Raw genomic sequence first — 57671 nt, forward strand, 5'->3', positions numbered from 1 at the left:
TCTCTTTACCGCACTGATTGACATCGAATTGCCAGGTGAGCAGCCGTGTGTCCTGGTCGTATTTGGAATAGGTTTTTTCGCCCAGATTGTAGTGGGCAGTAGTCTCTTTTTGCAGGGAGAACGAGAAGGCCGGCAGCTCTCCGGGCCCCGGGCCATAGCCGACGGCGCTCCACAGCATGGTGGCGTCGTTTTTTAGCACCTTGTTCTGGTAGTCCTGCTCGCTCTGTTCCACCACCTGCGTACAGTATTTTAAGATGAGCGGATCGCTGAGCTGAGCCCCCGTCAGGGGGATGATGAGCACGGCTTCGTCGTCGATACCGTTGTGATCGGTGTCGCAGGTGTAGTAAAAAGGGGCGTTTTGGCCGCTGTTTTGCAGAATATCGGCAGTGAGCGCGCTATAAGACGCAGAAAAACTACTGTCGCGGGCTGCCGTATAGCTGCTGCCGTTGAGCTGGTAGGAGAGGCTGCCGCCGCTCAGCTCGTACATGTGGGCGGTATCGATGTGCTGGATGCGGTCGACCAGCCACACCTGCCCGCCGGTAAAATAGGTCTGTGCGGTCACTGTCCACTGGTAGCGCCTGCCATTAGAGCGGACCTGTTGGCCCTCTGATTTGGAGAAAAAGGCGCCTTTCAGGTCAGATGTGACCGGGTCGGAGATGGCCAGTGACTTGGGCGAGTCGGCTCGGTGCAACACGGCCGTATTTTGAAATGCGCGCTCCTGGCCTTCGAGAAAAGCCTGGTAGGTAGCCAGGTCGGCCTGGGTATTTACGGTGACGACAGCACTGGTCACCGGGGCGCTGCCCACAGCGGGGATGATGATGGATAAGGTGCCGTCGGTAATGGTATAGCCGCTTACATCCTCTAGCGCGGTACCGTCGAGCTCGACACCGGTGACGGTGAGACCCTGGGGGATCGGATCGGAAAATACCAGCCCGGCCAGTGTGGCGTCGGCCGGGGCATCGGGCTTGAGCCCGGCGGTGAGCGTATAGGTGATGTGCGGGTCGGTGTCGCTGCGGGGCAAAGCGGATTTTTGCAGGGTGTAGTTGCTGTTGGGTTGGCCGCTGCCGCCGCCACTGGTCTTAAATTCTACCGCCACCTGCAGTTGGCCGTTTTTGGGCTCCACTGAAAATTCGGGGTCGCTGTCGCCCTGCGGGTCGACGTTTAGTTCCATGCTGTGGCGGCCGGCGACAGAGGTGCGGGCGTAGACAGATTTGTCAAAGCTGCCGGTGACAAGGAGCGAGCCGCCGGACAGAGAGATGGCGTAGTTGCCGATGTTTTCGCCCTCGACCTGAATGGGGAAGACGCCCAACTGTGCGCTCTCTACGGAAATGTTATCAGATAGGATACAGGAAAACTGAAACCCGATCGGCGGCAGGTCGTCATCGCTGGCGGCCAGGTAGTCGTCGGCGGTGGGCACGCGTGTTTGCTGCTCGAAAAATTTGGTGGCGAAGGCGCTGCCGGTCTGCTGGATATAGCTGGTGTCGCCGACCGAGTCGAGCGACCAGTCGAACCACAGGTTGGCTTTTTCGCCCTGCTCGTCGGTGCTGCCGCCCACCGCCATGGCGGTAAAGGCAGCAGACGGCGTGAGGGCGGTGGGCAGCTGGGTGACCAGGTCTACCCGGTCGGCGGCCCGCACCGGCAGCACAGTGGGCAGAGCAGTACAGAGCAGTGCCGCCGACAGCAGTACGGACAGCAGTTTTTTGGTGTATTTCATGGCGTTCCTCCGCAAAAATAGGGCCTAAATGGAGACAGAAATGCCCCATGGCCACTTTCCTGTATTTTTGAGAAGTATAGCATAATTTTCCATAGAACTAAAGTTTTCTTAATGAATTTTACCCTAAAATATGCAAAAAACGGAAAATATAGGTCGAAATACCGAAAAAGTATCAAATAAAACTTTAAATATTAATAAATTGTAAAAACTGTGACCGTTTGCGCAGAGTTTGGCTGAAATTATGAAAATTAAAGTGTTTTGCCTTGGGGCGGCGGGGAGATGTGGGATATGTGTGCTGGTGCTAGTGTAAGTGCTAGTGCTGGGCACAAAAAGTTTTGAGACCCTGGATAAAGGCTTTTAAATTTGTTGGCCACAAGAAAAAGCGGCAGCCGAAAGTGGTCTTATACATATTTTTTGGGACGGGAGATATGCGGGGGAGACGTAAAGTGGAGCTGACTGCTTAGACCGGATAGCACGGGCCGGAACAGACTGCAGACCGTTTTTAAGGAAAGTCGGTCCAGTTGTTTGCAGTGGATAAAAAAGAGGAGAGCTTTTGCTCTCCTCTTTTTTTAGATAAGACGGGGTACTGTAACGCCCTGACGGCCAGTACACCCCCAATAGGCTAGGCGCGTTTGCGGCAGCGGATATCGCGGCGGCACTTCCAGGCGGTGGGGCTAAACAGCAGCAACATGGGGAAGATCTCGAGGCGGCCCAGCAACATATCGGCAGTGAGCACCAGCTTGCTGAAGTTGGAAAAGTGGCCGAAGTTGCCGGTTGGCCCTACCAGTTCCAGCCCGGGGCCGATGTTATTGAGACAGCTGAGCACCGCCGTCAGGTTGGTGATCATGTCAAAATCGTCCAGCGAGACCAGCAAAAACGAGACGCCCATCACGCAGAAATACACCGCCATGAACACGTTTACACCTTTGATGATGCGGTCCTCCAGCGGTTTGCCGTTCATCTGCACCGTCTGCACTGCCCGCGGGTGCAGCATGCGCCGTATCTCTTTGCGCACCGACTTGAATAAGATCACGATACGGGCCGACTTGATGCCGCCGCCGGTAGAGCCGGCGCTGGCACCCAGGATCATCAGCAGCACCAGGATGGTCTTGGACAGCTGGGGCCAGGCATTAAAGTCGGTGGTGGCGTAGCCGGTAGTGGTCATGACCGAGGACACCTGAAAAGCGGCGTGGTGCAGGGCCTCGAACCAGGTCTTGTAATGGGGCAGCACGTTGATGGTGATCAGCGCGATGGACCCCAGCATGATACCGAGATAGCAGCGCAGCTCCTCGTCGTGCAGGGCCTGTGAGAACTCGCGGATGAGCAGCAGGTAGAAGATGGTGAAGTTGACCCCGAACAGGGCCATAAAGACGGTGACCACCCCCTGCAGGTAAAAGCTGGGGTAAGCGGCCATGCTGGCGTTTTTGATGGAGAAGCCGCCGGTGCCGGCAGTGCCGAACATGTTGCACAGACTATCGAACAGCGGCATGCCGCCGGCCAGCAGCAGTACCGTCTCGAGTACACTCATGCCAATGTAGATGGCGTACAGGATCTTGGCGCTCTGGCGGATCTTGGAGGTGAGCTTGTCCACCGCCGGGCCGGGGCTCTCGGCCCGCATCAGGTACAGGTCGTGCCCCTCGCCGCTCTTGTGGCCGGGCGCTACCGCCAGCAAAAATACCAGCACGCCCATGCCGCCCAGCCAGTGGGTGAAGCTGCGCCAGAAGAGGATGCCTTTGGGCAGCACCTCAACATCGCTTAAAATGCTGGCTCCGGTGGTGGTAAAGCCGGAGACGATCTCGAAAAAGCAGTCGAACGGATTGGTGATCGCACCGCTGAAGAAAAACGGCAGCCCCCCAAAAAAGGAGAGAAGGACCCAACCCAGGGCGGTGACCACAAACCCCTCGGCCGAGTAGATGGCCTTGTTTTGGGGTTTGAGGCGCAGCAGTGCCAGACCGCCGGCGGCCACCAGCAGGATGGTGTATAAAAAGGCCCGTACTGCGTGCCACTCCCCGCAGTACATCGAGATAAACATCGGCGGTATCAGCACCAGCAGTTCTACCAGCATCAGCTGGCCCAAAAGGTAGCCGACCATACGGCGATTCATAACAAAACTCCTCTGTATGACAGTTTTTTGGCGCGGACGGGGGACGAGCTACTGGAAGATGTCGTTGAGGTCGCTGACCTGCATCTCGGAGGTGGTGACGAGGATGACGGTGTCACTGTCCTGGATGCAGTCGTTGCCGGTGGCGATGATGACTTTTTGCCGCCGCAGGATACAGGCGATGAGCACCCCGCTGCGCACCGGCGCGTCTTTAAAGGGGACATTTAAGTATTTGGTGGCGGGGGAGGCGGTAAATTCCAGCGCCTCGACCCGGCCGCCCACCAGCTGGTACATGGTATTAAAGGAGCTGCCGCTGGAGGCGGTCATGGCCCGCACATAGCGCAGCACGTGGTTGCAGATGAGCCTTTTGGGGCTGATAAAGGTCTGCACATCCATCTTTTTAAAGATGTTCATATAGTCGATGCGGTCGATCTTGGCGATGACTTTGGGCAGCCCCTGCTGCATGGCGTACATCGAGACGATCGCGTTGGTCTCGTCGAAGTTCATCAGGCTCACCAGCGCGTCGGCGTCTCGCAGGCCCTCCTCGTCGAGCAGCACTTTTTGGGTGGCGTCGCCGTGGATGATGAGCGCCCCGGGCAGCAGCTGCGACAGGTGGCGGCAGGTCTCGTACTCTTTTTCGATGATCTTGACCCGCACACCGGTGCTCATGAGCCGGGTGGCCAGGTAGTAGGCGATGCGGCTGCCGCCCAGGATGGTGACTGCCTGGATGCGGGGCGTTTTGATGCCCAGGTAGCGCAGCAGCACAGCCATATCCTGCGGCTGGGCGGTGACGTGGATGTTGTCGCCGGCAGCCACCACAAAGTCGCCGGAGGGGATGACCACCTCGTCGCCGCGGGTGACGGCGCAGATGAGCACCTTGGCCCCCGACTTTTTATACAGCTTTGACAGCGGCTGCCCGACGATAGCGCTGTTTTGGGGGATGTGCAGCTCGACGAGCTCCACCTTGCCGCCGGCGAAAAAGTCGCGGTTGACCGACGAGGGGGCCCGCAGGATGTGGTAGATCTCCCGGGCGGCGGTGCGCTCGGGGTTGATGGTCATGCTCAGGCCCAACTCGTCTTTGAGCAGATCCAGCTGCTGGGCGTAGTCGGTGTTGCGCACCCGGGCTATAGTGCTGGCACTGCCCATTTTGCTGGCGGTGATGCAGCACAGGAGATTGATCTCGTCGGCCGAGGTGGCGGCTATGAGCAGGTCGGCTTCGCCGGCGCCGGCCTCTTCCAGGGCACCCATGGCGGCGCCGTTACCGCAGACACAGCGCACGTCGTATGTCTCTTGCAGGCTCTGCAGGGCCTGGGGCCGGCGGTCGATCACCGTCAGGTCGTGGCCCTCTTTGGACAGCTGTTCGGTCAGGGTGGCACCCACCTTGCCGTCGCCCACGATAATGATCTTCATCTGTTTCCTCCGGGCGGTCTTGCCGCATGATATTTATACCTTGTATAAAGATAACATAAAGTAAGAACATCTGTCAGTATAGCAATTTATGCTGGCAGTGACAAGACGAGTATCGCCACGTAACCGCCAGATTTCCCGGAAAATCGGCGAAAATCGAGCTAAAAGCAGGGGCTGAGAGCGGCTATAGTCCGGTATCACACGATAACTTTGATTTTGAGCGGCACGGTACAGAGCCGTATAGAAACGGAAGATTTAATGATATCTTAATATTAAATGGAAGATCTTTATGTGTTCTTGCCGGGAGAGAGACCGACCCCTGCAGATAGGCGCGCACGAAAAAAGAGCGAGGGCTGTGGCTCTCGCTCTTTTTATAAAGCTGTGTAAAAGGGATGTGCAATAGTCAGGGCTGGCGCTTGCCGCGGCAGGTATCGCGCAGGTGGCGGTGCATATTTTCGCTGAGCTGGCCAAGGAGCGCCGCCGCCTGGGCGATCTCCTGCTGGCTGAGACCCTGATATAAGATCTCGTACATCTGGCTGTAGATATCCATCACCTGCTGACGGATGGCCAGCCCCTGCTCGGTGAGGTGGATGCGGCGGACCCGCTTGTCGACCTCGTCGGGCACACGGCAGATGAGAGACAGCTCCTCCAGCCGGGCCAGCGCCCGGGCGGCGGTGCCTTTATCGATGCCCACCCCGGCGGCGATACCGTCCTGGGTGATGCCCGGGTGCCAGTAGGTGTGCAGCAGGGCCGGCAGCTGGCCGGCCTCTACCGGCAGACCCTCCTCGGCCAGTTTGCGCGATAGATAGCGCTGCATACGCCGGTACAGGGTAGAGACCGGATAGCTGATGCGGGGCATGTCGCCCAGTTCACTCATTTTGCTGTTTCCTCCGCAGGGGACATGGTCTCGGTCTCGGGGTCGTAGCCGGGCTGCAGGTACATCTGCTGCTTGAGCTCCCGCAGGACGCTCACCGTCAGCGGGACGGCCAACAGGAAGGTGCACACATCGGCGATGGGCTGGCTGATCTGCACGCCCAGCAGGCCGATGGTGTGGGGCAGCACCAGGATGAGGGGCAGGAAGAAGATGCCCTGCCGGGCCATGGCCAGGATCGAGGCCTTGGTGCCTTTGCCGATGGCCTGCAGCAGCATGTTACACATGGTGACCCAGGCCGAGAGCGGGAACACGACCGCCTGCCAGCGCATGGCCACCACCCCGATGGCCACCACTTCGGCGTCGCCTTTTCTAAAGAGCTCGACCAGCTGAGGGGCAAAGATCACCCCGCCCACCGCCAGTACGGCCAGCAGGATAACGCCTACCTTGACGCAGAACCAGAAGGCGCGCAGCACCCGGTCGTAGCGCTGGGCACCGTAGTTGAAGCCGCACACCGGCTGAAAGCCCTGCCCGAAGCCCAACAGGATGGAGAAGGCGAACATGAACACCTTGCCGACGATGCTCATAGCGGCGATGGCGGCGTCGCCGAAGGGGCCGGCGCCCAAATTGAGGCAGATGGTGGAGATGCTGGCCAGGCCCTGCCGGTAGAAGGAGGGCAGACCGCCGCGCAGGATCTCTTTATAGATAGACCAGCAGGGCTTAAAGGAAGTAAAGCGCACCTTGATGCCGCCGCCTTTGCCCTGACAATTGTAAAACAGGATGAGGAAGCTGACGAACTGGCTGATGATGGTGGCCAGCGCCGCGCCGCCGGTGCCCATACCCAGCCCGAAGATGAAGATGGGGTCGAGGATGATGTTGAGCACGCCGCCGGCGGTGAGGCCCACCATGGCGTAGATGGCGTTACCCTGAAAGCGCAGGATGTTGTTGAGTACGAAGGAGGCGGCCATGTACGGCGCGCCGATGAGGATGTACTGGGCATAGGCCCGGGCGTGGGGGAGGATCGTCTCGGTGGCGCCGAGCATGCGCACCAGCGGATCGATGAAGATAAGCCCCAGCACCGCCACCACCGCGCCCACGATAAGGGCGGTGACAAAGCCGGTGGAGGCCACCTGCTGGGCGCGCTCATGGTCGCGCTGGCCCAGCAGGCGCGAGATGTAGTTGCCCGAGCCCATGCCCAGCGTAAAGCCGATGGCCTGGATGATGGCCATCAGCGAGAATACCACGCCGACCGCGCCGGTGGCGCTGGTGCCGATCTGGCCCACGAAAAAGGTATCGGCCATGTTGTAGATAGAGGTGACCATCATGCTGATGATGGTGGGCACCGCCAGAGACACCACCAGTTTGGGGATGGGGGTCTCTACCATTTTTTTGTATTTTGCTTCCTGTGCGGCCGTATCGGACACGCTGCATCACACCTTTCATTGCTCTCTCTTTTCATATTTTAGTATACGACGGTGCAAAATAGTTGTCAACACAACTATTTTGCGGGCAGCAGCGCGGCAGGATGGAAAATGGTGGAAGGCGCGCGGCGGCTGCCCGCCGTCGCCGCCGATATCGTATACTGGGTGGGGGAAAAATAAAATTTTTTGCCGCCGCTCTTGACCTTGACACAGTGCCAAGGTCTATGCTGTGAGTGCGGACCGGAACGCATGTATGAGAGAGGAGCACTTTGTATGTTTAAGATCGGCGAATTTTCACGGCTGGCCCAGGTCTCGGCGCGGATGCTGCGCTATTACGACCAGTGCGGGCTGCTGCACCCGGACCGGGTAGACCACTTTACCGGTTACCGGCTGTACAGCGCCGCTCAGCTGACCGACCTGGCGCGCATCGTGGCGCTGCGGGACATGGGCTTTGGCGTAGAGGAGATCGCGGCGCTGCTGCCCTGTTTTGGCGACGCGGCGGCCATGGGCGCCGCACTGCGAAAAAAGGAGCGGGCGGTGCGGGCGGCGATCGCCGACGAACAGACAAAGCTGGAGCGGATCGCCGCCTTTTGCGGCGCGCTAGAAAAGGAGCGCAGAGATATGACCTATGAGGTAAAACTGACCAGCTTGCCGGCCGAGACCGTGCTGTCGCTGCGGGACACGCTGCCCGATTACCAGCGGGAGGGAGAGCTGTGGCACCGGCTGTGCCGCTACATGGCGGAGGTGGGCGTTGCCTGCGATCAGGGTGGATACTCGATTTACCACGACGAGGAATTTCGCGACCAGGATGTGGATGTGGAGGTGGCGGTGCCGCTGGCGGCGCCCGTAGAGGCGCCACCGCCCTACAGCTGCCACACGCTGCCGGCGATACCGCTGGCGGCCGCGGTGGAGTTTGCCGGACCCTACGACGGCTATGCTGCCGCCACCCAAGCGCTTGCCACTTGGGTAGAGGAAAACGGCTACCGCATGACCGGACCCATTCGGGGCAAAGCGATCGCCTCGCCGGCCGACGTACCTTCGCCGGCCGACTACCGCACCCAACTGCAGGTGCCGGTACAGAAGCTGCACGAGCACGGCGAGAAAATAGAGCGCTAGGCGCTGAGCGCCGGGGTGGGGTTGGGCGGGGCCGAGCAGGGCGATGAGCCGCTGGTCCCGCCTTTTTGGCGCCCGCGGCCGGATGTGCGCACCGGTGGCAGAACACAACGGCGAAAAAAGGAGATGGCAGCCGGTGTGGAGCGAGGAGCAGATGGAGGGCATGCCGCCTGACCAGTGGATTTTGTGGGGAAAACGCGGTAGGCCCCTTGTCACAAATGGACAAAACGGGTATAATATCAGCGAGGTCAGTGGGCGGACGCCCGCCGGACCCGTGTACGCCGTATCGGCGCCTGTACAGGCGCTACCATATATTGTGACAATAGAAAGGAAGATCTTACCATGACCATCACCAAAGACACCGTCATCGGCGATATCCTCGATTATAACGACCAGCTGGCCCCTTATTTTTTAGAGATCGGCATGCACTGCCTGGGGTGCCCCATGTCTCGCGGCGAGACCGTTGAGCAGGCCTGTGCCGTACACGGCACCGACTGCGCGGCGCTGGTGCAGAAGCTAAACGACGCCATCGCACAGGGCGAGTAGCGAACACAGCCAAGGGCGGCCACCTGGTGGCCGCTTTTGTACTTTGACAGGGGCGGGACAATTGTCCCGGCCGCCGGCGGCACGGCGGTCGGACGGCGATACCGCCCCGTTTCACCACCGTTGAGAGGGGCTTTTAGAGTTGGCAGAACAGTTCACCACATCCGACCGTATCAAGCAGTTTTTGGGTATCCAAGACGTATCGAGCAAGTTTTTACAGGTGCTGCAGGTCAACATCTGTTACCAGATCTTTATGAACCTGCACTCCATCTTCGTCAATACGCTGTTTTTAAAGCTGACCGGCGACAACACTGCCGTCATGCAGTACAACACCATCATGATGGTGCTCTCGCCGGTGATGAGCATTCTCTGCGTGCCCATGATGCGACGCTTTTCGGGCAAGACGACGTTTACCATCGCCATCGTCGACAGTTTGGCGATGTACGTCACCTTTTTTGTGGTGATGAGCCGACTGGACCAGTTCGTGGTGCTCATTGCGCTGCTGGCGGCTATTGGACAGGGCTTTTTCTCGATGACCTACCTCAACTCGGTGGCCCAGTTCTCCAGCCAGGGCAACGCCGGGCAGACGGTGGCCTTTATGGGGGTGACCAACGGCGTCATCAGTTTGGGGATGCCGTTTTTATCCGGCCTGCTCATCTCGCGCTTTGAGGGGCTGGCGGGCTACTACGTGGTGTTTGGCATCTCGACGCTGGTGGCGCTGGTGGCGCTGTACAAGGCGCTGCGGCTGCCGCAGATCACCTTCAACTCGAAAAAGGCGCAGTTTGGCAAGATGCTGTCCATCGCCTTTCACTCGGTCACCTGGCGCAGCTTTATCCTCAGCGAGACCATCAAGGGCTTTCGCTCGGGGGTGATGAAGTTCTTTCTCAACGTGCTCATCTACCAGATCGTTCAGAGCGAGGCGCTGGTGGGCACCAACAACCTGCTGGTGGGGCTGGCGGCAATTTTGGCCAACTGGGTGTGCGGCCGCGTGATGCGCGACAAAAACCGCGTAAAGCTGCTCTACAGCTCGGTCACGGCACTGGCAATGGCCACGGCGCTGCTGTACTTTGGCCTCAACGTCACCACCATTATGTTCTTTGCGGTGATCAACAGCTTTTTGGGCTGTGTGATGGATACCGGCTACACCACCATGTTCTACCTGTCGGTGGACAAGGTGCCGGGTGCCAAACCCCTGAGCGCCGAGTTCATCGTGTTCAGCCAGGTGTGTATCGGCATTGGCGGCGCCCTGGGCACGGTGATGATGGCGGTGCTGCCCAACACCACCTTCATGGTGGTGACTGGTATGCTGGTGCTGGTGCTGACCCAGTATATCTCCTCGTTTATCATGCATGTACAGGAAAAAGACTTTGCCCGGATAGACCGGGAGAAAGCGAGCGCGAAAGATGCCCAGGTCACTCGATAAACGGCTGCAGATGGTAGCGGACATGGTGCCCGCCGGCGGCAGCGCCGCCGATGTGGGCTGCGACCACGGCCTGCTGATGGCCTACTTGCTGCAGCAGAACAAGGTGGAGCGGGGCCTTTGCTGCGATGTGTCGCTGCCGTCTTTACAAAAGGCGCAGCGGCTGGCCGAGCGGGCCGACCTGCCCATCACCTGCATCCACACCGACGGGCTCGACGGGGTGCCGCCGGTGGACACCGTTATCATCGCCGGAATGGGCGGACACACCATCTGCGGCATCATCGACCGCTGCGACTGGCTGCGCCAGCCGCAGTGCACGCTGGTGCTGCAGCCCATGACCCACGCCGGGGTGCTGCGGATATTTTTGGGCAAGCAGGGCTTTGCGGTGGTCAAGGAGCGGGTGGTGTGCGAGCGGGGCAAGGTATACACGGTGATGCTGGTGTGCTATACCGGGGAAAAGGAGCGCATATCGCCGCTGCAGAGCCTGGTGGGCATGGTGCCGTTTTGTGCCGATGAGCAGAAGGCCGCCTATTACGACGGGGTGCTCAAGATGCTCTATGACCGCAAAGCCGGGCTGTTGGCCCAGCAGAAAGATACCGGCCACATCGACAGGTTGATCGTCGACGTGCAAAAGCTCTACTAGCCGGTAACCGGATACACGACCCGGTGCAGCGGCACCGAGCCCCCGGCACTGCCCGCGACCGGACCGATCGCGGGCATTTTTGCACCGCCGGCGGGGATGTAGCCGCCTGCCGATGACATTTACACAGAGAGGGACCTGCTATGCGCATTTTAGATATACTGGCACGATTAGAAGAACACTACCCCACCGCTTTGGCCTGCGAGTGGGATAACGTGGGACTGCTGGCCGGCGACGGTGAGGCAGCGTGTACCGGCATCCAGCTGGCGCTGGACGTGACCGATGCGGCTATTGACCAGGCGGTGCGAAACGGGGCCAACCTCATCGTCACCCACCACCCGGTGATCTTTCGCCCCATAAAGGCGCTGACCCCGCTGCAGCCGGTGTACCGGGCGGTACAGAGGGGGCTGGCGATCATCAGCTTTCACACCAACCTGGATATTGCCGCCGGCGGGGTGAACGACTGCCTGGCCGCGGCGGTGGGGGTGACCGGCTGCGCGCCGCTGTGCGCCGACGGGCTGGGCCGGGTGGGGACGCCCCACCGGGTGTGCGGCCCGGCCGACTATGCCCGGCATGTTCGCCAGTGCCTGGGCGCCGGCGGGGTGCGCTGCGCGCCGGGCAGCCGCACAGTACAGCGGGTGGCCATCTGCTCGGGAGCGGGGGGAGACCTGGTGGACGCCGCCGTGGCCGCCGGGGCGGACACGCTGTTGGTGGGCGAGGCCAAGTACAGCGAATTTTTGTATGCCCGGCAGCGGGACGTGACGCTGATCGCCGCCGGCCACTACGCCACCGAGGTGGTGGTGCTGCCGGCCCTGAAAGAGGTGCTGGCCGGTACGGGGCCCATTTTTTTGACCGATGAACAGGACGTGGAGGTGTTTTTGTAATGGCGTTGGATGCACTGAGCCTGTACTTTGTGTGCCGCGAGATCGAGCAGGCGGCGCTGGGCGGCCGCATCACCAAGGTACACCAGCTCTCGAAAGAGGAACTGGTGCTGACGATGAGCGGTGCGGGGGTGGGCTGCAAGCTGTTTTTGTCGGCCCGTGCCGACGCACCGCGGCTGCATGTGACCCGGCAGAGCTACCAGAACCCCCAGGTGCCGCCCATGTTTTGCATGCTGTTGCGCAAGCACCTGACCGGCGGCAAGCTGCTGGCGGTGCGCCAGCCCGACAGCGAGCGCATCGTGTTTTTGGACTTTGCCTGCACCTCGGAGATCGGCGACCCGGTGCAGCTGACGCTGGCCTGCGAGATCATGGGCCGCCACTCCAACATCATCCTCATCGGTGAAAAGGGGCGCATCATCGACTCGGTAAAGCGGGTGGATCTGTCGATGTCCTCGGTGCGGCAGGTGTTGCCGGGCATGCAGTATCAGCTGCCGCCGGCCCAGAACAAGCTGAGCCTGTTTACCGCCAGCCGCGAGGCGGCGGCGCAGGCAGTGGCCGACAAATTTGACGGCGACCTGCACCGGGCAGCTATGAAGGCGCTGGCGGGCATCTCGCCGGTGGTGGCCGGAGAGATCGAGCACTATGTGTGCCACGGCCAAAAGCTGGATGCGCTGGAAAAGGACCAGATGGACCGGCTGCGCTTTTTTATCGGCAACCTGCAGGCGGTACTGCAGCAGGGCACACCCGCCCCGACGATGGTGCTCGACGGCGAGAAAGCGCCCAAGGACCTGTCGTTTTTAGACCTGGCCCAGTTTGGCTACCCCTACGAGACCCGCCACTTTGAGACCATGGGGCAGCTGCTGGACAGCTACTACGCCGAGCGCGACACCTACCACCGTATGAAGCAGAAGAGCGGCGACCTGTTTGGCCTGATCCTGCAAAAGACCGAGCGCATCCAGCGCAAGCTGGCAGCGCAGCGGCAGGAGCTGCTGGACTGTGCCGACCGCGACCGATACCGGGTGTGGGGGGACCTGCTCTCGAGCAGCCTGTACCAGCTGCAAAAGGGGCAGAAGTCGGTGCGGCTGCAAAACTATTACAGCCCGGCGCTGGAGGAGGTGGAGATCCCGCTGGACCCCCGCCTGACCCCGGCGCAAAATGCCCAGCACTGCTACAAGAAATACAAAAAGCTGGACACGGCTGAGAAGAAGCTGCGCGGACTCATCGAGCAGGGACAGCAGGAGCTCGACTACCTGGAGAGCGTGTTTGACAGCCTGACCCGCGCCACCGGCGAGGACGACTTGGCGCAGATCCGGCAGGAGCTGGCCGGGCAGGGCTATGTGAAGCGGCTGCACGCCAAGGTAAAGACCCGCCCCCGCGACCCGCTGAAATTTGTGCTGGACGACGGCTATACCGTGCTGGTGGGCCGCAACAACCTGCAAAACGACCAGCTGACACTGCGCACCGCCGAGAGGTGGGACATCTGGTTTCACACCAAGTCGATCCCCGGCAGCCACGTGATCCTGCTGACGGGGGGAGAGGATTTTGACGCGATCCCCGAGCGGGCCTTTACCCAGGCGGCCATCATTGCCGCCACCCACTCCAAAGCCGGGCCGGCTGCGCAGGTGGCGGTGGACTACACGCTGGTAAAGAACATCAAAAAGCCGCCGGCGGCCAAGCCGGGGATGGTGATCTTTGACCAGAACTACTCGGCTTATGTAACGCCGGACCGGGCGCTGTGCGACCGGTTGGCCGCCAACACCTAAAAAGGGGGATACCGACTTGCAGTTGCCAGAGCAGCTGATGGCCGACATGGCCGCCGGCAAGACCTTTAACGACTTTGACCCCCGGCTGCAGGCCCGGCGGGGCGAGGCGGCAGCATTGGCCGAGCGATATACCGCCTGCCAAAAAAGCGGCGACAACGCCGGTATGACCGCCATCTTAAAAGAGCTGCTGGGCCACTGTGGGCCCGGCGCCTTTATCCTGCCGCCGTTTTCTGTGCAGCTGGGGTCGTTCATATCGCTGGGCAAAGACAGCTTTATCAACCAGGGCAGTATTTTTATGGACTGCGCGCCAGTGGTCATCGGCGAACGGGTGCTCATCGGGCCGCGGGTGTGCTTTTACACCACCACCCACGCGCTACTGCCGCAGGAGCGGGCCGCCGGGCTTATAACCGCCCGCCCCATCACCGTAGAGGACGACGTGTGGATCGGCGGCGGTGCCATCCTCATGGGCGGAGTGACGGTTGGGGCTGGCTCGGTAGTGGGGGCCGGCAGTGTGGTGACCCGCGATATCGAACCGGGTGTGGTGGCGGTAGGTAACCCCTGCCGGGTGTTGCGGCCCATCACCGAAAAAGACAGTTTGCAGCAGCTGCTTTAGGCAGGCCCTGTGCGGCGGTGTGATCGATCGGTACATAGATCACATCGGCCGGCGCGTTGGGCCGCGGTGCGACAGAAGGAAGGGGTGCGGGAATGGGTTTTTTATTGCTGCTCCCATTTTTTGGTGTGCGCTTTGGGCTGCTGGGTCGATACGGCCGGGAGGCGGTGCTGCGCGCGGCCCATTTTGCCCCCATGCAGGGGGGCGAGAGAGTGGCCTACTGGCTGTACCAGCTGACTAGTGTGGCGATCATCGTCTACATAGGCGTATCGCAGATACAGACCCGGCCGGCGGGGCTGTTTGCCGGTGGGCTGGCGGTGTATATTGCCGGGCTGGCGCTGCTGGCGGCAGCGGTGGTGGCTTTTGCCGCCCCGCCGCCTGGGAAAATGAGCGGGAAGGGGCTGTACCGGCTGTCGCGCAACCCCATGTATGTGGCGTATCTCGCGATCTTTGCCGGCTGTGCGCTGCTGGTGCAGTCGTGGCTTTTGGCGGCGCTGGTGGCGGTGTTTCAGGTGTCGGCGCACTGGATCACCCGCGCGGAAGAGCGCTGGTGCCAGCGGCAGTTTGGCGACGACTACCGCCGGTATATGCGGCGGGTGCGGCGGGATTTTTTTAAAGGGCGGGGGCGGGTAGCTGCCGGCTTTTTTGCTGGCGTGCGGGAGCGGGGAGACCGCGTTTTGCCGGGGCGCAGCGGCATGGGTGGCCGATGGGGAGACTATGGAGACCTGTGGGATCGGGGCACTTTAATGGTGGAAAAGCGGAAGCTACCCGATGTGTGCTTTAAGAGGCAATTGTCCTTGACGGGACCTGGGTCAGCTTATATAGTGGTGGTAGAGAGATGTTTGCCGCCGGGACCGGAGCGGACGGGGAGAGGAGAGCTTGCGATGCGCGAACACCGGCAACTTTTAGAGGATATGGCTGCGGGGCGGCCCTACGACGACTTTGACCCATGGCTGGCTGATCGCCGTAAGCAGGCGGCGGCCGCTATAGCCCGCTACACCCAGTGCTACGGGCAGCAGAATGAGACGGGTATGCAGCGCGCCCTGGATGAGCTGCTGCACGACCGGGGAGAAGGGGCGCATATCGTGCCGCCGTTTTCGATGGAGTTTGGCTTTTTCGTCACCTTGGGGGCGGGCAGCTTTGTCAATCAGGGGAGCATTTGGCTGGACTGTGCACCGGTGATCATTGGCCGGGAGGTGATGATGGGGCCGCGGGTGTGCTTTTTCACCTCGGACCACGCACTGCTGGCCGACGAGCGGCTGGCCGGCGATATCGTGGCCCGGCCCATTACGGTGGGTGATCGGGTGTGGATCGGCGGCAATACCACCATTTTGGGCGGCGTGCACATCGGCGATGAGGCGGTCATCGGTGCCGGCAGTGTGGTCACCCGCGATATTCCTCCTAAAGTGGTGGCGGTGGGCAACCCCTGCCGGGTGCTGCGGCCCATTACCGAGAAAGACCGTTTGCGCCGGTAGAGATACTGCCCCGGCGTATGCTTATAGACAGCAGAAGGAAAAGCACCCTACAGGCACACGATATCGTGTGCCTGTAGGGTGCTTTTGTGCAGGGAAGACGGGCTAGGGGAGCTCCCACTGGGGGTCCATCTCGCGGGCCAGAGATAGCAGGGCTGGCCGGTCGGCGATGCGGTAGCCGCCTTCGTCTTTGGCGATGTAGCCCAGGCGCACGAAATCGGCCAGCACATAGAGCAGATGCCGATACGATACGCCCAGATACTCGGCGGCGTGGCCGTGCTTTTCGCGGTACCAGCCCTCGGGGGCGGCGATCAATAAAAACTGCGCCAGCCGGTTTTCCAGCGGAAAACCTTTATTTTGCGATAGGGAGAGCACTGTGCGGTAGTTTTTACTGCCCAGGTAATCGCACAGGCGGCGCAGAAAGCGGGCGTCTTGCAGCAGCTGCTGGCGGCATTGGTCTACCGGCAGGGCCAGGCAGTAGCAGGGCACCAGCGCCTGTACCGCCCGCGACTGCCGCTGGATGTCAAGCAGTTCCATCTCCCCTACAAAGCAGGGGGCTTTAAAGAAGTCGATCAGTGACACCTTGCCGTTGGGCAGCGTAAGGTACAGCTTGGCCCGCCCTGCTACCAGGTAAAACAGGTGGTGCAGCTGCGCGCCTTCACTGACGATATAGTCGGTCGCTTCGGCGTGGTACAGCTGGGTATAGGGGGCAGCGTCGAAAGAGAAGCACTGTAAAAAGTTGGACCGCTGCAAAAAATGAGCGCGCAGTTTGGCATCGTTTATCTGCTGCATCGGTATCCCTCCCGAAATATGAGAAATCTCATATACAGTATAGCACGGCCACTGCTATACTACAAACAACGAAATACACCTTGTGCCCCAACACGGGGCGGCCATAGAGGGAGAGGTATATCATGGACAGACAGAAGATCATTCTCGACTGCGACCCGGGTCACGACGACGCTATCGCCATTATGCTGGCGGCCAAGCACCCGGCCATCGACCTGCTGGGCATCACGGTGGTGGCCGGCAACCAGACGCTGGACAAGACGCTGCCCAACGCGCTGCACATCTGCCAGACCCTGGAGCTGGATGTGCCGGTGTATGCCGGCATGCCGCTGCCGCTGGTCCGCCAGCAGGTGGTGGCGGCCAATATCCACGGCGAGAGCGGACTGGACGGCCCGGTATTTGAGCCGCTGACCCGCTGCGAGGAGAAGATCGGTGCGGTGCAGTTTATCATCGACACACTGATGGCCTCTGACGGCGATATCACCCTGGTGCCGGTAGGCCCGCTGACCAACATCGCTGTGGCCATGCGAGCCCAGCCGGCCATTGTGCCCAAGATCAAACAGATCGTACTTATGGGCGGGGCCTATGGGCTGGGGAACACCACCCCGGCCGCCGAGTTTAACATCTACGCCGACCCCGAAGCCGCTCATGTGGTGTTCTCCTCTGGTGTGCCGCTGGTGATGATGGGGCTGGACCTGACCAACCAGACTGCCTGCACCATGGCGGTGATCGAGCGCATGGAGGCCATAGGCAACCGCGCCGGCAAGCTGTTTGGCGACATCATGCGCTTTACCCACAAGACCCAGCACGACGCCTACGGCCTGGATGGCGGCCCGGTACACGACGTCACCTGTGTGGCCTACCTCATCGACCCCTCCATCTTCACCGTGCAGGATATGTACGCCGAGGTGGATATCACCGGTGGGCCCAGTTATGGCCGCACTCTGTGCGACTACTACCACGTGTACGGCGATAAGGCGCCCAACTGCAAAGTGGGCATTACACTGGATCAGGAGCGCTTTTGGGACTTGGTGGCCGAGAGCGTAGAGCAGTACAGCTAAAGCACTGCTGCCGATATGCAAATAAATAGGGGCGGGACAGCACAGCTGCTGTCCCGCCCCTATTTTGGTACCGGCGATTATGCCGGAACACCTATGTACAAAAGATGGTGCAAAAGAGATTATTTGGTGCCGAAGATACGGTCGCCGGCATCGCCTAGACCGGGGACGATGTACTTGTGGTCGTTGAGGTGATCGTCGAGCGCGCCGACGTAGATCTCGACGTCGGGGTGCGCCTCTTCCAGCGCGGCCAGCCCTTCGGGGGCGGCGATGATGCACATGAATTTGATCGAGCGGGGATTATAGCTCTTGACCAGACCGATGGCGTCGATGGCACTGCCGCCGGTGGCCAGCATGGGATCGAGGACCACTACGTCACGCTCGCCGATATCGGTGGGCATTTTGCAGTAGTACTCGACCGGCTTCATGGTCTCGGGGTCGCGGTACAGGCCCACGTGGCCGATCTTGGCCGAGGGCACCAGGTTGAGGATGCCCTCCACCATGCCCAGACCGGCGCGCAGGATGGGCACGAAGGCGATCTTGCGGCCCGAGATGATCTGCGCTTTGGCGGTGGCGACAGGAGTCTCGATCTCCACCTCTTTTAAGGGCAGGTCGCGGGTCGCCTCGTAGCACATCAGCATGGCGATCTCAGAGACCAGCTCTCTGAACTCTTTGGTGCTGGTGTGTTTGTCGCGCAGCAGCGAGATCTTGTGTTTGATCAGCGGATGATCCATGATAAAGGTCTTTTTGGCCATAGTCAATTCCCTCTCTTTACTTTACACGTCCCGGCGGGGGAGTTATCTCTCGTTGTCCAGCTCGGTGAGCATATCGATACGGCGCTGGTGGCGGCCGCCCTCATACTCGGTCTCGAGGTACACGTCGACCAGCTCACAGGCAGCGCCCGGGCCCAGCACCCGACCGCCCATACACAGCACGTTGGCGTTGTTGTGCATTTTGGTGTATTTGGCGCTGTAGTAATCTGAGCAGCAGGCGGCGCGAATGCCTTTTACCTTATTGGCCGCCATCGAGATACCGATACCGGTGCCGCAGAACAGCAGACCACACTCGCATTCGCCGGAGACGATGTGGGAGCAGACCTCTTTGGCGATGACCGGATAGTCCACGCTCTCGCCGTGGCAGCCACAGTCAATGTAGGCGATACCTTTTTCGTCCAGGTGCTTGAGCACCGCTTCTTTCAGCTCGTAGCCGCCGTGGTCACAACCAACTGACAATTTCATAGTAAACAGCTCCATTCTGCCGCTGCGCCCGGCGCATTTCACAGTATCTGCCCGCCGCGCGCAGTGCTGGCGGGCTGCGATCAGAGGTAAGTACCTATCAGTCAGCCCCACTCGGTGCCGACTGCTGGCGTTGGGCCAATTCCCGCTGGGCCTGCGACAGCCGGATATAGGAGATACCCAGGTCGCGGGCGGGGCCGGCCTCGCCTTTTTGTATGTGTGCGGCCGCGCATTGGGCAACTGCCCCGGCGCGGGTAAAGAGCAGGTGGGCCGGCGCCAAGCGCACCCGGCTGTCTGCCCCTACAGTATTATAGCACAAGCTGGCTCCGTCGCCTAGTAAATATACCGGTAAATTTTCGTCGCTGCAGGCCGTCAGTACGCCGGCGGCATCGGCGGCACAGTCATCGGTGAGGCGGCGGATACCGCTCTCATCGCACAAAAAGGCGGCGGTGTATACCTGGCCGCGTCGGGCGTCCATCGCCGGCACGATATAGCCGTGCCAGCCCAGCAGGTTATAGGCGGTGGCCTCGAGGGTGGAGACGCCCACACAGGGCCGCTGCAGCCCGGCACACAGCCCCTTGACTGCCGCGGTGCCGATGCGCAGCCCGGTAAATGAACCCGGCCCGTGGGTGAGGGCCAGATAGTCGGTATCGCCAAGTTGCAGCTTGGCATTTTGCAATGTACTGTGCAGCATGGGCATCAGCGTTTCGCTGTGGGTGAGCCTGGTGTTTATAAAACTCTCGGCCAACAGCACATCGTTTTCCCACACTGCACAGGAGGCCGATTTGGCCGAGGTATCCAGTGCCAGTATCCGCATCGGTCAGGCGCCCCTCTCTAGATTTTCTACCACGATGCGCCGCCGGTCTTCACTCAGCGGCTGAATGGTGATGTAGATGGTGTGTTCCGGCAGGGCCGGCTGGATGTTCTCGCTCCACTCGATGGCCAATACGCTGTCGCCGGCATCCAGATAGTCGTAGTAGCCGGTAGTCTCCAGGTCGTCGAGATCCAGGATGCGGTACATGTCGAAGTGATAGAGCGGTAGCGGGCCCGGGTACTCGTTGACGATGGCAAAGGTGGGGCTGGACACTTCGCCGGTGGCGCCCAGACCGGCGGCCAACCCGCGGGTAAAGGCAGTTTTGCCCGCCCCCATGCCGCCGCGGTAGGCCACCACGTCGCCCGGGCGCAGCCGGCGAGCCAGCTTTTTGGCCAGCGCCTCGGTCTGCTGTGTGCTCTCGGTGATAAATTCCATACTAAAACAACCCCGTGATATTCCCCTCGTCGTCGATATCGATACTCTCGGCCGCCGGGACTTTGGGCAGGCCGGGCATGGTCATGATGTCGCCAGCCAGCGCCACCACGAACCCGGCCCCGGCCGAGAGGCGCACCTCTTTTACCTGCAGGCGAAAGCCGGTGGGTCGGCCCAGTTTGGCCGGGTCATCCGACAGCGAGTACTGGGTCTTGGCGATACAGACCGGCGTTTTGCCGTACCCCAGTGCCGCGATCTGGGCGATCTGCTTTTGGGCGGCGGCGGAGTAGTCCACCCCGTCGGCGCCGTAGATCTTTTGGGCGATGGCCGCGATCTTCTCCTCGATGGGCAGCTGTTCGCTGTAGATGGGGGAGAAGTGGCTCGGCTGCCGGCAGGCCTCTAAAATGAGCCGGCACACGTCGGTGCCGCCATCGCCGCCGCGGGCGAACACATCCGACACCGCCCAGGGCACGTCCAGCTCGTCGAGACAGGCGCCCACGGCGGCGATCTCGGCCCCGGTGTCGGCGTAGAAGTGGTTGAGAGCCACCACCACCGGCACCCCGTACTGCCGCATATTCTGCACGTGGGCCACCAGATTGGGCAGACCGCGCTGCAGTGCCGCCAGATCCTCTTGCTGCAGCGCATCTTTTTTGACGCCGCCGTTATACTTGAGCGCCCGCACCGTGGCCACCACCACGATGGCACTGGGGGCAAGGCCCGCCTGGCGGCACTTGATATCTAAAAATTTCTCGGCCCCCAGGTCGGAGCCGAAGCCCGCCTCGGTAAAGCAGTAATCGCCCAGCTTGAGGGCCAGACGAGTGGCCCGCACCGAGTTACAGCCGTGGGCGATGTTGGCAAACGGGCCGCCGTGTAAAATGGCCGGCGTTCCCTCCAGCGTCTGCACCAGATTGGGTTTGATGGCGTCTTTGAGCAGCGCGGTGACCGCGCCGCTTATATGCAGGTCGCGCACGTAAACCGGCTGGCGGCCGAAAGTATAGCCCAGCAGAATGTTCCCCACCCGCTGTTTTAAATCGTGCAGATCGTCGGCCAGACAGAGGATGGCCATGATCTCGCTGGCTACCGAGATGAGAAATCCATCCTGCCGAGGTATGCCGCTCAAAGGACCGCCCATCCCCACCACGATCTGCCGCAGGGCCCGGTCGTTCATGTCCATGGCGCGCTTAAATACCACCCGCCGCGGATCGATCCCCAGCTGATTTCCCTGCTGCAGGTGGTTATCGAGGCAGGCGCAGATGAGATTGTTGGCGGCGGTGATGGCGTGCATGTCGCCGGTGAAGTGGAGATTGATATCCTCCATGGGCACCACCTGGGCGTAGCCGCCGCCGGCAGCCCCGCCCTTTACCCCGAATACCGGCCCCAGCGACGGCTCGCGCAGGGCGATGACACAGTTTTCCCCCAGTTTTTGCATGGCTTGCCCCAGCCCTACGGTGGTGGTGGTCTTCCCCTCGCCGGCGGGGGTGGGGTTGACGGCGGTCACCAGCACCAGCTTGCCGTCGGGACGGCCGCGCAGCCGGTCGAAGAGCGGCTGGGTCAGTTTGGCTTTGTAGTGGCCGTACGGCTCGTACTCGGACTCGCCGATGCCCAGCTGGGCGGCAACTTCTTTTATGGGCCGCATACGGCACTGGCTGGCGATCTCAATATCGGTCAGCATATCCTCACCCCTGTATCAAAGTCGTCCGGCGATGCCCCTGGCTGCGCCGGCATGTAAACAATTGGTGAACAGCGGCACATAAATGCGGCCCTAAAAGGGCCGTTTTGCCCGCTGTAGCAGGGGCCGTGCCGCAGGTATCAAAAATAAGTATAGCATATTCAGCCAGCGAATTAAACTGCGCATTTCCTTGAATAACCCCGGTTTTTTTAGTACAATGAACCTATTCTATCTGCGGGTTGCCGCGCGGTGGCCCGGCTGATCGCGTAAGAGATGTTTTTCGGACGGCGTTGCCGTCCCGTTTTCAAGAGAGGTCCATATTTATGTTAAAAAAATTGACCGCCTCGGTGGCCGACTATTTTCGGCGCACCGACAAGGTGCTGTGGCTGCTGTGCTTTACCTGTAGCGGCATGTCGCTCGTGCTGCTCTCGTCGCAGGTGTTCTACGAATTTTTGAGTATTCGGGTGGTGATGACCCAGGCTATCGCCACAGCTATCGGGGTCGTGGCGGCGGTGATCATCTCGAAACTGGACTTTCATGTGGGGTTTACCTTTTGGAAGTACCACGTGGTGATCTGCTGGGCGCTGGTGCTGGCCACCTTTGTATTTGGTATCCAAAACCCAGGCGCCGACGACAAAGCCTGGCTGCCGATGCCTTTTGGTATGACTTTTCAGCCCACCGAGCTGGCCAAGCTCTCGTTCATCTTCACCTTTGCCATGCACCTGGATGCAGTGGGGGACAACATCAATCAGTATAAAAATGTGCTCATGCTCTGTCTGCACGGGGCGGCGCCTATTTTGCTGATCCATCTGCAGGGCGACGACGGCACGGCACTGGCTTTTGCGGTGATCTTTGTGGCGATGCTGTTCGCCGCCGGTATCTCGTGGCGGTATGTGCTGGCCGGGCTGGCACTGGCGGCGGCGGCAGTGCCGGTGTTTTGGAATTTCATCCTCTCCAGCCACCAGAAAAAGCGGTTTTTGACCATCTTTAACCCCGAGCTGGACCCGCAGGGGGTGGGCTTTCAGCCGCTGCAGAGCAAGATCGCCATCGGCAGCGGCAAGATATTTGGCCTGGGGCTGTTTGGTGACAATGTGCCGCGGGAAGTGCCCTACATGCGCAACGACTTTATTTTTAGCTATGTGGGACAGACGATGGGCTTTATCGGCTGCCTGCTGGTGGTGGGGCTGCTGCTGGCGGTGGCGGGCAAAACGCTGTTTGTGGCCCGGCGCTCGGCGGACAAGCAGGGCTACTTTGTGTGTGTGGGCATTTTTGCCGTACTGCTGTTTCAAATACTGGCCAATGTGGGCATGTGCATCGGCGTGATGCCGGTCATCGGCCTGACGCTGCCGTTTTTTAGCGCTGGGGGTACCTCGGTGATGGTCTTGTACCTGGCTATCGGCATCGTGATGAGCGTGTATATGAACTCGAAGACCGAGCTGTTTACCTGAGCCGCTACGGTCTGGTCTCAAAATGACCGCTGCTGGCAGAGCGCTGCCGGCGGCGGTTTTTAGCGGGATAAAACGGGCGGTGGCAGTTGAAATAGAGAACCTGATACAGTATACTGTTACTAAATAGAAAGAGGAGGTAATCTATCTATGTACGACGCACAGACCGGTGCCTGGATCGGCACCGAGCAAAATGTGAAGACCCCGCTGTACAGACATGTAGCCAAGACATACCTGTGGATGTTTATTGCTCTGGCCATCACCTTTGCCACTTCTTATGGGCTGTACGCCACCGGTGCAGTGCTGGCGCTGTTCGTGACCCCGTGGATGCCGCTGGCCCTGCTGATAGGCAAGCTGGTGTTGGTGGTGGTACTCACCGCCCGCCTGCAGAAGATGTCGCTGACGGCGGCCCGTATTACCTTTATCGCTTATGCGGTGACCACCGGTATCGTCTTCTCCACCCTGTTTTTGATGTATGACGTGACGGCTACCATCTTTGTTTTTGGCGTCACCTCGCTGTACTTTGGGGTGATGGCGGCGGTGGGCCTCATCACCAAGCGCGACCTGTCGGGCTTTGGCCCCATGATCGGTATGGGGCTTATCGCCCTGATCATCATGGGACTGGTGAGCATGTTCTTTAATTTTTACATGCTCGACACGGTAGTCTGCTTCGTGGGCCTGATCCTGTTTTTGGGCATCACCACCTACGATTCCAAAAAAGTAAAGGACTACTACTACAGCTTCCAGGGTGACCCGGCTATGCTGGATAAGATCTCGGTCTATTCGGCTTTAAACTTGTACCTGGACTTTATCAATATCTTTTTGTACCTGCTGCGCCTGCTGGGCAAACGCAAGTAGAAATGCAAAAGAGCGCCCGGCCGGGCGCTCTTTTTATATGCTGAGAAGGGAAGGTGCGCTGTGCCTACGCTGTTTATGGTCGGCGGCCCTATGGGGGTAGGCAAGACCACTACGTGCCAGGAGCTGAAACGGCTGCTGCCAAACTGTGTGTTTTTAGACGGAGATTGGTGTTGGGATATGGACCCGTTCGTGGTAAACGAGCAGACCAAGGCGCTGGTGCTGCAAAATATCACTACACTGCTGCAGAATTTTTTGCGCTGCGGTCAGTTTATGAACGTGGTGTTTTGCTGGGTGCTGCACGAGGAGCAGATATGGCGGCAGCTGCTGGACCGGTTGGACTTACTCGGTTGGGAACTGTGCCAGGTGGCACTTGTATGCAGTGAAGAACAGCTGGTGTACCGGTTGCAGAGCGATGTGGCGCACGGTCTGCGCACTGCAGATGTCATCGATCGCAGCAGGCAGCGGCTGGCGTCTTTTGCCAAACTGCCGGTGCCGCTGCTGGATACCACCGACCGCACGGCCAGACAGGCGGCGGAAGAGATCGCGCAGCTGGCGGACAGGGGAGAGATAGCGGGGCGCTGGTAGATAGAGTAAGATGTGTTTTAACTGTGGATTACAGGGCTGAGAACGGGGCGATCGCGGAGCTGCCGGCGCAGGGGTACACAGGCGATGAGGAGATAGGTAAGAGCCGGGGGCTCGCCAGCTGATGGTGGACTGCATCCACTGCTTTTTTACACACGGTGGACAACAGCTGTTTGGTGATAGCTGTGAGATGAGCTGGCGGCTTACCTGAAAGTGGTACACGAAACGACTTTCTTAACGAGTGCAGACTATAGGGGCGGGGACAACACAGATGTACAGTGTTATCCCCGCCCCTATTTAGCACGGTGATATGCGTATCGGTCAGCGATGGTGGGCTAAAAACAGATCAGAGAGATCTTTTTGCATATCGGTGGGCAACATGGCCGTCTGCGATAGGCGGGCTGCACAGCGGTCGCCGGCGGCTCCGTGCAGCCAAACGCCACACACCGCCGCCAGATAAGGCGAAAGCCCTTGAGCCAACAGACCGCCAATGATACCCGAGAGCAGGTCGCCACTGCCGGCTTTGGACATGCCCGGGTTGCCGGTGGGGTTGACAGCCACCGGACAGCCGGGGGAGAATACCAGCGTATGAGCCCCTTTGAGCACCAAAGTGACCGGGTACTTCTCTATGAACTGGCGGCCGTACTGCAACTTGTTGGCCACCAGCTGCCCGGTGGAGATACCAAGCAAGCGGGCCATCTCTCCGGGGTGGGGGGTGAGCACCAGCGGCGCTTTGACCCCGTTTAGCCAATCTGGAGACTGTGAGAGTATGCCCAACGCATCGGCATCCAGCAGTAGGGGACAGGCGGCGTGCTGCAACAGGTACTGCAGCAGTTGGGCTGGTCCCTGACCGGTACCCATACCGCAGCCAACGACGCAGGCAGTGCTGTCGGCTAGAGCTTTTTCCAGCACTGGAGCAGCCCCCGGCGCGGCGGACCCATCTTCACTTTGTGGCAGTGGCAGGTAGACCGCCTCGGGCAGGTGGGGGGCATACTGTGCCACCAGTGGCCGGGGTATGGCGACCCGTACCAGGCCGGTACCCACCCGCAGCGCACCGGCTGTGCAGATCTGCCCGGCGCCGGGCATGTCGCCGCTGGATACCACTGCCAGCAGCTTGCCAAAATCACCTTTGTGGGTATCTTGTTGGCGCGGCGGCAGCGCGGTGAACACCTGCTGAGCATCGGTGACGTGAAAGGCGGGCTGTACGGGGTCGCAGCTGGCGGGGATACCGATATCAGCCAAAACCAACTGGCCGCTGTGCCCGGCGGCGGGGTAGACCAGATGGGCCGGCTTGTAGCTGTGCAGTGCCACTGTAAAGTTGGCCTGCACGGCACCGGGGTCGATGTGGCCGCTGTCGCCAGCGACTCCGCTGGGTACGTCGACAGCCCACACGGTGCCGGGGGCGCTGTTCATCAGCGCGGCGGCCTGCCGGCCCCGATCATCCATCTCGCCGCGAAAGCCGGTTCCGTACACCGCGTCGATGAGCACGTCGGCCTCGGCCGCCAGCTGATCGACGGCGGCTTCCCCCAACTGGTATATGGGGATCGGCCGGCCGCGCAGCAGCTGCAGGTTGGCAGCGCTGTGGGCCGGTACCGGCTGGCCCTGACACAGTACGACTACCACGGCCATACCAGCCGCCGACAGATGGCGGGCCATCACCAGTCCGTCGCCGCCGTTTCCGCCTTTGCCACAGAATATGGCCACCCGCATCACCGGCTGCGCCGGGTGGGACTGGCGCCACCAGTACAGCAGGATCGCCGTGGCCCGCCAGCCGGCATTCTCCATCATCTGCCGATAGCTGAGCCCGCCGGCATCGGCACGCTGCTCGATCTGCCGCATTTCGTCACAGGTATATACGCGCATGGAAGTACACATCCTCTCGGTTCTTTATGCTGGCCAGTATACCACGATTTTGCGAACAAATTGTGAAAAGCGGGTGGAAAAGTGAGAGGACAACACGGTGTGTTGCCCTCAAAAGATCGCCTTAGAATATACCTCTGGCAGTAATGGGACGAGCGCCCCATTACCCCAACTTGGCGCCGGGATCGATAGCCGTGGGGGTCACCCCTTGTGGGATAGGCGGGATGTAGTGACCGCCTTCCAGCCGTTCGGCCAGCTCCTTTTTGGCGGCGGCCACCACTTCGGGGCGGTGCAGCAGGTCGATGGCGGAGCCGGCCAGGACTTTGGCTGCGTAGAGCATGCCTTTATGGGCCAGACTGCTCTTACCCTGACTGACCAGCTGCCAGGAGTGGCCCGGAGTACCGGCGGCCATGGTGCAGACCGATATCTGGGCAGTGGGGCACACCCAGCTCACATCACCCACGTCGGTCGAGCCGGGCATGACCGGTTCGGCTCCGGTGAGTGGACTGATAAAATTGCCCAGCGGCTGGCCTGCGTGCTGCTTGGCCACGGCAATAGCCTGTGGGCCAAACATAGCTGCCGACTCCACAAGGCTGGAGCCGCCGTTTTCAAAGGTGGCCTGCATGGCGGCGGCATACTGCTGCTCCCGCTCGCTATAAGTGGGGAGCGGCTGGTCTTCCATATTTTGCTGTAGCAGTGCTGCCAGCGCGCTGTTGGGCACCAGGTTCGAGCAGGCCTTGATGAACTGGCGCTCTACTCTGGTCCCGCTCATCAGAGCAGCACCTTTGGCGATATCTTCTACCCATTCGTAGATCTGCTGTACCTGGGTAGTCTTGGGCGCACGAATGAGGTACAATACCTCAGCAAACGGCTGCACTACATTGGGAGAAAAGCCGCCGGTATTGGTGATGGCATAGTGGACCCGTGCATCGGGAATGATGTGCTCACGCAAAAATTGCACCCCGATATTGAGGAGCTCCACTCCATCGAGCGCGCTGCGCCCCTTGTGCGGGCAGGCAGCGGCATGGGCGCTGACCCCGTAAAAGCGGTAGCAGATCTGATAGTTGGCCAAGCTGCTGGCGGTGTTGACGGCGTTCATATCGCCGGGATGCCAGGTGAGCGCACAATCGAGCTCGTCAAACACCCCGTCGCGGGCCATGAATGCCTTGCCCGATCCGCCTTCTTCGCCGGGGCAGCCATAATAGACGACTCGGCCGGGCAGACCGGTCTGCTGTAGATAGTTTTTTACCGCTACAGCTGCCGCCAGCGCCCCGACGCCCAACAGATTGTGGCCACAGCCGTGCCCCGGTGCCCCGTCGACTACCGGGCTTTTTTCGGTGTAGTCGGCCTGCTGGCTGAGGCCGGACAGCGCATCGAATTCCCCCAGCAGGCCGATCACAGGGCTGCCCTGCCCATAGCTGGCGCAAAAGGCGGTGGCGATACCGGCTACGTTTTGCTCTACCTCAAAGCCGTTTTGCTGCAGCGCCTGACAGAGTGCAGCGGCAGAGCGGGTCTCGGTAAAGGCGGTCTCGGGGGTATCCCAGATCGCATCGCTCAGCTCATAAAACGAAGGCGCCAAGGCATCGAGCGCATCCAGTGCTTTTTGTTTGTCCACAGTTCTCGCTTCCTTTATCATACAGATTTAGAGACGGATGGGCTTTTTATCGGGCAGCCCAGCCCATCAAATAGAGCCGGTACCATTATAGCACGGCCGCCAACGACAAAGAAGAGCTGCAGGGGGCAGCTCTTCTTATATGCTTAGTTATCCTGGTTCACCAGTGCCCGCTCGGCTTGGAGCAGGTGGCTGTCGTACCCCTCGATCTTGGTATCCAGGCGGGCCAGCACGCCCTGCATCTCACTGATGCGCTGGGCCAGCTTTTGCCGCTGCTCGATAAGCAGCAGCTTGCGGGCGGGGATAGTCTTATCCCCCTGCACGAAGAGCGCCACATATTCCACCAGCGACTCGATGGGCAGGCCGGCCCCGCGCATACATTTGATGAACTCCACCCAATTGCAGTCGCTCTCGCTGTAGTCGCGGATGCCGCTTTTGGTGCGCCCCACAGCGGGTATCAGGCCAATGCGCTCGTAGTAGCGCAGCGTGTCGGGCGAGAGCTGGTAGCGGCGGCTCACCTCTGCTATCGTCATAAGATCTCTTCCTCTCGATCAGCAGCCAAAGATATCGGCCGCTCGGTTCATGTTTTGGATGACTGGCACCCCAAAGGGGCAGCGCCTTTCACAGGCCCCGCAGGCGATACAGTCGCCCCCGCGATGGGGGAGTGTCAGGTAGTGCTCCCGTACGGTCTCGGGCAGCGTTTTTTGAGCCAGAGCCAGATTTAAGAACTTGGTGACAGCAGCTACCTCGATGCCCTGCGGGCAGGGGGCACAGTGGCCGCAGTACATACAGTGACCCTGCCAGCTGATCTGGGGAAAGGCGGACAGGGCAGCCGCATAGTCGCGCTGGGCGGCGCTGGCTCGCTCGTAGGCCAGGCTCTGATGCAGTTGCTCCACCGTGTGGGCCCCCACCAGTACCGAGGCGACCCCTGGCCGGGTGAGCGCATAGTGGATACACTGACTGGAGGTGAGCGCTTTGCCGGCGGGGGAGAGCTGCTCATCGAGCAGGTCGCCCCCGCCAAAGGCCTTCATCACCGTGATGCCCACCCCAGTGCGCGCGCAGAGCTCGTACAGCTGTTGGCGCAGAGGGTCCATGTTGGTCAACTGCCCGGCATAGCTCTCGTCGGCCCACAGATCTTCGCAGTGTTCGCTGGGGGGCTGCAGGTCGTAGCAGGGATTGATGCTGAACATCAGCACCTCGATAAGGCCGCTCTGCACCGCCTCGATGGCCACGGCGGGGTTGTGGCTGCTCAGGCCGATATGCCCGATCTTACCGGCGTTTTGCAGCTCTTTGGCGTAGGCCATTACCGGGCCCTGAGATACTTGGCGCCAGTCGTCAAGCGAGTCGACATAGTGGATCATGCCGATCTCGACATGATCAGTTTGCAGCCGTGCAAATAAGTCTTCGAACCCGGCACGCACCTCATCGATCTGGCGCGTGCGCTTGTACTGGCCATTTTTCCAGATGGTGCACAGGTGCGCCTGTAGGATGAATTTTTCTCTTCGCCCCTGTAGGGCGATGCCCAGCCGGTCACGCATGTCGGCGTTGGGGGTATACAGGTCGATGCAGTTGACACCCGCCTGTTCGGCGGCATCCAGCAGTGGGCCGATCAGCGCACCGTCGTGGTCGACGAACCCCTCACAGCCCATGCCGATCTCGCTCACCTGTAGGCCGGTGCGGCCCAGTTGTCGGTAGTTCATGGCTCTCTCCTCCTCACAGCATATCGGTAATGCTGTATCTGTATATATCTTAACACCTGGAGTGCACTCTAAGTCAAGGGCTGCGCAGTCGAAATAGACGGAGAAAATGCAATTTGCGGGCTCAGAGAAGCCCTGCGAGTGGGACTCATGATAGGCGTATGCGGTGGCTTTTCTGCGCAGATGGGGGATAGAAGTTGGTGTGAAAAAGAGCCTTTACGAACCTGCTACATGACAGTTCGTAAAGGCTCTTTTGGCTGCTGTTATTCCCATTCAAGCACCAGACCTTATTTCTCTGTAATAAAATGCACTCTCAATACGCTTTTCGTCCATACAATCCATATATTTTATACTTTCCATAGAGTCTTTATGAATTTTGTAGCCGTTTTGTAGCCACGGTTATAATACAAACCTCCGCTGGCTGGTTCACCTCAAAGCCACTTGCAACTATCTCAAACAATAATACACGGAGGTTAGCACTATGGAAAAATATATCTATGACAACAGCAACGGACTTTGGTACGAACTGCATGGAGATTACTATATCCCTTGTCTGGTTCTTCCAGATACCGAAGAACGTCCACTCGGCATCTGGGGCAGAAGGCATCTTGATTTTATCAAGGAGCAGCGCCCGATGCTATATGCTGATTTGGTTCTCAGTTGTAAGCTACACAACTATTTGGCTGACATTGATGCTCAGGCAAATGCCGAGCTCGCTCTGTTGATAAAACAGATGGCAGAGAAAGAAGGCGTTACAGAGCAACTCAAGGAGCAAAATCAGATGGCTTGGGTCAGAACTATGGGCAGCATCCGCAACAGGACAGAAGAAATCGTCAATGTAGAGATTATCTTCGCATAATACATCATCAGCCGGGCAGTGAATATCTGCTCGGCTAAATCACTTAAATATTCAAATTAATAGAAGGATTTGTAAATAATTCTTCCACTACTGCTTTAATTTTAGCAATTTTCATATACGCATCACGTTTTTTGTCAAACGCTTGCCCAAGAGGGTCAATGTACTTAGACTTTACATCATCTGCTATTTCTGGAATTGCAAATGCGCCAAAAAAATCGGCTCTAAGGTGAAGCATAGTAGAGGCAATAACGAACCATTTCTTATAAAATATGATTCACCATATTTACTGGAAAGAAGCAAAAATACCCAATATCTTTCATCAGTATTTCGTGGTCTATACTTTACAAGACCACTTGAAATAATTACCTTATTGTCCTCTTGGATAATAGCCACTTCTCCCGGTTTTCCATCTTTAGCAAAGATAATATCGCCGCATTTAATGTCTTGCTCCAGTTGAGATAAAAAGGATTCAGGACAATAACAATCAGGCTCATAATCCACATCAAAATTAATAATATCGCTTGTCTTTATGAAAGGTATGCCTTCTTCCAAATAGTTGGCACTGCCAACCTCGTCACCCTTACTAAGATTTTCCGAATCAAACCCAATAGTATTAGTCCCACTGCTAAGCGTAGCAATTGTCTCTCCAACGTCAGGACGATAAAAATTTGGCATTAGCATTCGCTTATCAAATGAATCTGGTTCCACTACAAACCCAAATTGAGCTTCATCTTTGAAAGCAAGGTGATAATCTTTGTTAAACTCCGAAATAATCTCCTGAATACGAAGAACAGCATAATAATAACTGTCAAATGCGTCTATGTATTCCTGCATCAAAGCGTCATATTTACTGTCGTATTTCATGACCTTTAGATTAGCAATCTTCCCTTGGTTCATGAATTTTTGCTTTGTAATAGAATATGTTCCCCGTACCTGTATTCTGTTAATTTGAGAATTAAGGTAGATTGTCAAAAATGCAGCTTCTTTTGGCGATGCTGTCCGTAACACAACACTATTCTGACTCATATTCATTTCTGCAATAGTTGGGGGACACATTGCAGCTTTACCCATAAATTTGCCAGTCATAGTGTAAATGATATCATACGGATAGGTAATTGATCGCTTGATGGTTTTGTTGTGAAATCCTTCATCGATCAACTGTAAATCATTTACATTTATATAATGCCTTGAAACTGCTGAAGTCTTAATAAAAGGTATTCCATGATCCTTATAGAAGAAATATGCCGGTGGAGTAGAGCCACCCTTTATATCACCAACAATATACTGAGACATCGTTGGACAGATTGACATTCCCTCTTTTACAAACAGATACTTTGGATTGTAATTTCTCGGATAAAACGATCCTGCTGACAATTTTATGGGGTTAGTTATAAATACTTCTAGTTTTGACATGCTCTACTAACCTCCTTGTGATTTCGGCAAAATCATTATCTATCACAGCGTTTCCATCAACAATTACAGGGTCTCCGTTTTCATCTCGTACATAAATTTCTTTTCCTCTTCTATCGTGACCACATGTTTTAGCAATCGCCATAAATGTATCGAAAGTCTGAGGAAGTCCTTCTCTTTTCTTCTTTTTCAAAATGAGAAGAGACGTTTTTGTGTCGGTAGATGGTAAAAAGGATTCAACAGGGCAGTCGATGATGGCGACAACATCAGCATTATTTAGAATATATTGACGCACATATTCCAATCCATTATTTCCTAAAATTCCGTCAGGAAGAACTATGGCCATACGACCACCTGGTTTTAATAAATCCAAACAACGCTCAATAAAGAGAATATCAGGAGTTCTGCTCTCATCAACCTTCTTAGTTTCAATCCAAGTATCATCTTTCCCTTTTTCCCACTTATGGCCAAGGTGATAGTGTTCTAAGATTTTTTTATCATCAATTACACATTTTTTACCGAAGGGCGGATTAGTCATTATAATATCAATTTTGCCCTTAGCGATTTTATTGGTAATTTTACTCGGCCACTGTTCAAACGGTGTTAATGAGTCAAAATGGAAAATACCTGTATGCCCATCATCATTGAGTACCATATTCATTTTTGCTACTCGTGACAAATCGGGATTAAAGTCAATACCACGAATATACTTATCTGCATACTCTCTAAATAATCCAACGACATTCAGTGTTGGACGTTTTTTATGCAGTTCTTCATATTGTTGGCGGATGTTTTTTAGTGCCATAACCAAGAAGCCGCCAGAGCCACAGGCAGGATCGCATACCGTTTCATCAATTTTAGGCATTATAGCTTCAGTGGCCATAGAAACAATTTCTCTTGGAGTAAAGAACTCGCCATGTTCACCACGAAGATTTGCACCTACAAATGTTTCAAATGCAACCCCCTTGATGTCCACATTTGTGTCCAAGAGAGAATACTTTTGCAATTCCGCAATTGCAAAGCAAAGACATCTGTCATTTAATTGAATTTCATCGCTTGTTTCAAAAATGTTGTCCTCTTGAAAGCGAAGTTTAACTTTTACAAATAATTTATCTATACGTTCTCGAACATTGCTAAGACCATCTTGTGTCTTTTGTTCTTGGGGCGTGACATAAAATTCACATTTTTCGGTAAACAAATCCTTCTCATCTTCAATTTTACAAAAAAGGATTTTTAATATTTCCGAAAAACGCTTGTCCTGCGTTAATCCTTGATTACTAAAAAAGTAATTGTTACAACGCTTAAAAACGCCTTTTAAGTCTGTGCATTTTACCAAATCAGACTTATTATACTTACCGATTGAATCGACACTTTCTTTGTATTTGGGAATATCTGGAAGTTCGGTATAACGATTAGATCGGGTAGCATCTTTATAGTAGAACAAAATGCCGTCACCATTTGTCCACGTACCAAAACTGGCAGTAGTCGCAGACATATAGCTCCACAGCTGATCTACACCCTCTTTTTCATCTTTTTTCTTTGTTTCGACAATCCAATAAATATTGTCTTGTGACTTTTCTTCAGTATTAAAGACAACGATGTCACATCTTTTATCTGTTGAGCCTACCTTGATAGGATATTCAACATCAATATGACTCTTTGGATATTTATATACATCCAAAAGAATACGGCAGTATTCCTGACGTACATATTCTTCCGGTGTTTCTTTCCTCATTTTGCCGGTAATCAAGCACTTGATTTTACCTTCATCTACAATAATTTCTTGCATTATTTAATTCTCCTTAATATTGTCAGGGATAAAGTACAGCACTTCACCAACTTCACAGTTTAGTGCAAAACATATTTTCTCTATGCTTTCCAGCGAAACATACTCGTTTCTCTTTAGGCGAGTTATAATATTTGCACTAACTCCAGCCATATCTTTTAATTGAGTATTAGAAATCTTTTTGTCGATCATCAAGTGAAATAATCTATCATAAGAAACTGCCATACCATACCACCAGCCAATCACTAATTTTGCTTATAATATCACGAAATCGTGATTATTTCAAGCCTTTTCACACAACAATCCCCCCTCGAATCATCGAAGGGGGATATTTTATCTATTAGCTTCTTTCTCGGTTGTCTTTCCTTTGTGCCTGGAAAAATATAACCACAGATTATTCCCACTCTTTTACGATTATCTCCAACCCCTTATTTTAGAGGCTTTTTCCTACATAAAACACCGTTTTTAAGGGCGTTTTTCTCTGTCTTATTCTGTCTATCCTCTTTCGTGTTGCAGAAAGTGTTGCAAAATAGTCAATGGAATAATACTAAGTGGCTTTGTCGCCTACTTATATGAGATTATTGGTGCATCGTATAAGAAGTTACGCTTTCACTAAACATCTCTATTAAATCAAGAAAACATAAGTAAATCAACAATAACATATGGCGTAATAGAATAGTCCAATATCCAAAGCAATTACTATGCTTAGAAATTCTTTTCGTCTTCGTTTTTTGGATTATTTTGAAAACGCAAAACCCAATCGTTAAACGCCTGATTAGTTCCATCATATTTTGATTTTTGAATCGCCATCGATATTTGTACTATATCACTTTGATATCCTACTAATTGTGATGTAATAGGTCTTTCGATGTATTGTACTTTATCAGAAAAACTATGAGAGGCCATTAATAACGATTTATCTTTAATGGAACTATACATTTCTTGATAGTCATCCTTCATGCTCTTAATTACTGCATCGAATTGTTCTATACGTTTTTTCGTATGTATCGTTAATGATGCAAGCATAAGCAATTCGTATCTTTCCACTTTTGCAATCAATATTGGATTTAATTGAGGCACAATTTTGGTAATTCCTTTTAATTCAGGAGGAATATTTTTTTCTGCTGCTTCTTTTGCAGCGACCATTAACGACTGAGAGTTATGGAATGTCCAATTTCTAACATCAAGTAGTTCATTGAGAATCTCTGTAATTTCATCCGAAAGAGGCGTTAATATATAACTTTTCTTTTCAAGCAATTTTCGTAGATCTTTATATGAGAATGAACTACTTTGATGATCGGCAGATAATTTCAAGATTTCATGTTGTCTGTATAAAAGTTTGTCGTTGATATCGTCATAATCTTTCGCAGCAATGTATTCAGTATCACAGTTTTCTAATAATGCATTAGCCTCATTAGAATATTCCTTATATTTTTCATAATGAACCAATGCTCCAGAGATTAACGATCCTAAAGCAATACACGCATCTTGAACGCTATCAATGCTAAACTGCTTGAAATGTTGCTTTGAACCACTTGACATACTCAATTACTCCTTTGTTTTCATCATATATAAGGCCTTATTTTATGTGGCTAAACTATCATTTATAAACTTATATGCTGGTAAAACTTTATCAGCAACTTGAATTTTCACGGACTTAAACATTGCGTTTTCTTTAGGTTTGTCTACCGCAAAGATTACACTATATTTTGCCCTTGTGCATGCCACGTAAAATTTGGCTCTAGTTTGATTTGAAGTGATTTTTGTTTGTTTTTCTAGAAATGGTAGAGTTGTGCTAACAGGAACAATTACTACTCGTTCGTACGTTGCACCTTTGGCGCCACCATAATTGAAAACGTCGCAGCTGTGATGAAAAGCTATCTTTGCTTTTTTGTCGTATCGCAATATTGTAGGATGATAATGCTCACAGTATTGGCTAAGATATTTGATGTCCATTATATAAACACCTGTATTATCCACTGGATCAATGCCGTCTATATTTCCATCTGGTTCAACAATCGCTTCCGTATCACCGTGTATTGTGTTAACAAAGTCACAAATTTCGTGATTAAATCTTCTTGTGGTATTTGCGTATGAAGTAATGCATATCCCATTCTTCTCAAGTTCCTGAAAATACTTTCGAATGTTCTCATCTCTATACTGACTGTTTTTGGGCGAATTGTTTGTTCTATAGGTAGATTGTTTGTAGTCACCTACGCATGTTATCAGGAGTTTCGACTCAAATAGGAGACGAATAATTTCTAGATCCCAACCAGCATAGTCTTGAAGCTCATCTATAAATATGTGAGAATAGATTTCTTCCATTCGACTAATTGCTTTTCCATTAGAATGATTATTACATAGATATGCCAAATGGCTCACCCTGTCAGGGATGACATCACCACACCGATTTACAAAGTATTGTACATGATTTTGGTTGTACCATCTGGGCGGTGGATCTGTATCATAAAACGCAATGGAACTCACAAAATTCTCTGGAAATGTCACAGAGAATTCTTGTTTGTAACGCTTCTCTTTAAGATGGAGTGAACATTGATATGGTTTAATGTAATCTGAAAGCAAAAAGCTATACCAAGACTTAAATATTACCCTTTCATCCAAAATGCCGCCATTCTGTTTTCTGTATTCACTTTCTAAAGAACGAATGCCTTCATTTGTATATGACAGCAACAGAACATATTTATTACCATTTTCTACCGCTGTTCTTGCTTTAGCACACAAAGAATATGTTTTTCCGTTACCTGCGGCGGCAAATATTACTTGGTTATCCATCTGAATCAACCTTGTTTTCATTCCTCACACCAATGGCTTCTAAGATATATTGAGGGTATTTTATCTTCTGATTACTAGTAAAAACTCGCATACTCCAATCAGTTTTGTTTCCTATCATAAAGCTTTTTATGCTTTCTGCGTCTCGGCTTTTGACATCTTTACCCAAATAAATGATTGATCTAAATGTTTCAAAGTCATTGATATTTACTGAAAGCACTGACGGTTCAAGTGTATTTAAGGCATTATCAGACTCCACACAAAGCGCAACCAGATCTCCATATTTTTTATATCGCTCTCTCACGGTATTAACATCACCATCATTATCAGTGACAACAATCAGTGGCTTTCTTATTAGAGATGCGAGTTCACAATATCGCTGAAAAGCTAAACTATCAACTGCAACCACATCTATGCCATTTTCTATTGGCTGCTTTCCGAAATTATCAATATATGCTCTTTGAACAATTAACTCATCCGCAGGACCTTCAACCAATATTACATGATTTGCTAGCAGAATTCGTAGGGTGTTATAGCCTGGGAGTTTAAGAAAATAGTCGTATGTATCTCTGCTTAACATTTTGAACGGTGTGGTACTCTCATTCGCAACCAAGTGAAGGCATTGCAAACCGAGTTTGTTTGCAACAAAACTACTGTGGGTCGATATAAATAGCTGTTTCCCTGTGCTTTCCGACAATTTAGATATGAGAATAGACATGTTCGTATACGAAAGGTTATTCTCAGGCTCTTCGATGATTAAGATATCTACATCTGAATTTTGAAGCAGAAAAATCTCCGATTTAAACATGTTTTGAGTCCCAAAACCCGAATTCTCCAGCGGAATACCATCTAACGAAATGGTCATATCACCTTTCCATTCATCTATTCCACTTTCTCTTAGATTTAGGCTGACTTCTTTTCCGCCGAAACTGTGACTTTGCTGCAGCTTATCATTAAGCCGTCTCACTGCTTGATTCTCGGTAAATTCATGTCGATTTGCTCTATAAGCATGACGTAATTCGGTCAGGTCTTCTTCTGTGAGATATTCATTAATGCTGCCAGAAACAAAACGACTTAATACAGGACCATAATCCTTTTTTGTTGTATCTATACAAGCGACTTTCTTACCAGTTATCTGAGCGTAGTATTCTGGATTTGCAAAAGATCTAAAATTAACCTTGTAGTATTCTATCGGAATATCTTTAACTTTCCCATCTGTCAAGAGTTGCTTATATGCGGGAGCATATTGTGTATCAAATATAATTTCCACCTTAACACCTTCGGTGTCTTCGTGAAGTGAGTTATTCGTTCCTTTGAATTTTTTAATTGCAACTTCATCTTCTTCGGGAGCAGAAAAGTATGCCTCTATTTCAATCGTAGGTAAAACAGGCGTATTACCTGATCCAATAGCCTCTATAAAATTCTTACGAACTTTTGTATTAAACCAATCAAGGTTAAGCCGATTGGCAATATTGCTGCCATTAATCCTCCCGGTTAATACCATCGCTAACGCTTCCAAGATTGTCGTTTTTCCAGAATCATTTTCACCTACAAAAACATTCATGTTATCGTTCATTTCAATGGTCGTATTTTGGAACAATTTATAATTTATGATTTTGAGTTTTTTAATTCTCATATGTATACTCCTTTTTGGAAATTCTGAAAAAACAAAAACCGCATGGAATCTCTTCCATACGGTTGACTTGGCAGGGCAAAGCCCACCATTAATAAATTATAACACAAAATCTGGTATTTTTCAACGTAACTACTATATAGTCACCATATTATCAAGTTTTGATGCCACTTCCTGTTGCGTAGATGGAAACACATGAGCATATCGATAAGTAATATCAATGCTCTCGTGTCCAACACGGTCGGCAATAGCAACGGCATTGCAACCCATGTCAATAAGCAGCGAAATATGCGAGTGTCTGATACCATGAATTTTAATTTTCTTTACACCGCTGACAGTACAACCACGCTGCATCTCATGGTGTAGGAAAGATTTTGTAAATGGGAATATTCGTTCATCTTCAGCAATATCTTTTAACCCAAACAAATATTGCTGAATTTCTTCGGACAGAAAATCTGATAGTAGAACTCGTCTTATACTTTTATCTGTTTTTGGCGGCGTTATAATATCCTCTCCGCCAATGCGCTGATAAGATTTCGTTATACTTACAATCTTATGCTTAAAGTCAAAATCGCTTGGCGTTAGTGCCAATAATTCACCTAATCGCAAACCGCACCAATAAAGTATTTCAAATGCGATAAATGATACAGGACGATCTTTAATTGCGTTAGAAAATTGTTGATACTCCTCTTTTGTCCAAATGAGAACTTCGCCTGCTTTTTCTTTTCCCATGTTACCGGCTATGGCGGCAGGATTCTCAGATAACCCGTAAAATCGTACTGCATGATTGAATACTGCACTTAGCTGATTATGAATAGTTTTAAGATACATAGGCGAATACGGCATACCATTTTCATCTTTGAAATCAATCATTGTATTTTGCCAACGCAGTACATCGATTGGCTTGATATCGCAAATTCGATAGTTGCCAAAGTAAGGAAGAATCTTTTTCTTTATAATCATTTCTTTTGTATACCATGTATTTTCTCTTAATCGATTTTGCAAATTGTTTTTATACAACTCATAGAATGATTCAAATGTCATTTCCAAATTCCCATCATTTTTAGCGATAAATTGTCGTTCCCATGCCAATGCTTCCCGTTTTGTAGAAAATCCTCGTTTCATTTTTCGTTTTGTTTCTCCTGCCCAGTTTTTGTATCGAGCAGAAGCAAACCATGTTCCGTTTTTGTCTTTGTAAGCTCCCATAATAGCCTCCTGAATATAATAATTGAATCCAATCATTATATCAAAGCAGAACAAAAACCTCTCAGCATTGCTCATGCAATACTGAGAGGTTACTTAAAAGCCACTTAGAACTATTTACTTTTTGTTTCAAAACGGTATCACCTCAAAAAAGAGGATAATACATAGAATATGAATAACCATGATAAAATCAGTGGTTTTCAAATAATATAGATACTCTGTAGAACTTTGACCTTTACTCCCACTCAATCGTTGCCGGGGGCTTGGTGGTGATATCGTACACCATGCGGCCGATGCCTTGGACCTCGCCGATGATGCGGGAGGAGATCTTCTCCAGCACATCGTAGGGGATGCGGGCAAAATCGGCGGTCATGAAGTCGTCGGTGGTCACTGCGCGCAGGGCGAGCGTATAGTCATAGGTCCTGAAATCGCCTACTACACCCACCGAGCGCTGGTTGGTCAGCACGGCAAAGTACTGGCTGAGGCCCTTGTCGACACCGGCTTTGGCCAGCTCCTCGCGATAGATAAAATCTGCTTTTTGCAGCAGCGCCACCTTTTCGGGGGTGACTTCGCCCATGACCCGAATGCCTAAACCGGGGCCGGGGAAGGGCTGACGCCACACCAAAAAGTCGGGCAGGCCCAGCAGGGTACCCAGCCGGCGGGTCTCGTCTTTAAACAGCAGATTTAGGGGCTCTACGATATCTTCAAAGTCGACATGATCGGGCAGACCACCGACATTGTGGTGGCTCTTGATGACAGCGCTCTGCCCGCCAAGACCTGATTCCACCACATCGGGATAGATGGTGCCCTGCGCCAAAAAGTCGACTTTGCCCACCTTCTTGGCCTCTTCCTCGAACACGCGGATAAACTCCTCGCCGATGATCTTGCGCTTTTGCTCGGGGTCGGTGATGCCCTTCAGCTTGGCAAAGTAGCGGTCCTGGGCGTTGACGCGGCAGAAATTCACATCCATATTGCCGAAGATTTCCTCAATCTCGTCGCCTTCTTTATAGCGCATGAGACCGTGATCGACGAAAATGCAGTAGAGCTGCCTGCCCACGGCTTTAGACAGCAGCGCCGCGCACACCGAGGAGTCCACCCCGCCCGACAGGGCCAACAGCACCTTTTTGTCGCCGATCTTTTGCCGCAGCTGCTCGATGGCTATCTCGCAGTAGTTCTCCATGCTCCAGTCGCCCACGCAGCCACACACCTGATAGAGGAAGTTTTTGAGCATGTCGTTGCCGTTTTGGGTGTGGTTGACCTCCAGGTGAAACTGCACCGCGTAGAGTTTGCGGGTCTCATCTTGCATAGCGGCCACGGGGCAATTATCGGTGTGAGCGGTGATGATGAAGCCCTGGGGCACCTGTGAGATATAGTCTACATGGCTCATCCACACGATATTTTCGGCCGGCAAGTCGGCAAACATGGGGGCAGAGGTATCAAAATAAGTAGTTGTCTTGCCAAACTCACCCACCGGCGCTGCCTCTACCGTGCCGCCAAACATATGGGCCATCAGCTGGGCGCCGTAGCAGATGCCCAGGACAGGCACGCCCAGCTCGTATACAGCCGGGTCTATCTTGGGAGACTCGGGCAGGTAGGCGCTGTTGGGGCCGCCGGTGAAGATGATGCCCACCGGGTTTTTAGCGCGGATCTCCTCGATGGGAGTGGTGGAGGAGATCACCTCGCAGAACACGCCCAGATCCCGCACCCGGCGGGCGATGAGCTGGTTGTACTGGCCGCCGAAGTCGATGACCAAAACCAATTGGTTTTCCATAATATAGTAGCCTCCTCTTGTAAAAAAGGCGGTGCGTTCCCGACTACCTCGCCATAAAGCGGCCGGAACATGTCACACACAGCACAAAAACGAAGAATATTCCTCATCTATTTTGCCATGAAACAGCGGTGAATGCAACCTGTTTGCTAGACCCGCAAAAACTTTTGGGTGTATTCCCAATTTTCGGTGGGGATGTGGGGCAGACAACCGGCGAAAGCGGCAAAGGCGGTGCGCTCGATCTGCTCGTAACGGGTGCCTTTGGCGCCGGCCAAATTGGTGAGCACCGGCAACTGGGCTCTTTTGAGCAGAGCCAGCCCGCGGCTGTTAGCCCCCAGCACGTGCAGGTATTGGACCGGTGCTAAAACATCTTGTTGGGTGACGCCCAGATAGAGGCACCACACCGCCCGGCGTATGCGGGCGGCTGTGTGTTGGGGAGAGGTGCCGGCAGCCACCAGACCAGCCAACGTGCTCTGCCCGGCAGCTGCGGCCTGCAGCCGATTGGCCAACCCGGTATCGACAAACGGCAGCGCTGTCAGCTGCTGCTGACTGGCCATCTGTACCTTTTGGCACAGCGCCCGGTCGAGATAGCGGCTGTCAGCCATTTCGTCGGGGCCCGGCAGTGTGCCGGGGGGAACCAGCTGCCGGGCGCGCGGGCTGTGGGGATCATCCTGCAGCAGTGTGCGCAGTGCGGTGGCACTGGCGATGGGGCTATCGGTACTTGTGCTGTGGTGGCCGGCTGTGTTGCGGGGCAGGCACAGTGGGCGGATACCGGTGCCCCCTAGGGCGCGCAGATACTCCAGCGCCAGCGTATCGTTGGGGGACTGCAGTGCGGCGCTGTGATCGCCCAACTGCGCCGCCGCCTGCTGCCTGGCCCGGGGGTAGGAGAGACCCTGCCGCCGCAGCTGCAAAAAAAGCGCCTGGAAGCGACTGCTCTCTACCAGCCGTGCAGTCTGCTGCAGAGCGGCCAGATCGCCGCATTCGCTGCCGAAAAACAGCTTGTCCACACCGATCGCGGCGAGCACCGCCACGCCCCCCTCGGCAAAAAATTGAGCGGAGGAGAGACAGCGGGGAGTGGGGATGCGCAGCACCAGGTCGGCCCCGTTTTGCAGCGCCGCCCGGGCCCGGTACCGCCAGTGGCAGAGCGCCGGCGCACCGCGCTGTACAAAGTTGCCGCTCATGGCGCAGACGACGGTATCGGCACCCAGTTCGCGGGCCTTTTTTAGCTGCCAGCAGTGGCCCAGGTGCAGCGGATTGTACTCGCAGATGACACCGAAAACGCCCATATGGCCCCTCCCACTGCCAAAAAACGGCATAAATAGCCGGGTTTTTGGCTTTTCACTTGAATTATCATACGAATTATACTAAACTAGAACTGTTAAAAACACAAGACTAACAGGGGGATAGTATTCAATGAAAGTATTGGTTATCAACGCCGGCAGCTCATCGCTCAAGTACCAGCTCATCGACATGACCGACGAGAGCGTGCTGGCCAAAGGCAACTGCGAGCGCATCGGTATCGGCGGTCTGATCACCCACAGCCCGACGGGCAAGGACGAGATCCAGCAGGAGATGGATTTCCCCACCCACAAAGAGGCGTTTATGGCTGTGGTGGAGATGCTCACCTCCGGCGCGGGCAAAGTCATCGACTCGGTGTCTGAAATCTCGGCGGTCGGCCACCGGGTGCTGCACGGCAGTGAAAAATACAAGACCTCCACCCTGGTCACCGACCAGGTCATCCAGGATATCTTTGACTTCTCTGAGCTGGGTCCGCTGCACAACCCGCCCCAGGCCACCGCGATGAAGGCCTGCCAGGAGGTGTTTGGCAAAGATACCCCGATGGTGGCGGTGTTCGATACCTCTTTCCACCAGACAATGCCCCAGAAGGCTTACATGTTTGGTATCCCCTATGAGTACTACGAGAAATATCACATCCGCCGCTATGGTTTCCACGGCACCAGCCACCGCTACGTGACCGCCCGTTACGGCAAGATCAAGGGCGGCTTAGAGGGCACCAAGATCATCACCTGCCACCTGGGTAACGGCAGCTCCATCGCCGCGGTAAAAGACGGTAAGGTCGTCGACACCACCATGGGATTTACCCCGCTGGACGGCTTTATCATGGGTACCCGTTCGGGCGGCATCGACCCCTCTGTAGTCACCTACCTGATGAACAAAGAGGGCTTTACCCCCGATGAGATGAGCGACCTGCTCAACAAAAAGTCGGGATTTGTGGGTCTGTCGGGCGTTTCAAGCGACTGCCGCGACCTGCGCCACGCCGCCAATGAGGGCAACAAGCGCGCTATTATGACGCTGGAGATCGTGGTGTACCAGATCAAGAAGTTCATCGGCTCTTACATTGCCGCCATGAACGGGGTGGACGCCATTATCTTTACCGGCGGTATCGGCGAGAACGACGCTGTGTTCCGCGGCGAGGTGTGCGCCGACATGGAGGGCCTGGGCCTGGAGATCACCCAGGAGCTGTGCGAGGCGGCTTCGCGCAAAGACTGCAAGTTCTCCACCGAGAACTCCAAGATCGAGGCTTGGGTCATCCCCACCAACGAGGAGAAAATGATCGCCCGCGATACCGTGGAGCTCATCAGCAGATAAAAGAGACTTTAGAAAAAGCAGCCGGGGCTGACCCCGGCTGCTTTTTTGTTTTGTAGGTGTTTGCGGGTGGTGGGGGAGGACAGACAGTTTCTGAAAACCCGATGACTCTATCCTCTGTCAGTCGGCTGCAGCTCTAAAGCCATACCGCACAAAAAAGGCCGGCCGCTGAGAGAGCGGCCGACCGGATCGATAGGTCATGAAAGATGTAAAAACAGTAGTGCCGCAATGCGGCAGGGGCTACTGGTGCTCGGCCAACCACTGCATGGCGCAGCCGGCATACAGGGCGGCGCCTTTGTAGAATACCGACTCGTCGATCATCATTGCCGGGTTGTGCGCCGAGAGAGTATACCCCTCGCCGATGCTGCCGGCGCCCAGCATAAAGTAGCAGGCGGGTACATGGGCGGCAATGTCGGTAAAGTCCTCGGTGCCGGCTACCGGCGGGACCTGCTGCACGTCTTGCGGCGGCAGGATAGAAGCGCTGTAGCGGGCCATATCGGCGGTGACCTGCTCGTCGTTGACCAGCGGAGGCATGCCGTACACGTACTCTACCTCGGCCTTGGCGCGGTACACGGCGGCGGTACCTTCGGCCACCTCTTTGATACGGCGCTTTAAAAAGTCGCGGCTTTCATAGCTGGTGGCGCGGATGGAGCACTCCATCTCACAGGAGCCGGAGACGGTGTTGCAGGTGCTGCCGCCGTGGATGGTACCCACGATGAGCACCGAGCCGTCGGTAGAGGGGACCTCGCGGGCGATGATCTCCTCCAGCGCCACCACGATATGAGCGGCAGCACTGATGGCGTCGACCCCCAGGTAGGGGGTGGAGCCGTGGGCGCCCACGCCGGTGACGGTGATCTTGACTGCGTCGCCGGAATTCATGGCGGTACCGGGCACGTACTGCAGGCAACCGACGGTGCTGTCTTCGCGGCCAACGGCGGTGTGCAGGGCCATAGCGGCATCTACTTTGGGGCTTTCCAGCACGCCGGCCCTGATCATGGCAGTGGCGCCGGCCAGCTGCTCTTCCGCCGGCTGGAACATCAGCTTAACGGTGCCTTTCAGCTCGCTCTCGTGGGCTTTTAAGAGCTTGGCCGCGGCCAACAGCATCGCGGTGTGGGCGTCGTGCCCACAGGAGTGGCAGGCCCCGTTTTGAGCGGCAAAGGGAAGCCCGGTCTCTTCGGCCATGGGCAGCGCATCCATGTCGCACCGCAGGAGCAGTACCTTGCCGCCGCTGCCCAGCTGGCAGGTGATGCCGGGGCCGCAGTCGACCGGTACGAGACCGAACTCGGTGAGTTTTTGGCGGACGAAAGCGGTGGTCTGGGGCAGGTCGAGCCCGACCTCGGCAAAAGTATGTATCGTGCGGCGCATGGCGACGATCTCGTCCTGTAGCGCCTTGGCCTCGAGTAGGATATCAGACATATGACAAGAACTCCTTTGGCGATGGGGCGGCCACAGCGGGGAGCCCCGGTATCGATCAAATAGCTGCCGGCAGGTGTTGCGGCAGGAAAAAGCTACGTCCACAGTATAGCACAATCCCCCGGCGGGTGCATTATTTTTTGACAGCAGGGCAAAAAGACCGGCACACCCCACAACGCAGTGCAGCGGGTGTACCGGCCTTTTTTGTGTAGATACACAGCAGACCTTTATTCAGATACGTCCAGAGCGCGGCTGTCTTTGAAGAGCAGCGCGATGCACCAGATACCTGCAATGCCCACCAAGGTGTAGATCACCCGGCTGGCGATAGCCGCCATCCCGCCAAACAGGTAGGCCACCAGATCAAACGAGAAGATGCCGATGAGCCCCCAGTTGAGCGCGCCGATGATGACTAAGATCAGTGCGATCTTGGTTGTGATTCCCATATCTGCTTCAAACCCTTTCTCGGGCGGCAGACAGAGGCGCTGCCGCCGCTTAAAGATGATGTGGATACAGGTATAGTATGGGAGCTTATCGCCGGGATATTCAGCTTTTTATACGGTTGGACCTCGAGTGATAAAAAATTTTATAAAAAGTGCCGGCGGCGGCACAATTACTGAAAGCGGACATTGCCGGCGACTTCGACCGAGGAGATGCACAGCCGGAGCGCTTTTCCCAACTGACTTTTTTGCCAGCTGATCTCTACTCGATCGGTGCGGGGCTCGACGTAAAATAGAAAGTCGTCGTATATCGCGGTACCGCTATGATCGGAAACACTACCGCTGAGCTGGTCAAACGCCGTTTTTTGATGACCGAGCTCAAAGGCGTGCAGGCTGGTGATCTGACCGTACGGGGTGCTGCGGTCGACGGTCAGGGGCACTTTGTCACCCCGGTTTTTTAAGTTGACCAGCTGCACAGGCACCCCGCTGGCAGAGCAGGTCTGATTTAGCAAAGTAGTCTGCCCTTCGGCGGGAATATCCAGGACGGTGACGGGGTATCGGCTAGACGAGTGGGGAACACGTACAGCTGGATCTCATCAAAGCGGAAGCTGTACAGCTCGTACTCATCTGGCGGCTCGGCAGCGGCCTGATAGAAATATATCGGCCCGTCTCGACTGGGCACTGTGAGCGCATCGGCCGAGACGATATCGGGCCAATCGCGTGCTAAAAAGCGGGTGCCGCCCAGTGACAGACTGTAGTTTTGCGCGGATAGGCCCTGCACCTGCGGCAACACTACCACCAGGCGGCCGTCACTTCGCAGCTGTACCAATGCACAGCCCACTTTACCGCTGACCTGTTGCTGCACCTCTTTTATCCGGATGGACTTGGACGGCTCGAGCTCGGCAGTCATGGTGCAGCAGCCGGCTTGTAGTACCACCTGTGCCAGCGGCTGCTCACAGGCGGCCGAGAGATGAAAAATAATGCCGGCATGGTCCCGAGTGCCGTCGGCGTTCATGTAGGGCGCCCCGGTGCCGCTTATGTTCTTTTGTATGGGGAGGGACCTTCCAGCGGCCTGCAGGGAGAAATCTATCTGCCCAAAGCGCTGGATCAGCTCGCTGGTGATCTGGGCATCGCTGGCATAGGAGGGCAGCTGCTGCAGCTCTTCTGGGGACAGCTGGTACATCACCACCAGCTGGATGTCTCCGCTCTCGGTCTGGATGGCCTGTCTGAGTTCATAGCTGCCGCCGCCAGTACGGTGCGGTAGTTAGCCGCGCCCAGTACCAGCATAAAGCAGGACGCTATGGCTGCGATGCGCCGCCACCAGCGGCGGGGCGGCCGACTGTGAAAGAACTGTCCGCTCATCTTCAGCACTGTATTGTCGTCTAACATGTCGGCGATATAGCGATCAAATTGTTCGTCTTCCATTTACAGCTCGCCTTCTTCTGACTCCTGCAGCAGCAGTTTTAGCTTGTCGCGCAACCGGGGTACTCGGGTGGTGACGGCGTTTTGACTGATACCGAAATAGCGGGCCGTCTTGCGGGGTGGAATGGCCGTACAAAAAGCGCATGGTAAACAGCTGTTTTTCCTGTGCTGGCAGTGCTCTGATCGCGGCGCTGAGCCGCTCGCGGACCTCCAGTGAGCGGGTCTAATCGGGCGGGGAGGTGGCGGCGGGGTCGGCCACCGGGGTCTCTTGCCGCGGTAGGGTCACCAGCCGGTTCCGGGCGCGGCTGCGGGCGATGACCGCCACATGGCTTTTGATGATGGCGCGATTGCTATCGTACTTTTGGGGAGCTGTGAGGACCTGCTGATGGCATCGCTGGCGATCTCCTCGGCGTCGCGGGGATCGTGCAGGATGGCAGAGCCACCGTGTAGGCCAGGCGCTGGTATTTTTGGTAAATAAGCAGCTGCTGATCCGGCAGCTGACCGGGAATTTCGTCGTATGCCACCGGGCCCCACCTCCTCCTACCTTACTCCGCGCACTCAAAATAAGACCACTCCAACTAGATAGTACCGTAAAAAACAGCTTTTTGTTACTGGAAATGTTTGTTTTTTGTGTACGGCTTTGCAGGGGCTGGCAGCAGCTTTGGCACAGGGCCGAAGCAGGGCCGAAAAAGTACACGGAGCAGGCGAGAAGAGATGTTCGTATATGAAAAAAGCTCTGCCGTCTGTTGAGAGATGGCAGAGCTTTTTACGATTGCTCGATCGGTGCTATTCTTCTTTGGCGCGCTCTTTTTGGGCTTTGATGACCTTTAAGCGGGAAAATTCCTCGCGGTCTTTTTCCTCCAGCGCCTCGGTGATGGCCTTTTCGGTAGCTTTCAGGTTGGGGATGATGATGTGCTCCAGGGCGTTGGCGCGCTTTTGCGTTTTGCGGATGGCGCCGGCCAGCCGGTACACGCTGTTTTCCACCTCGGCCAGACGCACGCACAGTTCTTTTACCTTTTGAAACTTGCGAAAGGCGTCGTCGAATTTGGAGTTGGACATCTCGAACCCATAGACCGGGCCGGGGTCCTGCCCGGCGTAGGTGACGTGGGGGATCTCGACGCCCATCACCGAGCGGGAGGTGAGCGCCACCGACTCGTCGATGGGGATAGAGCCCACCAGGTTCTCTACCACGCCCAGCGACATATTGGCCTGCTGCAGGGCGAAATAGGCCTGGTTAAAGGTGGTGGCCACCTCGTCTTTGAGAGCCTTGGCGTCGTCTACCCGCTGCATCAGCTCGCGAATGAGCACATTGCGCTTGCGGTCGAGCAGGTCAAAGCCCAGACTGGAGAGGTCCAGCGTTTTGCGGGTGGCCAGGAGGTTAGACTTGGTCGCGAATACCTGTTGATTTGGCACGGATCATCACCCCCTGTTAAACTCCTCGAACACCTGCTCGCGGTAGTGTTTTTCGATGAGACTGCCCTCGATGCGGTCGAGGTCCTGCTTGGGCAGGATGCTCAGCAGCTCCCAGGCCAGGTCCAGCGTCTCCTCGATAGTGCGGTTTTGGCTGTCGCCCTGATTTAAGAAGCGCTTTTCGAACTCGCGCCCGAATACCATCAATTTCTTGTCGCTGTCGGACAGCTCTTCCTCGCCGATGACCGAGGCCAAGCTACGGGCATCCTGCACCTGGGCGTAGCTGGCAAACAGCTGGTTGGCTACCGGGGAGTGGTCCTCGCGGGTGTACTCGGCGCCGATGCCGTCTTTCATTAAACGCGACAGCGACGGCAGCACCGCTACCGGCGGGAAGATGCCCTGGTTGTCCAGCGCGCGATCCAACACGATCTGCCCCTCGGTGATGTAACCGGTCAGGTCGGGCACCGGGTGGGTGATATCGTCGTTGGGCATGGTGAGGATGGGTATCTGGGTGACCGAGGCGTTTTTGCCCTTGATGATGCCGGCCCGCTCGTACAGCGAGGCCAGATCGGAGTACAGGTAGCCAGGGAAACCCTTTCTGGCCGGGATCTCGCCTTTGGAGGACGAGAATTCTCGCACCGCCTCACAGTAGGAGGTCATATCGGTCATGATGACCAGCACGTGTTTGCCCAGCTCGTAGGCCAGGTACTCGGCGGCGGTGAGCGCGCAGCGGGGGGTGAGGATACGCTCGACGATGGGGTCGGAGGCCAGGTTCAGGTACATGACCACGTTGGACATGACGCCCGCCTCCTCGAAGGAGCGCTTGAAGTAATCGGCCACGTCGTTTTGCACGCCCATGGCGGCAAACACGATACAGAAATCCTCGCCGTCGCCGATCTTGGCCTGTTTGACGATCTGCACCGCCAGCTTGTTGTGGCTCATGCCCGAACCGGAGAAGATGGGCAGCTTCTGGCCGCGGATGAGGGTGGCCAGGCAGTCGATGGAGCTGATGCCGGTGGAGATGTAGTTTCTGGGGTACACGCGGGACACCGGGTTGATGGGGCGGCCGTTGATGTCCTCGAACTTGGTGGCGTGTATCTCGCCCAGGTTGTCGATGGGGCGGCCGGCGCCGGAGAACACCCGCCCCAGTATCTGGGGGGAGAGGGCTATCTCGAGCGAGTGGCCGGTGAGCTGGGTCTTGGTGTTTTGCAGACTCAGGCCCTCGGTGCCCTCGAACACCTGGATGACCGCCTTTTCGCCGTGTATCTCGACGATACGGCCGGTGCGGACCTCGCCGGAGTCCAGACGGATCTCGACCACCTCGTCGTAGCTGGCGTTTTTGACTTTATCCAGCACGACTAGAGGGCCGTTTATCTCTTTTAGTCCTACATATTGTAAGCTCATAAAAACGCTCCCCCCTTAATCCATGGCTGCCAGAGTCTGGTCGATCTCTTGGCGCAGGGCATCGAACTTATCCAGCCGGTCGTTCTCGATGTCGTATTTCATCTTGTTGATCTTGTCGAACAGCCCGGTCTTGGCGATGGCCGTTACCGGGATGTGCCGCTCGTTTACCACCAGCAGCGCTTTTTTGTACAGGTACCAGATGCAGCGCATCATCTCCAGCTGCTTTTCCAGAGGCACGTAGGTGTCCTCTTTGTGGAAGGCGTTCTGCTGTAAAAAGCCGGTGCGGATGAGCTTGGCGATCTCGATGATGAGTTTCTGATCGTCCGGCAGTACGTCGGCGCCGATGAGCTTTACGATCTCCAGCAGCTGGGCCTCTTCCTGCAGCAGCGTGACGATGCGGGCGCGATAGCGCAAAAAGCGCTCGCCCAGGTTGGCGTTGTACCAGTCGCGCAGGTCGTCTAAGTACTCGCTGTAGCTGGTGGTCCAGTTGATGGCCGGGTAGTGGCGGGCGTAGGCCAAGCTCTTATCCAGCGCCCAGAAGCAGCGCACGAAGCGCTTGGTGTTTTGGGTGACCGGCTCGGACAGGTCGCCGCCCTGAGGCGATACGGCGCCGATGATGGTGATCGAGCCCTCGGTATCGTTTAGGTTGACCATGTAGCCGGCGCGCTCGTAGAAGGTGGCGATGCGGCTGGGCAGGTAGGCGGGGAAGCCCTCCTCGGCGGGCATCTCCTCCAACCGGCCGGAGATCTCGCGCAGGGCTTCGGCCCAGCGGGAAGTGGAGTCGGCCATGATGGCCACGTGGTAACCCATGTCGCGGTAGTACTCGGCCAGGGTGATGCCGGTGTAGATAGACGCCTCGCGGGCGGCCACCGGCATGTTGGAGGTGTTGGCGATGAGCACGGTGCGGTCGGTCAGCGGGCGGCCGGTCTTGGGGTCGACCAGCGAGCCGAACTCCTCGAGCACCTGAGTCATCTCGTTGCCGCGCTCGCCGCAGCCGATGTAGATGATGAGATCGGCGTCGCACCATTTGGCGATCTGGTGCTGGGTCATGGTCTTGCCGGTGCCAAAGCCGCCGGGCACCGCCGCCGCACCGCCTTTGGCGATGGGGAACATGGTGTCGAGGATGCGCTGGCCGGTGATGAGCGGGCGGCTGATGGGCAGCCGCGACTTGCTGGGCCGGGGGGTGCGGATGGGCCACTTCTGGGTGAGACCGATGGGGTGCTCCTGGCCCTTTTCATCGATCAGGGTGAGCAGGGTATCGCGGATGGTATATTTGCCGCTGGGGGCCACTTTGCCGGCTTTGCCCGACAGAGTGGGGGGTACCATGATCTTGTGGACGATGGAGGAAGTCTCGGGGCAGGTGGCGATGATCTGGCCGGGGACGAGCTCGTCGCCTTCGTGCACCAGAACCGTCACGTCCCACTCTTTGTCGACCGGCAGGGGAGAGACCTCCAGCCCGTTGGCGATAAAGGCACCCGAGATCTGCTCGATGTCGCCCAGGGGGCGCTGTACGCCGTCGTAGATATTAGAGATGATGCCGGGGCCCAGCGTCAAGCTGATAGGCGAGCCGGTGGAGATGACCTCCTCGCCGGGAAAGAGGCCGGAGGTCTCTTCGTAGACCTGGATGGTGGTCTCTTTGTCGCTGATGGAAATGACTTCGCCCATCAGCCGCTTTTTGCCCACATACACCATCTCGCCCATGGAAAAAGTCTTGGTATTTAGGACCTTGACCACCGGGCCGTTAATGGAAAAAATCGTGTTCAAAGCAGTTACCCCTTTCTAGAGTGATACTGGGGGCCGCCTGTGAAAAAGGCGGGAAAGCCGGTAAATGAACCGGGTGTTTTAAATGGATGGCCGCGTACAGCACCGTAAATGCAGTGCCGGACCAGCAGAAATATTGTGAACAAACTGTAAAAACCAGCAAATTAGGCACTGTTTTTACAGATTTAGAACTGCAAAAACATAGTAGGTATAAAAATGTATCGCTGGAACCACTAGATATGCCGGACGAACGCCCGGCTCCTATCACTAATCCAAAATAGCGGTTTGGCCGCTGTTTTGGATTAGTGGGGGGGGGGGGAATCCCCAAGAAGAGGGCCAGTCTCTGCTGCGCAGAGCCCGGTAAAGATCGCTGTCGGGGCAGAGCCCCTCCTGCCGCTATGCGGTACCGCGATCTTCTGGCAGAGGAGGGCGACAGCCCGTGCGATTGCCACCCTTCTTTGGGTGGTAAAACCTACGTTTTACTAGATCGCCTGGATGGCGAGTCCCGAGTTGCTGTAGAACCAGCTCTTTTGCTCGGACAGCGCATTTTGCAGCGTCTCGTCGCAGGCAAAACCCTCGGTCCGGTTCTCGGCGATAAAGCCGCCCAGGTGATTTTCGGGGTCGATCTCGATCACGCAGGGGGCCGAGAAAGCCTTGCTGTAGAGCTCTTTGAGCGGCTCATCCTGGGGGGCGATGCGCAGATACACCGTGTCGAACTGGTAGTTTTTCGCCACCTGGGCCAGCCGCTTTTGGATGTAGGCGGTGTAGGCCTCGCTGGCGGCAAACGCGCTCAGCTCTTTTTGGGCGGCGGCAAATATCTCCTGTGCGTAGGCCTCGCTCTTTTGCAGCAGCTGGGTGCGGTACTGCAGCGTGGCGCGGGAGACGGCAGTGGTCTCGCGGGTCTTGGCGTCGCGTTTGGCCTTCTCGACCATCAGCGCGGCCTCCTCGTTGGCTTTGGCCTCTGCGTCGGACAGGCGGGAGATGCGCTTTTTCTGTACTTTATCTAAGATCGCCCCCACCATCTCTTCGGTGGTCTGGTCGATCTCCTGTTTGATCATGCGGAGTTTTTCATCGTTGGAATACATGGCGCTTCACCTCAAATCTTAACGCCGATCGCGTCTTTGATGTACTGGGACAGAGCATCTTCCAGGTGGGAGGAACCGTGGCGGTCGGGGATCTCGGCGATCAGTGTGCCGCGGGCGCGCAGCTTGTAGTCCTGCACCACCTCTTCGCACAGCGAGACCAGCTGTTGGGTCATGAGCACGACGCCGATCTCGGGGTCTTCCACCGCTTTTTGCAGGGCGGCGACCGTCTCGTCGTACTCGTGGACCACAACTCCTTCCATACCGGCAAGGCGCATCCCGATATATGTGTCGTTGTTGTCACTGATGACAAAAAATTTCATGGCTATACGCTCCCTCCCGCGCGGGGCAGGAGCCCCGGCGGATCGTGGAATGGGGGCTTTGGAGCCCCGGTGACCCGCTAACGGGTCAAAAAATGCGGCGTGCGCCGCACCTTTTTTTAATCAGACTTTGTTGAGGATCATGATGGAGATGAGCAGGCCGTAGATGGCGACGCCTTCGCCCATAGCCACGAAGATCAGCGCTTTACCGAAGGATTTGTCGTTCTCGCTGACGGCGCCGATGGCGGCGGGAGCGGCGGCGGCGACGGCGATACCACAGCCGATGCAGGCCAGACCCGTTACCAGAGCGGCGCCCAGATAGGCCATGCCGGCGCCAGAGGAGGCGGCAGCGGTGGTGGCGGGCTCAGCGGCGCCGGCAATGACCGGCATGAGCACCGAGCCCAGGGTAACACCGCCGAAAGCGCACAGCTGGCGTTTGATCATGGAGATCTTTTTCTCTTTGGTGTAGCCGTTTTTATAGGCTTTAAACAGGGGCACGGCCAGGGCCGCGATAGCAGCAGTAGCGATCAGGAGCATAACGATATCCATTGTAAGTACCTCCAAAGAATAGTTTTAGGATGGGAGCCGGAGAGCCGATCAGGCCGCGGCGTTTTCGTGTACGATGGCCGAGATGGGGGTAAAGGGGACCCCGTCGCCGGAGTAGTAGCGGCCGAACATCTCATAAAATTCCAGACGCAGGACCTGGATGCCGACGATGAGGCCCTCCAGGCCGATGACGAACAGGTTGCCCACGATGGTGACGATGATGTTGCCCGCACCGGTAAACATACCGGCCAGCGTGAACACCACGCTCATCATACCGGCGTGGCTGAGGATAAAGCCGCCCACGCGCAGGAAAGACATGGTATTGGCCACGAAGGAGATGGCGATCTCGAGCATCTCGAATATGCTCTCGAGGATGTAGCCGCCGACGCCTTCAGGGAAGGCCTTGGTCTTTTGGCACAGGTGGCCCAGGGGCTCTTTTAAGAAGATGCAGAAACCGGGCACCACCAGGCACAGCAGGATGATGGGGGCATTGAGACTGAAGGAGACCCCCAGGATGGGCAGGCCGATGGCCGCGATGACGGTGGCGTACAGCACGAAGCCGGCCACCCCGTTTTGTGAAAACAGCGCCTTGGTGTAGTCGCGGTTTTTGAGGCCGATATAGATGTTTAAGAGCATGGAGCCCAAAATGAGCACCACACCGATGGCCACCGCTACCACCAGCAGCACGTTGATGGTGGCGGCATTCATGACCTCTACCGGCTTTTCGGCGAAGCCCAGCGCATGATACAGGCCGTCGAGGGCGTGCTCGAACCCGAACACCGAGCCGTAGACAAAGCCGAACAGGGCGGAGCAGATACCCATGCGCATGATGATCTCGCCCAGGCGGCTCTTTTTCCACTTGGCGAACAGGTAGCCCAAAATGGCCACCACGACGCCCTGACCCACGTCGCCGAACATGATGCCGAACAGCAGCGTGTAGGTGACGGCGACGAACGGGGTGGGGTCGATCTCGGAGTGGGAGGGGACGCCGTACATCTCGACGTACATCTCGAACGGGCGGGAGAACCAGCCGTTTTTGAGCTTGGTGGGCCGCTCGGCGCGCACGCCGGTATCGTGGGCCCGCTTGCTCGACACGGTGATGAGGCCGGGCAGCATGGGAACGGCGCCGTCGTCGCCGCGGTCGATGTTGACGGTGACGTCTTTGATGTCGCCAAACAGAGACTCGAAGTCGCTCTCGCGGTCTTTGGGCACATAGCCGACGAACTCGAAGTACTCGCCCAGAGCGAACTTGTCGTAAGAGGTGCCCACGTAGCGGCGCACCGAGTAGGTCTCGCTGAGGAACTTGACCGTCTTGTACAGATCGGTGAGCTTTTGCTGGTTCTCGCTGCGCATGCCGTCGATCTTCTGCTGGCAGCTCTGCAGCTGAGCGGTCTCTTTTTTGAGGATGTCCTCGAGATAGGCAGCGGCGTCGTCGGGCGAGCCGTGCAGGTAGTCGGGGATGCGCACCCGCTCGAAGAACAGCGCGTCCATGATGGAGTCGGCCTCGGCGCTGTGGCGCTCATCGGTGAGGTACAGGCACCACTGGTAGGCCTTGTCGTGGGCGAATGGAAACACGAAGAACAGCCGGTCGTCGTAGTGGGCCAGTTTGGGCATGCTGTCCAGCGGCAGCTTGCCAAAGCGCACCTTTAAGAACTTGGACGAGAACAGCTCGTCGAAGCTGGTGTTGAGACTGTGCAGCATTTCCAGGTGGGACTTGCTCATCTGGTGGTCCTGCACGTTTTGCTGTACCTTGTCGCGCAGAGCCACCGCTTTTTTGTAGGTGTCTTTGTAGCTGCGGATATAGGTCTTGGCCGCCTCCAGGTCGAAGTCGTGGGTGTTGGTGGCGGGGCGGTCGCTGCGGATGCCGGAAAGATCGATACCGGCCATGGCACACACCGAGCGCACATCGTCCAGCGGCTCGGAGTAGGGGTTCTCGCCCGACGCCTCTTTAAATGAGGTGCCGTCCTTGGTGGTGATCTTCTCGGGGTGGAAGTAGTCCAGAGTCGATAATTTCAAAACTACGTCGTCCAGGCTCTCAAGGCGACCGATCAGGCTGACCAGGGTCGTCTTTTGAATAGCCATGATAAAAACCTCCTCTCTTGGTTGGCGGCCGCACGCCGCCGGGGGACTGTTTTTTATAGTAGCGCGGGCGGGGAGCACAGGCCCCCCTGCCGGTGTGGGCGGCGCCGAGAGCTCTGCCAGAGCGGCGGCGCGGGCCCAGAACGCGCGTTTTTTAGATGATGAGCAGTTTTTGGATATCCTCGGGGGCCACGCCGTAGCGGATGCCCTCGATGATGTGGGTGAGGTTTTCACCCTCGATACCGCCCAGGATCAAAAAGGCCAAAAAGGCGGTGGGCGCCTTGGTGGCAAAGCTGATGTGGCGCCGGTTGAGATTGTACTTGATGTAGCTGGTGTGGTACTCGATGTACAAAAAGTCGTTTTGGTCGAAGTAGTTTTTGTACTTACTCTGGGAGATGAGCTGGGTGAAACGGTCGCCGTCGGGCGCCTGGATGAGTGCCTCCATGAACCGCTCGGAGATGCGGCTGCCGGGATTTTTTATGAGCAGCGGGCGGATCTTCTCGGGCTCGTAGTGGAAAAACACCTTGAGGCGGTAGATGTTGGTGATGTTAAACAGCTCGACGTTGGTGGAGATGATGTCGCGCATCTCCTGCCGGGTGCGGCCCTTGTACTCGCTGTCGATGCCGGCAAACAGGTTGTCGTAGTACTGCTGGCGCAGCGCGCGGGTACAGCCGGCCACATCGAACTCCTTGTTTTCGGACTGCACGAACGGCTCGACCGTCTTATAGTAGGGGCCGCCCTCCAGCAGCGAGAGCAGCTGGCGCGGGGTCTCGACGGTGGCCAGGGCCATCACGTCAAACGACAGCAGCGGGATGAGAAAGCCGGGGATGTCGCTGACCAGCTCGGTCTCGCCCTCGAGGTCGAACTGGCCCACACACATGACCAGCTGTTCGATCTCGAGCTGACCGACGAAAAACTGCATGTACTGCTCGCGCTTGCCGGGCAGATACCTGCCCAGCCGCAAAATGGACTGGTAGAGGTCCTTTTTGATGATGGTCTCGAGCTGGCCGCGGTGGATGGTGGCGGTGTTCACGCTCTCCATCACGTCGCGGTAGTGGGTGTTGTTCTTTAAATAGGAAGCCAGCTCGGGGATGGAGAGCTTGTGCAGCATGTCGTTATACTGGGCGGGGGTGATGCGCTTTCCGTACATGGCCTTGATCTTGGCCAGGATGGCATTTTGCGAAAACGAGCTCAGCATCTACTCACCGCCTATACAGCGCGCCACGATGGCCTTTACCAGCTGCTCTTTTTTCTCGGCGTAGCTGGCGTCGAGTGCGGCCACCGCCTGCTGGTAGCGCAGTTGCAGCTCCTCGATGCGCTTTTTTGCTCTGGCGTCGCTCTCGCGCATGAGCGAGTCGACCTGCGCGGTGGCTTCGGCCAGCACTTCGTCGCTGGCGGCGGCCGCCTCGTCCTCCAGCGCGTCGAGGATCTGCTTTTCCTGCAGCCGGGCTTGTTCCAGCCGGGCTTTGGCGCCCTGATCGATTTCCAAAAGGTTCGTGATCAAATCTTCCACAAAACCTGCCTCCTTTCGGTTGGCGCGGGGGCGCTTTTGGGCGCAATACCCCGCTTTTGCCAAACTCAATACTACTCCTTTTCCCGGGGTTGTGCAATGTGTAACCACCTGAATTTGGGGGAGAGGGACCGGCCTTTTTTGGGCGTATTCCATAACGAAACGGTAAAAAAACTGTACAGATATTTTAAAGGGGACGGGCTGTATTGGCCTTGTAGAGCCAT

Annotated in this window: 52 protein-coding genes (1 of these 52 only partly in view); 14 read left to right on the forward strand and 38 right to left on the reverse strand. The window is 56.0% G+C overall.

The window, feature by feature from the left end; translation table 11 throughout:
• The 5 genes from C6Y32_RS02445 to C6Y32_RS02465 all read right to left on the reverse strand — a co-directional run.
• Positions 1–1714, reverse strand: partial view of a Cna B-type domain-containing protein gene (locus tag C6Y32_RS02445; protein ID WP_105203570.1) — the 5' end (the start) only. 3212 nt of this gene lie to the left of the window's left edge; 1714 of the gene's 4926 nt are visible here — the first part of the coding sequence; it begins with the start codon at positions 1712–1714; the stop codon falls past the left edge of the window.
• A 622-nt stretch (positions 1715–2336) separates the two neighbouring features.
• Positions 2337–3818, reverse strand: a complete 1482-nt coding sequence (locus C6Y32_RS02450; RefSeq protein ID WP_105203571.1) for a TrkH family potassium uptake protein — start codon at positions 3816–3818, stop codon at positions 2337–2339.
• 48 nt (positions 3819–3866) lie between these two features.
• Positions 3867–5225: a Trk system potassium transporter TrkA gene (gene trkA / locus C6Y32_RS02455; protein WP_105203572.1), complete on the reverse strand. Its 1359-nt coding sequence runs from the start codon at positions 5223–5225 to the stop codon at positions 3867–3869.
• Between the two features lie 400 nt (positions 5226–5625).
• Positions 5626–6099 carry a MarR family winged helix-turn-helix transcriptional regulator gene (locus tag C6Y32_RS02460; protein ID WP_105203573.1) on the reverse strand — a complete coding sequence of 158 codons (474 nt, stop codon included), beginning with the start codon at positions 6097–6099 and terminating at the stop codon, positions 5626–5628.
• Positions 6096–7517: an MATE family efflux transporter gene (locus C6Y32_RS02465; protein WP_186487364.1), complete on the reverse strand. Its 1422-nt coding sequence runs from the start codon at positions 7515–7517 to the stop codon at positions 6096–6098. The genes C6Y32_RS02460 and C6Y32_RS02465 overlap by 4 nt, the downstream gene beginning before the upstream one ends.
• A 270-nt stretch (positions 7518–7787) precedes the next feature.
• Between C6Y32_RS02465 and C6Y32_RS02470 the strand changes: the two genes are divergently transcribed.
• The 8 genes from C6Y32_RS02470 (at position 7788) to C6Y32_RS15715 (ending at position 15959) form a co-directional block, all read left to right on the forward strand.
• Entirely contained in the window at positions 7788–8630 is an 843-nt protein-coding gene (locus C6Y32_RS02470) for a MerR family transcriptional regulator (RefSeq protein ID WP_164998097.1), read from the forward strand.
• A 339-nt stretch (positions 8631–8969) separates the two neighbouring features.
• Positions 8970–9173, forward strand: a complete 204-nt coding sequence (locus C6Y32_RS02480) for a DUF1858 domain-containing protein (RefSeq protein WP_105203576.1) — start codon at positions 8970–8972, stop codon at positions 9171–9173.
• Between the two features lie 139 nt (positions 9174–9312).
• A complete protein-coding gene (locus C6Y32_RS02485; RefSeq protein ID WP_105203577.1) occupies positions 9313–10593 on the forward strand; it encodes an MFS transporter in 1281 nt (426 codons plus the stop codon).
• Positions 10574–11233, forward strand: coding sequence for a class I SAM-dependent methyltransferase (locus C6Y32_RS02490; protein WP_105203578.1), 660 nt, complete (start codon positions 10574–10576; stop codon positions 11231–11233). The genes C6Y32_RS02485 and C6Y32_RS02490 overlap by 20 nt, the downstream gene beginning before the upstream one ends.
• A gap of 140 nt (positions 11234–11373) precedes the next feature.
• On the forward strand, positions 11374–12114 hold the full coding sequence (locus C6Y32_RS02495) for a Nif3-like dinuclear metal center hexameric protein (protein WP_105203579.1): 741 nt from the start codon (positions 11374–11376) through the stop codon (positions 12112–12114).
• Positions 12114–13874, forward strand: coding sequence for an Rqc2 family fibronectin-binding protein (locus tag C6Y32_RS02500; protein ID WP_105203580.1), 1761 nt, complete (start codon positions 12114–12116; stop codon positions 13872–13874). The genes C6Y32_RS02495 and C6Y32_RS02500 overlap by 1 nt, the downstream gene beginning before the upstream one ends.
• Before the next feature lie 16 nt (positions 13875–13890).
• On the forward strand, positions 13891–14487 hold the full coding sequence (locus tag C6Y32_RS02505) for a sugar O-acetyltransferase (protein ID WP_105203581.1): 597 nt from the start codon (positions 13891–13893) through the stop codon (positions 14485–14487).
• Between the two features lie 92 nt (positions 14488–14579).
• Entirely contained in the window at positions 14580–15959 is a 1380-nt protein-coding gene (locus C6Y32_RS15715) for a methyltransferase (RefSeq protein ID WP_129589369.1), read from the forward strand.
• 102 nt (positions 15960–16061) lie between these two features.
• Here C6Y32_RS15715 and yeiL read toward each other — a convergent pair whose 3' ends face one another.
• Positions 16062–16748 carry a transcriptional regulator YeiL gene (gene yeiL / locus C6Y32_RS02515; protein WP_105203582.1) on the reverse strand — a complete coding sequence of 229 codons (687 nt, stop codon included), beginning with the start codon at positions 16746–16748 and terminating at the stop codon, positions 16062–16064.
• A 122-nt stretch (positions 16749–16870) separates the two neighbouring features.
• Here yeiL and rihB point away from each other — a divergent pair, with 122 nt between their 5' ends.
• Positions 16871–17806, forward strand: coding sequence for a ribosylpyrimidine nucleosidase (gene rihB, locus C6Y32_RS02520; RefSeq protein ID WP_105203583.1), 936 nt, complete (start codon positions 16871–16873; stop codon positions 17804–17806).
• Between the two features lie 119 nt (positions 17807–17925).
• Here rihB and upp read toward each other — a convergent pair whose 3' ends face one another.
• The 5 genes from upp to C6Y32_RS02545 all read right to left on the reverse strand — a co-directional run bounded on the left by upp (position 17926) and on the right by C6Y32_RS02545 (position 21956).
• Positions 17926–18558, reverse strand: coding sequence for a uracil phosphoribosyltransferase (upp, locus tag C6Y32_RS02525; RefSeq protein ID WP_105203584.1), 633 nt, complete (start codon positions 18556–18558; stop codon positions 17926–17928).
• A gap of 42 nt (positions 18559–18600) precedes the next feature.
• Positions 18601–19041 carry a ribose 5-phosphate isomerase B gene (gene rpiB / locus C6Y32_RS02530; protein ID WP_105203585.1) on the reverse strand — a complete coding sequence of 147 codons (441 nt, stop codon included), beginning with the start codon at positions 19039–19041 and terminating at the stop codon, positions 18601–18603.
• Between the two features lie 97 nt (positions 19042–19138).
• The gene (tsaB, locus tag C6Y32_RS02535; protein ID WP_105203586.1) at positions 19139–19855 is read right to left on the reverse strand and encodes a tRNA (adenosine(37)-N6)-threonylcarbamoyltransferase complex dimerization subunit type 1 TsaB; all 717 of its coding nucleotides are present in this window, start codon (positions 19853–19855) and stop codon (positions 19139–19141) included.
• Positions 19856–19858: 3 nt separating this feature from the next.
• A complete protein-coding gene (gene tsaE, locus C6Y32_RS02540; RefSeq protein WP_105203587.1) occupies positions 19859–20287 on the reverse strand; it encodes a tRNA (adenosine(37)-N6)-threonylcarbamoyltransferase complex ATPase subunit type 1 TsaE in 429 nt (142 codons plus the stop codon).
• A 1-nt stretch (position 20288) separates the two neighbouring features.
• The gene (locus C6Y32_RS02545; protein ID WP_105203588.1) at positions 20289–21956 is read right to left on the reverse strand and encodes a formate--tetrahydrofolate ligase; all 1668 of its coding nucleotides are present in this window, start codon (positions 21954–21956) and stop codon (positions 20289–20291) included.
• A 320-nt stretch (positions 21957–22276) separates the two neighbouring features.
• Between C6Y32_RS02545 and C6Y32_RS02550 the strand changes: the two genes are divergently transcribed.
• The 3 genes from C6Y32_RS02550 (at position 22277) to C6Y32_RS02560 (ending at position 24841) form a co-directional block, all read left to right on the forward strand.
• Complete coding sequence (locus C6Y32_RS02550; protein WP_105203589.1) at positions 22277–23401, forward strand: FtsW/RodA/SpoVE family cell cycle protein; 1125 nt, start codon at positions 22277–22279, stop codon at positions 23399–23401.
• 147 nt (positions 23402–23548) lie between these two features.
• A complete protein-coding gene (locus C6Y32_RS02555; protein WP_105203590.1) occupies positions 23549–24256 on the forward strand; it encodes a Bax inhibitor-1/YccA family protein in 708 nt (235 codons plus the stop codon).
• 60 nt (positions 24257–24316) lie between these two features.
• The gene (locus C6Y32_RS02560) at positions 24317–24841 is read left to right on the forward strand and encodes an AAA family ATPase (protein WP_105203591.1); all 525 of its coding nucleotides are present in this window, start codon (positions 24317–24319) and stop codon (positions 24839–24841) included.
• 318 nt (positions 24842–25159) lie between these two features.
• On the opposite strand, the gene C6Y32_RS02565 is transcribed toward C6Y32_RS02560, so the two are convergent.
• From C6Y32_RS02565 to C6Y32_RS02580, 4 genes are all read right to left on the reverse strand, one after another.
• On the reverse strand, positions 25160–26701 hold the full coding sequence (locus C6Y32_RS02565; protein ID WP_164998098.1) for an NAD(P)H-hydrate dehydratase: 1542 nt from the start codon (positions 26699–26701) through the stop codon (positions 25160–25162).
• A gap of 160 nt (positions 26702–26861) precedes the next feature.
• On the reverse strand, positions 26862–28313 hold the full coding sequence (locus tag C6Y32_RS02570) for a M20 family metallopeptidase (RefSeq protein ID WP_105203593.1): 1452 nt from the start codon (positions 28311–28313) through the stop codon (positions 26862–26864).
• Between the two features lie 143 nt (positions 28314–28456).
• On the reverse strand, positions 28457–28843 hold the full coding sequence (locus C6Y32_RS02575) for a MerR family transcriptional regulator (protein ID WP_105203594.1): 387 nt from the start codon (positions 28841–28843) through the stop codon (positions 28457–28459).
• Between the two features lie 18 nt (positions 28844–28861).
• Positions 28862–30010: an aldo/keto reductase gene (locus C6Y32_RS02580; RefSeq protein WP_105203595.1), complete on the reverse strand. Its 1149-nt coding sequence runs from the start codon at positions 30008–30010 to the stop codon at positions 28862–28864.
• 478 nt (positions 30011–30488) lie between these two features.
• On the opposite strand from C6Y32_RS02580, the gene C6Y32_RS02585 reads away from it, so the two are divergent.
• On the forward strand, positions 30489–30866 hold the full coding sequence (locus C6Y32_RS02585; RefSeq protein WP_105203596.1) for a TnpV protein: 378 nt from the start codon (positions 30489–30491) through the stop codon (positions 30864–30866).
• A 183-nt stretch (positions 30867–31049) separates the two neighbouring features.
• Here the strand turns inward: C6Y32_RS02585 and C6Y32_RS02590 are convergent, their stop codons facing one another.
• The 9 genes from C6Y32_RS02590 to C6Y32_RS02630 form a co-directional block, all read right to left on the reverse strand.
• Positions 31050–32279, reverse strand: a complete 1230-nt coding sequence (locus C6Y32_RS02590; protein WP_129589370.1) for a restriction endonuclease subunit S — start codon at positions 32277–32279, stop codon at positions 31050–31052.
• Positions 32251–34065, reverse strand: coding sequence for a type I restriction-modification system subunit M (locus tag C6Y32_RS02595; protein ID WP_105203598.1), 1815 nt, complete (start codon positions 34063–34065; stop codon positions 32251–32253). Before C6Y32_RS02595 ends, C6Y32_RS02590 begins: the two co-directional genes overlap by 29 nt.
• Positions 34066–34068: 3 nt before the next feature.
• Positions 34069–34287, reverse strand: coding sequence for a helix-turn-helix domain-containing protein (locus C6Y32_RS02600; protein WP_105203599.1), 219 nt, complete (start codon positions 34285–34287; stop codon positions 34069–34071).
• A gap of 480 nt (positions 34288–34767) precedes the next feature.
• On the reverse strand, positions 34768–35604 hold the full coding sequence (locus C6Y32_RS02605; RefSeq protein WP_105203600.1) for a hypothetical protein: 837 nt from the start codon (positions 35602–35604) through the stop codon (positions 34768–34770).
• A gap of 42 nt (positions 35605–35646) precedes the next feature.
• Positions 35647–36855 carry a UvrD-helicase domain-containing protein gene (locus C6Y32_RS02610; RefSeq protein ID WP_164998099.1) on the reverse strand — a complete coding sequence of 403 codons (1209 nt, stop codon included), beginning with the start codon at positions 36853–36855 and terminating at the stop codon, positions 35647–35649.
• Positions 36848–38488, reverse strand: coding sequence for an ATP-dependent nuclease (locus tag C6Y32_RS02615; protein ID WP_105203602.1), 1641 nt, complete (start codon positions 38486–38488; stop codon positions 36848–36850). Before C6Y32_RS02615 ends, C6Y32_RS02610 begins: the two co-directional genes overlap by 8 nt.
• 132 nt (positions 38489–38620) lie before the next feature.
• Complete coding sequence (locus C6Y32_RS02620) at positions 38621–39691, reverse strand: site-specific integrase (RefSeq protein WP_105203603.1); 1071 nt, start codon at positions 39689–39691, stop codon at positions 38621–38623.
• A 232-nt stretch (positions 39692–39923) separates the two neighbouring features.
• Entirely contained in the window at positions 39924–41459 is a 1536-nt protein-coding gene (guaA, locus tag C6Y32_RS02625; RefSeq protein ID WP_105203604.1) for a glutamine-hydrolyzing GMP synthase, read from the reverse strand.
• 146 nt (positions 41460–41605) lie between these two features.
• Positions 41606–42742, reverse strand: coding sequence for a nucleotidyltransferase family protein (locus C6Y32_RS02630; protein ID WP_164998100.1), 1137 nt, complete (start codon positions 42740–42742; stop codon positions 41606–41608).
• 127 nt (positions 42743–42869) lie between these two features.
• Between C6Y32_RS02630 and C6Y32_RS02635 the strand changes: the two genes are divergently transcribed.
• A complete protein-coding gene (locus C6Y32_RS02635; RefSeq protein WP_105203606.1) occupies positions 42870–44066 on the forward strand; it encodes an acetate/propionate family kinase in 1197 nt (398 codons plus the stop codon).
• Positions 44067–44303: 237 nt separating this feature from the next.
• Here the strand turns inward: C6Y32_RS02635 and C6Y32_RS02640 are convergent, their stop codons facing one another.
• The 14 genes from C6Y32_RS02640 to C6Y32_RS02705 all read right to left on the reverse strand — a co-directional run bounded on the left by C6Y32_RS02640 (position 44304) and on the right by C6Y32_RS02705 (position 57450).
• Positions 44304–45479 carry a M20 metallopeptidase family protein gene (locus tag C6Y32_RS02640; RefSeq protein ID WP_105203607.1) on the reverse strand — a complete coding sequence of 392 codons (1176 nt, stop codon included), beginning with the start codon at positions 45477–45479 and terminating at the stop codon, positions 44304–44306.
• 224 nt (positions 45480–45703) lie between these two features.
• Positions 45704–45919: a DUF378 domain-containing protein gene (locus C6Y32_RS02645; RefSeq protein WP_105203608.1), complete on the reverse strand. Its 216-nt coding sequence runs from the start codon at positions 45917–45919 to the stop codon at positions 45704–45706.
• A 167-nt stretch (positions 45920–46086) separates the two neighbouring features.
• Positions 46087–46425 carry a hypothetical protein gene (locus tag C6Y32_RS02650; RefSeq protein WP_105203609.1) on the reverse strand — a complete coding sequence of 113 codons (339 nt, stop codon included), beginning with the start codon at positions 46423–46425 and terminating at the stop codon, positions 46087–46089.
• Positions 46419–47102 (reverse strand): hypothetical protein, encoded by a 684-nt coding sequence (locus C6Y32_RS02655; protein ID WP_105203610.1) that lies wholly within the window; start codon positions 47100–47102, stop codon positions 46419–46421. The genes C6Y32_RS02650 and C6Y32_RS02655 overlap by 7 nt, the downstream gene beginning before the upstream one ends.
• Positions 47096–47338: a hypothetical protein gene (locus C6Y32_RS02660; protein ID WP_105203611.1), complete on the reverse strand. Its 243-nt coding sequence runs from the start codon at positions 47336–47338 to the stop codon at positions 47096–47098. Before C6Y32_RS02660 ends, C6Y32_RS02655 begins: the two co-directional genes overlap by 7 nt.
• Before the next feature lie 783 nt (positions 47339–48121).
• Positions 48122–48748, reverse strand: a complete 627-nt coding sequence (locus C6Y32_RS02665) for a V-type ATP synthase subunit D (RefSeq protein WP_105203612.1) — start codon at positions 48746–48748, stop codon at positions 48122–48124.
• A gap of 6 nt (positions 48749–48754) precedes the next feature.
• Positions 48755–50149, reverse strand: coding sequence for a V-type ATP synthase subunit B (locus C6Y32_RS02670; protein WP_105203613.1), 1395 nt, complete (start codon positions 50147–50149; stop codon positions 48755–48757).
• A gap of 15 nt (positions 50150–50164) precedes the next feature.
• Positions 50165–51913: a V-type ATP synthase subunit A gene (locus C6Y32_RS02675; RefSeq protein WP_105203614.1), complete on the reverse strand. Its 1749-nt coding sequence runs from the start codon at positions 51911–51913 to the stop codon at positions 50165–50167.
• 479 nt (positions 51914–52392) lie between these two features.
• Positions 52393–52995 (reverse strand): V-type ATP synthase subunit E, encoded by a 603-nt coding sequence (locus tag C6Y32_RS02680; protein ID WP_105203615.1) that lies wholly within the window; start codon positions 52993–52995, stop codon positions 52393–52395.
• Between the two features lie 11 nt (positions 52996–53006).
• Positions 53007–53315, reverse strand: coding sequence for a V-type ATP synthase subunit F (locus C6Y32_RS02685; RefSeq protein WP_105203616.1), 309 nt, complete (start codon positions 53313–53315; stop codon positions 53007–53009).
• 120 nt (positions 53316–53435) lie between these two features.
• Positions 53436–53861: an ATP synthase subunit C gene (locus C6Y32_RS02690; RefSeq protein WP_105203617.1), complete on the reverse strand. Its 426-nt coding sequence runs from the start codon at positions 53859–53861 to the stop codon at positions 53436–53438.
• A 48-nt stretch (positions 53862–53909) separates the two neighbouring features.
• Complete coding sequence (locus C6Y32_RS02695) at positions 53910–55940, reverse strand: V-type ATP synthase subunit I (protein WP_105203618.1); 2031 nt, start codon at positions 55938–55940, stop codon at positions 53910–53912.
• A 151-nt stretch (positions 55941–56091) separates the two neighbouring features.
• The gene (locus tag C6Y32_RS02700; protein ID WP_105203619.1) at positions 56092–57135 is read right to left on the reverse strand and encodes a V-type ATPase subunit; all 1044 of its coding nucleotides are present in this window, start codon (positions 57133–57135) and stop codon (positions 56092–56094) included.
• Positions 57136–57450, reverse strand: coding sequence for a hypothetical protein (locus tag C6Y32_RS02705; RefSeq protein WP_129589371.1), 315 nt, complete (start codon positions 57448–57450; stop codon positions 57136–57138).
• Positions 57451–57671: the final 221 nt, after the last annotated feature.

Origin of the sequence: Neobittarella massiliensis (ex Bilen et al. 2018) (genome assembly GCF_900289145.1) — a bacterium.
GTDB classification, from domain to species: Bacteria; Bacillota; Clostridia; order Oscillospirales; family Ruminococcaceae; genus Neobittarella; species Neobittarella massiliensis.

What these genes read in the sequence shown, in the direction of transcription:
- C6Y32_RS02690 (WP_105203617.1), bottom strand. Translation starts at nt 53,861, where the DNA reads ATGGATATCGTTATGCTCCTGATCGCTACTGCTGCTATCGCGGCCCTG.
- C6Y32_RS02670 (WP_105203613.1), bottom strand. Translation starts at nt 50,149, where the DNA reads ATGAGCTTACAATATGTAGGACTAAAAGAGATAAACGGCCCTCTAGTC.
- C6Y32_RS02600 (WP_105203599.1), bottom strand. Translation starts at nt 34,287, where the DNA reads ATGGCAGTTTCTTATGATAGATTATTTCACTTGATGATCGACAAAAAG.
- upp (WP_105203584.1), bottom strand. Translation starts at nt 18,558, where the DNA reads ATGGCCAAAAAGACCTTTATCATGGATCATCCGCTGATCAAACACAAG.
- C6Y32_RS02575 (WP_105203594.1), bottom strand. Translation starts at nt 28,843, where the DNA reads ATGACGATAGCAGAGGTGAGCCGCCGCTACCAGCTCTCGCCCGACACG.
- C6Y32_RS02645 (WP_105203608.1), bottom strand. Translation starts at nt 45,919, where the DNA reads ATGGGAATCACAACCAAGATCGCACTGATCTTAGTCATCATCGGCGCG.
- C6Y32_RS02580 (WP_105203595.1), bottom strand. Translation starts at nt 30,010, where the DNA reads ATGAACTACCGACAACTGGGCCGCACCGGCCTACAGGTGAGCGAGATC.
- C6Y32_RS02550 (WP_105203589.1), top strand. Translation starts at nt 22,277, where the DNA reads ATGTTAAAAAAATTGACCGCCTCGGTGGCCGACTATTTTCGGCGCACC.
- rpiB (WP_105203585.1), bottom strand. Translation starts at nt 19,041, where the DNA reads ATGAAATTGTCAGTTGGTTGTGACCACGGCGGCTACGAGCTGAAAGAA.
- C6Y32_RS02470 (WP_164998097.1), top strand. Translation starts at nt 7,788, where the DNA reads ATGTTTAAGATCGGCGAATTTTCACGGCTGGCCCAGGTCTCGGCGCGG.
- yeiL (WP_105203582.1), bottom strand. Translation starts at nt 16,748, where the DNA reads ATGCAGCAGATAAACGATGCCAAACTGCGCGCTCATTTTTTGCAGCGG.
- C6Y32_RS02590 (WP_129589370.1), bottom strand. Translation starts at nt 32,279, where the DNA reads ATGTCAAAACTAGAAGTATTTATAACTAACCCCATAAAATTGTCAGCA.
- C6Y32_RS02595 (WP_105203598.1), bottom strand. Translation starts at nt 34,065, where the DNA reads ATGCAAGAAATTATTGTAGATGAAGGTAAAATCAAGTGCTTGATTACC.
- tsaE (WP_105203587.1), bottom strand. Translation starts at nt 20,287, where the DNA reads ATGGAATTTATCACCGAGAGCACACAGCAGACCGAGGCGCTGGCCAAA.
- C6Y32_RS02635 (WP_105203606.1), top strand. Translation starts at nt 42,870, where the DNA reads ATGAAAGTATTGGTTATCAACGCCGGCAGCTCATCGCTCAAGTACCAG.
- C6Y32_RS02615 (WP_105203602.1), bottom strand. Translation starts at nt 38,488, where the DNA reads ATGAGAATTAAAAAACTCAAAATCATAAATTATAAATTGTTCCAAAAT.
- C6Y32_RS02585 (WP_105203596.1), top strand. Translation starts at nt 30,489, where the DNA reads ATGGAAAAATATATCTATGACAACAGCAACGGACTTTGGTACGAACTG.
- C6Y32_RS02450 (WP_105203571.1), bottom strand. Translation starts at nt 3,818, where the DNA reads ATGAATCGCCGTATGGTCGGCTACCTTTTGGGCCAGCTGATGCTGGTA.
- C6Y32_RS02565 (WP_164998098.1), bottom strand. Translation starts at nt 26,701, where the DNA reads ATGCGCGTATATACCTGTGACGAAATGCGGCAGATCGAGCAGCGTGCC.
- trkA (WP_105203572.1), bottom strand. Translation starts at nt 5,225, where the DNA reads ATGAAGATCATTATCGTGGGCGACGGCAAGGTGGGTGCCACCCTGACC.
- C6Y32_RS02695 (WP_105203618.1), bottom strand. Translation starts at nt 55,940, where the DNA reads ATGGCTATTCAAAAGACGACCCTGGTCAGCCTGATCGGTCGCCTTGAG.
- C6Y32_RS02495 (WP_105203579.1), top strand. Translation starts at nt 11,374, where the DNA reads ATGCGCATTTTAGATATACTGGCACGATTAGAAGAACACTACCCCACC.
- tsaB (WP_105203586.1), bottom strand. Translation starts at nt 19,855, where the DNA reads ATGCGGATACTGGCACTGGATACCTCGGCCAAATCGGCCTCCTGTGCA.
- C6Y32_RS02620 (WP_105203603.1), bottom strand. Translation starts at nt 39,691, where the DNA reads ATGGGAGCTTACAAAGACAAAAACGGAACATGGTTTGCTTCTGCTCGA.
- C6Y32_RS02460 (WP_105203573.1), bottom strand. Translation starts at nt 6,099, where the DNA reads ATGAGTGAACTGGGCGACATGCCCCGCATCAGCTATCCGGTCTCTACC.
- C6Y32_RS02680 (WP_105203615.1), bottom strand. Translation starts at nt 52,995, where the DNA reads ATGTATTCCAACGATGAAAAACTCCGCATGATCAAACAGGAGATCGAC.
- C6Y32_RS02610 (WP_164998099.1), bottom strand. Translation starts at nt 36,855, where the DNA reads ATGGATAACCAAGTAATATTTGCCGCCGCAGGTAACGGAAAAACATAT.
- C6Y32_RS02555 (WP_105203590.1), top strand. Translation starts at nt 23,549, where the DNA reads ATGTACGACGCACAGACCGGTGCCTGGATCGGCACCGAGCAAAATGTG.
- C6Y32_RS02480 (WP_105203576.1), top strand. Translation starts at nt 8,970, where the DNA reads ATGACCATCACCAAAGACACCGTCATCGGCGATATCCTCGATTATAAC.
- C6Y32_RS02500 (WP_105203580.1), top strand. Translation starts at nt 12,114, where the DNA reads ATGGCGTTGGATGCACTGAGCCTGTACTTTGTGTGCCGCGAGATCGAG.
- guaA (WP_105203604.1), bottom strand. Translation starts at nt 41,459, where the DNA reads ATGGAAAACCAATTGGTTTTGGTCATCGACTTCGGCGGCCAGTACAAC.
- C6Y32_RS02605 (WP_105203600.1), bottom strand. Translation starts at nt 35,604, where the DNA reads ATGTCAAGTGGTTCAAAGCAACATTTCAAGCAGTTTAGCATTGATAGC.
- C6Y32_RS02685 (WP_105203616.1), bottom strand. Translation starts at nt 53,315, where the DNA reads ATGAAATTTTTTGTCATCAGTGACAACAACGACACATATATCGGGATG.
- C6Y32_RS02630 (WP_164998100.1), bottom strand. Translation starts at nt 42,742, where the DNA reads ATGGGCGTTTTCGGTGTCATCTGCGAGTACAATCCGCTGCACCTGGGC.
- C6Y32_RS02640 (WP_105203607.1), bottom strand. Translation starts at nt 45,479, where the DNA reads ATGTCTGATATCCTACTCGAGGCCAAGGCGCTACAGGACGAGATCGTC.
- C6Y32_RS15715 (WP_129589369.1), top strand. Translation starts at nt 14,580, where the DNA reads ATGGGTTTTTTATTGCTGCTCCCATTTTTTGGTGTGCGCTTTGGGCTG.
- C6Y32_RS02490 (WP_105203578.1), top strand. Translation starts at nt 10,574, where the DNA reads ATGCCCAGGTCACTCGATAAACGGCTGCAGATGGTAGCGGACATGGTG.
- rihB (WP_105203583.1), top strand. Translation starts at nt 16,871, where the DNA reads ATGGACAGACAGAAGATCATTCTCGACTGCGACCCGGGTCACGACGAC.
- C6Y32_RS02660 (WP_105203611.1), bottom strand. Translation starts at nt 47,338, where the DNA reads ATGGAAGACGAACAATTTGATCGCTATATCGCCGACATGTTAGACGAC.
- C6Y32_RS02545 (WP_105203588.1), bottom strand. Translation starts at nt 21,956, where the DNA reads ATGCTGACCGATATTGAGATCGCCAGCCAGTGCCGTATGCGGCCCATA.
- C6Y32_RS02700 (WP_105203619.1), bottom strand. Translation starts at nt 57,135, where the DNA reads ATGCTGAGCTCGTTTTCGCAAAATGCCATCCTGGCCAAGATCAAGGCC.